Here is a 57,671-nt window from a genome sequence, read left to right on the forward strand (position 1 = left end):
ATGGTCGCAGCCTCCGTGCGGCTTCGCCCTTCCAATACAAGCGCCAGCGCAAGCATCCGTCGGGCGGCATCAGCGTCATGGCTTCGAGATGCCGCCTGACGAAGACCTGAAGCATCCAAATCCAGACGTGTGATCAAAATCGATGTCGACAAGCCTAAACCCTCCAGCCAAATCAATGACCATAGGAATCACAATCCGCGCCTAAAGGGAATCCCCAGCCAGAGTCACCGCCTATCGCCGTTGGTATAAGCAAGAAACCCCACCACCACCCTTCGGCCGCGGCTTCACTTCGTTTCGCCGGCCTCGGGCGGTCCCCCTCCCCAAATTTCTTCGAAATTCAGGAATGTATAAGTTTCTCTGTCAGACAATCACGCCTTATACACATCTTCATTGAAGTCGGGCGCTGGACGATCCACCTCGCGCGCGAGCAACGGCAGATCAATACTGTTATCCCCACTAAACAATTGCCGCGACACGGCCCAGAGATCAGAGCCTGCAATACTGCTCACGGCCGCTTGCAGAATGACCCGAATTTCTTCTTCCAGAGCATGACCGTGCATCTCCGCGCGCAGCCTGAGCCGCACTTCGAGTGAATCTTCGAGATCATGAATAATCAGGGTTGGCATTCCGTTCCGCTAAAGGACGTTTCGGCGATTATATCACGCCGCCAGCTTTGCCTGCAAGACGATCGCCCTTCAGCGGCTTCTATCGTCCCTCCGCCTCCAGCCCATCCAGCACCTTCTGCGCCATGACCTTGAAGCGCTGCGCCATGTCACCGTCGGGTTCCAGTGCCGTCAGCGGCCGTCCCTCATCACAGCCCAAGCGCAATGCTGGGTCCAGGGGCACCTCCCCCAGGAACGGCACCTTCGACGCATCGGCCAGGCCGCGCGCCCCGCCGCGGCCAAAGATCTCGATCTCCGACCCGTCCGGCCCCTTGAAGAAGGCCATGTTTTCGACCACGCCCAGCACCTTGACGCCCGTCTTGCCGAACAGGGTCACCGCCCGGCGCGCATCGCTTAGCGCCATTTCCTGAGGCGTCGAAACGATCACCGCGCCGTCGATCAGCGTCTTTTGCGTCAGGGTCAGTTGCACGTCACCCGTACCGGGCGGCAAATCGACCACCAGCACATCCAGCGGTTCGTCCTCCGTGCCCCAGCGCGTCTGGGTCAGCAGTTGCGTCAGGGCCTGGGACGCCATCGGCCCACGCCAGATCATCGCCTGGTCGGCATCAACCAGGAAGCCGACCGAATTGACCTTCAGCCCGAAGGCTTCCAGCGGCACCATCAGCTTGTCCGGCCCGAATTCCGGCGGCCGGCGCACACCCACCATGACGGGCGCCGATGGCCCATAGATGTCGGCATCGAGAAAACCGGTGCGCAGGCCCAGGGCATGAAGCCCCAAAGCCAGGCTCAGCGACACGGTCGACTTGCCGACTCCGCCCTTGCCCGAACCTACCACGACAACGTATTTCACGTGGTCGGGCCGGGCATGGGCAATGGGTGCCGCCTTTTTCACCTGGTCGATCGCCTGGGGCGACAGCTTGGCCTGAGCAGGTCTTGTAGGGGCGGACTCCGACTCGGCCGTCAATACCACCTGCGCCTTGGTCACGCCTTCGAGGCCGGCCAACAGCTTTTCCGCTGCCTCACGCACCGGGCCGTATTGCGTTACACGATCCTGCGGCACTTCCAGCATGAAACCGACACGGTCGGGCGACACGACCAGCGCCCGCACCATGCCGGCATCGCTCAGCCCCTGCCCGGTCATCGGGTCGGAGATGGCGTTAAGAGCTGTCAGCACCTGGTGACGGTCGAGCATGGACGGGCCTTTTATAAATCGCTAAGAGGGCGTTCACATAGGCGCTATGTCCGTCGCTTTAAAGCCCAAAATGTCCAAATCCTCCAAGCCGATCTTCCTTCTCGCCGGACCGACCGCGTCGGGCAAGTCGGCGCGCGCCCTGGACTGGGCCGAGCGCACAGGTGGGCTGATCCTCAACGCTGATTCGATGCAGCTCTATGCCGACGTGCCCCTGCTGACCGCTCGCCCCTCGGCCGCGGACGAAACCCGGGCTGATCACGTCCTCTACGGTCATTTGGCGCCCGACGTCCTGTGGTCGGCCGGCGACTGGCTGCGCGCAGCCCGCTCCTATCTCGATGCGGCGTTGAAAGGCGGCCGGCCGGTCTGCGTCGTCGGCGGCACGGGTCTCTATTTCAACAGCCTGGTCTATGGCCTGGCCGAGATCCCCGAGATCGGCGACATCGCCCGCCGCGACGCGCGTGAGGCCTATGAGACGCTCGGTGAACACGCCTTCCGCAACAAACTTGCGCTCCATGACCCGGAAGCCGCCCTACGGATTTCCCCGAACGATCGCCAGCGCCTGACGCGGGCCTATGAAGTCTTTCTCGAAACCGGTACGCCGCTCACCACCTGGCAAGGCCTTACAAAGCCAGCCCTTGTCGATAGTTCCTACGATCTGGAAATTTTGTATCCCGACCGCGCGGAGCTTTACGCCCGCTGCGATGCCCGCCTGCAGATCATGCTGGACATGGGCGCGCTCGACGAGGTGCGCGACCTGATCCAGCGCGGCCTAGAGGATGCCTGGCCGATCAACCGCGTCCTCGGCCTGCGCGAATTTGCCGCCCATTTGAGCGGTAAGATGACGCTCGAAGCGGCCCTGGCCCAGGCGCGCCAGATGACGCGCAACTATGCCAAACGCCAGATGACGTGGTTTCGAAACCAGTTTTCCGCGAACTGAACCGCTTTTCGCTGCAACAGGATTTGCCAATCTCGTTTCAAGAGATTAGCATCTTTGCCAGTGTTGCTTTTGGGGGTGGTCTCAATGATATCGAATTTCAGCCGTCGTATGTTTTTCGGCGTGTCCAGCGCAGCCTTGCTGTGCAATTTCGTCATGCCGCGGATAGCGCGCGCACAAGCCGGTGTAGCGACGACGCTCGTGCCCTCCGTCGAGTCATTCAGTCGGCCGGCAGCCATACAACACATTGCCCTGTCTCCCGACGGCAAGCGCGTCGCGTCCGTCATGCGTGACGGCAGTGTGGTTGACGACGGCGGCAAGAAGGTTCTGGTTATTTTCACGATTGGCCAGGAGGCACAGACCCGTGTTTCACTGGGTGCCGATAAAGTTCGCGACGTCTTCTGGGGCGACAATGACCACGTCATATTGGTCGATTCCTCGACCGAACACCTGGAAAGGTTCGCCTCGCAAAAGCAGGAATTGTACGCGGCGCAGAGCATCGACGCGACGACCGGGGACGTAAAAGTCTTTTTTACGAACCAACCGGATATCGCCGCCTCCACCGGATCGATGATCGGCCGGGCAACGACCAACGGTTTTTATCGTATCGTGTTCGGTCCGATCAAACGCATCAAGGTCGACGGCCAGTACCGCGTCACGGCGTCCAACTTCCACCTGTCAAACGACGCCGAGCTCTGCCTGTTCAACTTCAAGATGAATAGTACAATCGGCGAATTGATGACCAAGGGAAGCAACGACACCGAAGACTTTGTTGTAACGCCGGACGGTGGCGTTGTGGCCATGTCGGTGTTCGAAGAACTGACCAAGGAATGGAGTCTCGCTTTTAACAGCGCCCTGGCGCAGAAAAAGCAGAAGTTCAGCGTTGTCTACCGCACGAAAGGCGAGGTGCTCAATCGTCCCACGCTGATCGGTCTGGGCAGGGACGGCAATTCCGTCATTATTCACGTTAGACAGGGCGACAAGGACGACGGCACCTATCACGAAATTTCCGCCACGGGCGTTCTGAGCGAACCCCTAAATCCCAAGACCGCCGGCGTACATTTCCCGTTGTTCCATCCGACAACCTTCCGTCTGGCGGGTTTTGGGCGGGTTGATGACAAGCGTATCTTCGACTGGTTCGACCCCGGCATGAAAGCGATCGAAGACGCGCTGCCAAAGGTTCTCGGCGAAGACTACCGTATCAGCGTCGAAAGCTATGCTGAGGATCCGCGCAAGTTGATCGCCTATATCGAAGGCGCGGACGATGCCGGCAGCTATTATTTCATCGACCTAACCACCGGCGATGGTTCTATGTTGGGCGCCGACTATCCGGACATTCCGGTCGAATGGATTACCCAAAAACAGGCCATCAGCTATCCTGCCGCCGACGGTCTGACGATCCCCGGCTATCTGACCCTGCCACCGTTCAAGGCTGCGACGAACCTGCCTTTGATCGTCCTCCCGCACGGCGGGCCTGAAGCGCGCGACTTTGTCGATTTCGACTGGCAGACCCAGGTCCTGGCGTCACGCGGTTACGCCGTGCTTCAGCCCAATTTCCGTGGGTCGGATGGCTACGGCCAGGACTTTGTCGCCGCCGGCCACGGCCAGTGGGGACGCAAGATGCAGACCGACCTGTCTGACGGTGTGCGTTATCTGGTGTCCAAGGGCATGGTCGATCCCAAGCGCGTTGCTATCCTGGGCGCGTCCTACGGAGGTTATGCCGCCATGGCGGGCGCGACACTCGATCAGGGCGTCTATAACTGTTCGGTCGCCATCGCCGGTGTTTCCGATCTCGAAGATTTGGTGCAGTGGGAAGATAACAAAACCGGCAACGACAATGGGACGGGTGTTCAGTACTGGAAGCGATTCATGGGCGACAAGGCCGGTTGGGCCGATGTTTCACCGGCCCGTCAGGCCGGCAAGGCCTACTGCCCCTTGCTGCTGATCCACGGTACCGACGATACGGTCGTTCCCATATCGCAAAGCCAGAGGATGGAAAGCGCCATGAAATCCGCTGGAAAGTCGGTTGAACTGATCACTTACAAGGGTCAGGACCACTGGGAAACGGTGGGACCCGCGCGTGTGCAGATGATGAAGGATGCCCTGACCTTCCTCGCTAAGCATAATCCGGCATAATCGGCCAGGGAACGGACAGAAGGCGTTTAAGACGCCGGTTGACGGGGGAAAAGATGAAACTGAATCGACGCGCGCTCTTTCGCCTGGGTGGTGCCACCGCTGCTGTCAATCTGGCCGCGCTCAGCGCACGTGCCGACGACGCGACGCCCGCGACAGCGACAACGCCCATGCCACCGGTCGAAGTCTACGCGGCATCGCCGTTTGTCGATGAGATCGCGCTGTCGCCGGACGGTGAAAGATGTGCCTTGGTCACCCAGAAGGGCGACGAAAAGATTCTGGTGCGCTTCAAAACGGCCGATCCCGTGCTGACGGGCGGTTCGATCGGGCCAGCCAAGATTCGCGACCTGTTCTTCGCCGACAATATGAACGTCATTCTCGTCAATTCCGTGACCACGGCCCTGCGTGAATTCGCCGGCTACAAACACGAGTTTCGGGTCGCGCGACGGATCAACCTCGACACGCACGACATGAGAGTCCTGTTTGACCACGAAGACAACTTCTACGGCATGGTGGTTGGCAATCTGAAGCGCATAAAGGTCGACGGCGAATATCGCGTGACGGCGTCGAACTATCGCATGAGCGGCGATTACCCCTTGTGCCTGTACAGCTTCGGCATGACCTCAGCGCGCGGACATGCGATGGATGAAGTCAGCCAGAACGCCGAAGGCTGGGTGGTGGCGCCAGACGGCCGTATTCATGGCTATTCCGAATTCGACGACAAGACCAAGGAGTGGCGCCTGCGCTTCAACACGGCTCCCGCCGATAAACGTCCGCATTATGAGCTGATCTACAAGATCAAGGACGCACTGAATTCGCCCGACGTGGTTGGAATCGGCCGCGACGGCGCATCGCTGGTCTTGAAGCTCAATACCGGCGAGAACAGCGGCGAATATCACGAGATCAAGGCCGATGGCTCGATGGGCGGAGCCCTCGATCCCGGCGGTGACGATCGCCAGCGCTCGCCCCTGTTTCACCCCGTGACCGGCCGACTGGCGGGTTTCACGCACCACGATGACTGGTTTAGCTACGACTATTTCGACCCGTTGATGAAGAAGGTCACGGACGGCCTGAAAACCTATATGGGCGATGACTATCGCTACACCGTCACCGACTACGCCGAAGACGTCCGCAAGATGATCGTCTACGGGGAAAACGGCGAGGATGCCGGCACCTATTGGTTTGCCGATTTCGTAACCGGCGATGTCAAGGTCCTGGCCGAGAACTATCCCGACCTGCCACCGGAATGGATTACCCAGAAGACGGCCATCAAATATCCGGCGGCGGACGGACTGGAAATCCACGGCTATCTCACCCTGCCCCCCTTTAAGGCGGCGAAAAACCTGCCCCTGATCGTCCTGCCGCACGGCGGACCTCAGGCGCGCGACTATATTGACTTCGACTGGCAGGTTCAGGTGCTGGCATCGCGCGGCTATGCCGTCCTGCAACCGAATTTTCGTGGCTCAACCGGATATGGTCCGGTCTTTGTGTCCAGGGGCCACGGCGAATGGGGCCGCAAGATGCAGACCGACCTGTCGGACGGTGTCCGCTGGCTGGTCTCGCAGGGGACGGTCGATGCCAAACGCGTGGCGATACTTGGCGCATCCTACGGCGGCTACGCCGCCCTGGCGGGCGCCACGCTCGATGCCGGCGTTTATCGTTGCGCCGTCTCGATCGCCGGGGCATCCGACCTGGACGCCATGGTCAGTTTCGAGGCCAGCAATCACGACAGCAACAAATCGTCGACGGTCCTGTACCTGAAGCAGTTTCTGGGCGATCCCAAGACCTATGACGAAATATCACCGGCCAAACAGGCGGCCAGGGCCTATTGCCCAATCCTGCTGATCCACGGCAGCGACGATACCGTCGTACCGATCGACCAGAGCAAGCGCATGGAAAAAGCGCTGAAGGCGGCCGGCAAGCCGGTCGAATTCGTCACCTATAAGGGCCAGGACCATTGGGAAACCATCGGCTCCGCCCGTATCGAGATGATGAAACAGGCCCTGGCCTTTCTCGACAAACATAACCCGGCAGCCTGATTACAGGATGCGGACCTTGGCAGTATCGTCGCTCGCCTGGGCCAGGGTGTTGCGCAGGCCGAATTCGAAGGCGTCGGCGGTGATCTCGAACACGTCGCCATCCTGCGTCTTGACACCATCGGCAAACGACGCCGTGGCCGTGCCGAAACAGTGGACGTGGACGTCGCCCGGTGTGCGGAACAGCGCATATTTGAAGTGATGGTGTTCCAGATTGTCGAGCGAATGCGACATGTTGTCCTCGCCCGAGATAAACGGCTTTTCCCAGATCACATCATTGCCGCGCCAAATCCGCGACGTACCCTGGACGTGTTTCGGCAGATCGCCTGTCAGGATTTCAACGCCCAGGGACGCCGGCCTCAGTTTGGAATGGGCCAGCCAGAGATAGTTCTGTTTTTCGGTCACGTGGTCGGAAAACTCATTGGCCAGGGCGAAGCCGACACGATACGGCAGGCCGTCGTCGCCGATAACGTAGATGCCCGCCATTTCCGGCTCCTCGCCGCCATCCTCGGCAAAGCTGGGCGAGGTCAGGGCTGCATCCGGCCCGACCAGGGTATTGCCATTGCCCTTGTAGAACCATTCCGGCTGCGCGCCCACGGTGCCGGGTTCCGGCTTGCCGCCCGCAACACCCATCAGGAACATGCGCATGGAATCGGTCGGCGTGTCCGCGGCGGCGGCGGCCTTATGCATCTTGTCGCGGCCCTCGGCCGAACCCAGATGCGTCAACCCCGTCCCTGTCACGTGCAGATGCGACGGGTCGGGATGGTCGATCGGGCACAGCACCCTGCCCTCGACCAGCGCCATGCCGACATCGACCGTGTCGCCCAGGCCTTGCTTTGCAACCTGATCGGCCAGAGACATACCACCGGCAATCGCTGCCCGCGCCAGTTCATAGGTCGATGCCACCCCCAAGACGACAGAGGCTTCGCCGTCACCGGTCGCCGCCAGCACCTGGCGCTGACCTGAAGGTGTCGTGACCTGTATAAGACGCAAAGCATGTATAGGACGCAAAGACATGGGACTTTCTCTCCGAGGCATCTTGTATTTACTCAGACAATTGCAAGTTTAGGCCGCGCTAATAGCTTGTAAATTGGCTTTGTCAAACAGACAATTCAATGTCATGTGTTGCGCATGAGAAAACCTACAAAACCTGAGTCTGGGCCTGAGTCTGGGCTTGATGTAAAGACCATGTCACGGCGGCTGAAAATAAGCGGAGCACGTCCGCTGCGCGAAGGTGGCCAGAATCATTTCATGTATCAAGGCCGCCTGCACGGCGCCCTGGCACACCGGCTGGGTGTCGATATCCTGCGCGGTGTGTACAAGTCAGGCGAGATCCTGCCCAACGAAATCGAATCATCGAGCACCTTGGATATTTCGCGCTCGGCCTATCGCGAAGCCATCAGGATTCTGGCGGCAAAGGGCATGGTCGAGAGCCGGCCCAAGACCGGGACACGCGTTACCGAACGCGCACGGTGGAACCTGCTGGACCCCGAAGTGCTGGGCTGGATGTTCGAAACCGAACCCAGTCAGGATTTTATCAAGGCCCTGTTCGAGCTGCGCCTGATCACCGAACCGGCCGCGGCCGAGCTGGCCGCAACGCGCCGCACCGAAGAACAGGTCGAACTTATGCGTGTTGCGCTCGACGTCATGCGCCGCGAGACACTGCAGACCGAAGCCGGACGCCGCGCCGATCTCGACTTTCACCACACGCTGATCCAGGCGACCGACAATGAAGCCCTGGCCAGTCTCAGTTCGTCGATCGAGGCGGCCGTGTCATGGACGACGCGCTATAAGGCACGCCACAATGCCCTGACGCGCGACCCGGTGCCTGACCATGAACGCGTCTTTGAGGCCGTCGCGGCCAAGGACGGACGCGCCGCGCGGTGGTGCATGGAATCACTGATCCGCATGGCGCACGACGACACCTTGCGTACGTTTATCACCTGAGAAGAGCTGGTCTCACCTAAGAAGACCTGGCGACACTCGAAACTAATCGCGTTTTGCGTGCTTTCGAACGTGTCCTTGCAGCCTCAGCAGCGATTCACGGCGGTATGGGGTCCTCATGCGTGTCTTATTTTGTGTGATTTATAGATTAAGTATTGTCTGACTTTATACAGGCGGTTATGACGGGTTATGCATAGACGCACGCGCCAGGCGCACAGAAAGCCGGCGGTCACAGGAGAGATGACATGATGAGATTGACAAACAAGTGGGCGACAAAACGATGGGTGCTGGTTGCCGGCCTGGGTTTGGCCCTCGGCACGACACTGTCGATTACCGGCTGCGAAAAGCCGGCTGTACCGAAGGCCGATGCGGCCGTCGGCGTGACCGCGACGCGTTCCGACTGGGGTAGCTTGAGCGACGGCACCAAGATCGAAATGGTCGAGTTGAAGAACGGCAAGGGCGTGGTCGCCCGCTTCATCACCTACGGCGCCACCATGCAGAGCCTGCTGGTCCCTGACCGCAACGGAAAGGCCGAGGACATCGTGATCGGCTACGACTCGATCGAAGGCTTCGAAAAGACGCCGAACTATACCAATGTGACCGTCGGCCGGTACGCCAACCGTATCGCCAAGGGCCATTTCTCGCTGGACGGCAAACAATATACCCTGGCGATCAACAACACGCCGAACGCGCTGCATGGCGGCGTCAAGGGCTGGGACAAGCGCGTCTGGACCATTAAGGACGTCAAGACCGGCGGCAGCGACGCCTCGGTGACCTTTGCCTATACCTCGCCCGACGGTGAGGAAGGCTATCCCGGCACAGTCAATGCCGAAGTGACCTTCGACCTGAACGACAAAAACGACCTGACGATCAGCTACAAGGCGACGACCGACAAGCCGACGGTCATCAACATGACCAATCATGGCCTCTACAATCTGGGCGGCATTCCGGCCACCCGTTCGGCCCAGGACGCTTATCTTACGATCGAATCCGACGCCATTACGCCGGTCGACGCCACCCTGATCCCGACGGGTAAGGAACTGGCCGTCAAGGGCACGCCGTTCGACTTCACCACCCCGGCCCTGATCAGCGAACGCCTGACCTCCAAGGATCCGCAGATCGTCATCGGCAACCAGGGCATCGACCATAACTACGTCCTGCGTGGCGGCCTGACCGCAACGCCGAAGTTGGCCGTCACTCTGGAAGACAAGGTGTCGGGCCGCGCCATGACGATTGCGACCACCGAGCCCGGCGTGCAGGTATATACCGGCAACTTCCTCGACGGCACCATTGCCGGCAAGGGCGGCCAGAAGCTGGTCAAGTATCAGGCTGTGGCCTTCGAGACCCAGCACTATCCCGACAGCCCGAACCAGCCGCAATTCCCGACGACGCGCCTGGATCCGGGTCAAACCTACACCTCGACCACGGTCGAACACTTCTACACCGTACAATAAAGTTCAAAGAGCCTATGTCCTCTGATAAGCCTGCCTCCAAACTGCGTTCGCGCGCCTGGTTCGACAATCCGCATAATGCCGACATGACGGCGCTCTATCTGGAGCGTTACATGAACTTCGGCTTGTCGCTGGAGGAATTGCAATCCGGCAAGCCGATTATCGGCATTGCGCAAACGGGGTCGGACCTTTCGCCCTGCAACCGGCATCACCTGGTGCTGGCTGATCGCATCCGGGCAGGCATTATCGAGGCCGGGGGTATCCCTTTGGAGTTTCCGGTCCACCCGATCCAGGAAACCGGCAAGCGTCCGACGGCGGGTCTCGACCGCAACCTGGCCTATATAGGTCTGGTCGAGATCCTCTACGGCTATCCGCTCGATGGTGTGGTGCTGACCATCGGCTGCGACAAGACCACGCCGGCCTGTTTGATGGCGGCGGCGACGGTCAACATCCCCGCCATCGCCCTGTCGGTCGGCCCCATGCTGAACGGCTGGTACAAGGGCGAGCGCACGGGTTCGGGCACCATAGTCTGGAAGGCGCGCGAACTGCTGGCCGCAGGCGAGATCGATTACCAGGGCTTTATCAAGCTGGTGGCGTCGTCGGCGCCATCGACCGGCTATTGCAACACCATGGGCACGGCGACGACCATGAACTCGCTGGCCGAAGCTTTAGGCATGCAACTCCCCTATTCGGCCGCCATCCCAGCGCCGCATCGCGACCGCCAGGAATGCGCCTGGCGCACCGGCAAGCGGATCGTCGACATGGTCCATGAGGACCTGAAGCCGTCGGATATCCTGACCAAGGACGCTTTTATCAACGCCATCCGCGTCAATTCGGCGATCGGCGGATCGACCAATGCGCCGATCCATCTCAATGCCCTGGCGCGCCATATCGGCGTCGATCTTCAGGTCGAGGAGTGGCAGCAATACGGCGAAGAAGTGCCGCTGATCGTCAACCTGATGCCGGCCGGCGAATATCTCGGCGAAGACTATCACCATGCCGGCGGCGTCCCAGCCGTCGTGAAGCAATTGATGAATCACGGCCTTATCAATGAGAGCGCCCTGACATGCACCGGCAAGTCGATCGGCGACAATTGCCGCGATGCCGTGACCGAAGATGAACGCGTGATCCGGCCGTTCGACCAGCCTTTGAAGGAACGCGCCGGCTTCCGCGTCCTGTCGGGCAATCTGTTCGATTCCGCCGTCATGAAGGTCAGCGTCATCGCGCCGGAATTCCGCCAGCGCTATCTCAGCAATCCTGACGACCCGGAGGCCTTTGTCGGCCGCGCCGTCGTGTTTGACGGGCCGGAGGATTATCATAGCCGTATCGACGACGAAAGCCTGGGGATCGACGAGCACTGCATCCTGTTCATGCGCGGCGCCGGTCCGATTGGTTATCCGGGCGCGGCCGAAGTGGTCAATATGCGGGCGCCGACCTATCTGATCAAACGCGGCATTTCCAGCCTGGCCTGTATCGGCGATGGGCGGCAGTCGGGAACGTCGGGATCTCCGTCGATCCTCAACGCATCACCGGAAGCGGCGGCGGGTGGTAACCTGGCCCTGTTGAAAAGCGGTGACAAGGTGCGGGTCGACCTCAACAAGAATACGGTCAATGTGCTGATCTCGGATGAGGAACTGAGCGTCCGCCGTGTGGCCCTGGAAGCGACGGGCGGGTATCAGTATCCAAAGAGCCAAACGCCGTGGCAGGCGATGCAGCGTGCCTCGGTCGGCCAGATGGGCACGGGCGCCTGCCTGGAAGACGCCGTCCCGTTCCAGCGGATCGCCCAGACCATGGGCCTGCCGCGAGATAATCACTAACAAACGGGGTGTGGGGCCAAGGCCCCACGAGCCTTCCCTTCCGGCCAAGCGCCCCTTGGCGTGGGCGCATTAGCCGGAATTGCGGTTTGAGCGGCGGGTTACGCGTATTGGCCTCTATGGCGGCCTGCCAACAACATACAATTACCCTCTCACCGTAATCCGCCGCCCATTCGTGTCAGGGCCTGCGAAACTGGCGGAGCAGGAAGAAGGCCAGCGCGAAGCCGCCAAGTGTCACCAGGACAAAAGGCAGCATGAAGTTGATAAGGGCATAGGGAATATCGACGGCACCGGTGACAGGATCGTAGTACTCACCCTGGCTGTTTTCGCGGAAGCCAATGTAGAGGACCAAGGCGCCAGCCACGAAGCCCATCACCGCGCCACAGCCCAAAGCCATCAGGATGTTAGATGTTCCGGGAGGCCGTTTCAGCTGTTGCCCGGGTATCGGCGCGTCTTGCGCAGTCCGTCCCTGCCCGATAGCGACTTCTATCGCGTGGATATAATCGTTCAGCACCTTCAAGGTCTTCGGCTCGATATCGCCGTGTTGGCTGGCGCGGACGAACCACGGGTGAGCCTGCTCGAACGCTTTCAGTTTGAAAAAGCATTCGCCGATTGAAAAGTCAGTGAGCAGCGTGTGGCCATTGCAGGCAATGGAGTCTTCGAAACAACCGACAGCTGCCGCGAATTCGCCAAGGGACATGTAGCAGAAGGCCTCGTTGTCCTTGGCTTCGAAAAAGGATGGGAACAATTCGAACGCCTGATGATATTTTTCGATCCCTTCGCGGTAATTGTCATTTTTGCTCGTGAGATCGAGGCCTTCCAAATAAAGGCGGTTTGCCTCCGCGACAATTTGGTCGATATCCTGATCCGTCTCCTGCGCGTAACGGCTGAAATCCGTATGTTTCAGGTATTCCTGGAATCCGCGCAGGTCTTGGTCTGTCACAGGCCGTTTTGCAAAGGTGGTCCAATTGGTGAACGAGGACGCCATGACTGGCGCATGCAGAATTGTGGCCCGCAAGTCGTTGAGTGATTCCTGCGACGGCTTGCGCTCTGTCGCCGCAAACGAGGTGACATGCGCTGTATCCGTCTCCGGATCGAGGCGCAATATCCGGCAAACCTGATACGTATCGTCGCGATCCTTAAGGTAGATATAGTCTCCCGCTTCCATGCAGCCGCCCCCAAAAGACTCCGTTGAGAAGCGATATCGGAATGGGAGGCGACGTTCAAGCGCTGGCGGCAAGAAAGGCGAACGACTGCGCGACGCGCCTTAAGAGGTGCCTACCGGCGCAATACCTGCCGAAAGCGCAGCGACATTCATATGGATCTGCCTATGTGCTAAGTCGTTGTGGCCAGTGGCACGACCACGCTCGAGCCCATGGCCAGGCTATGGTCGTCCAGCAGCGGTATCCACAACATGAAATCATACGTCCAGGCGACGCGTTTGACCTGAACCTGGCCGGTGACGGTCTCGGTTGTCACCGTAACCGCCAGGTTTTCCACAGGCACGGTCGACAGCATGGTCAAGGCCTTGGTCTTCAATGTGGCTGCCGTGGCCGACGGATTGGCGATCAGCGTGCGCGACGATCGCTCCATGGCGTTGCGCACGGACCCGCCGCAATGGATGGCGTAACCTATGTTGAAGATACCGATCAGCGCAATGATCATGACCGGCGAAATCAGGGCGAATTCCAGCGCGTTTGCGCCTTTTTCATCCCGCCACAGCTTGAGGCAAAGCTTCTTCACCGAATCCGGACCTCCTGCTGAGCGGTCAGGGACGTGTCGACATACCAGCCATCGTAGGGCTGAGTGGCGACGATCGTGATATAGGCCTTGGGCAGGGTCTGGTCGGGGCACAGGGTCGTGCAATCGCCGACCACGGAATTGCAATAACACATCTTGGCGGTCGTGACGGTTGCGTTATTGGCGTGAGACGCCCAGGCGATAAGGCCGACCTGGCGTGCGGCGTCCAGACTGGTGCCGCCGCCCATGATATATTGGGCGGCACTGCTGACACCCGCACGCATGGCGCGTTCCTGCTGGATGACGGACGAGAAGTCCGCAACGCCGGCCACGACGCCCAACAAGATCGGTGTCAACAGGGCGAATTCGACAATGGCGGCGCCGCTCTGGTTTTTCCACGCTGTTCGCAAAGCCGACACGGGTGACAATCCCTTGATTCGCTTCATGATCTTTACTCCGCAAGCTTGACAACGCCACCGACGGGAAGAGGACTCATCCCGTAATTCGTACAATTCACGGCCAGGTTGGTATTTCCGCTCCAGTCGATGGTACGGGCAACAACCTGGGTGCAGCCGTTGGCGCCCTGGAAATTGCCCAGGTACGAGACGTTCTGTTTCGAAAAATAGATGGCGCCGGTCATGACCGAGCTCGCTGTCCCGTTCAGGGTAACGGCGGTCGAGGTCGAATTTTTGCGGCTGCCGAAGAACAACAAGCCTTTGTAGGTGCCTGTGGTCGGCGCCGACAGGTTCATGGTGGCATTGCCGTTCAGGCTGACCCCGGCATTGTTGGCCAGCACGATGGTTACGCCACTGCCGCTGACATTGGCATTGGCGTTCATCTTGAGCGTGCCGCCGTCGATGATGAAGACACCCGGCTTCAGATTGACGGAATTCTGCAGGGTCAGGCCGTTGCAATAACGGCCAGGCTGGAGATTGTTGCCGTTGCTGTTCTGGCAACTGCCGGTAACGATCGGTTCCGGTACCGTGCGGAACGGATCGGCGACAGGCGGTAATTGAGTCATGGCGGCAGCGCACGCCGTCTGGGTCACGGGCGCGTTCAATGACACGCCGCCGACCGTCATCAGGCAGGGCACCGAGACCTGGGTCGAGCCTTGGCTATAGATTGACGACGCAGATACCGAATTGGCCATCACATTGCAGCCGACAAAGCCGATATGAGAATTGCCGGAGAAATAGACGGCCTTGGTAGCCGAGGGGTCCAGCGCCAGGATGCAGGCATTGGCCGCCGTCGCGAAATTGGCCAGCGCCGCCGCCCGGATGGTGATGGTGCTGTCGTCGAAGACCTGGGAAAAGAAGCGCGGTTCGCGCCGGGTCAGGACGACCGAGGTCGCATTGGCGTTGGCGACGCCGTTGATGACGGCCGGCGACACCAGGGCCAGGGTGTCGGTCGTGCTGTCGTAGCCGTTGCTGATGGCCGCGGCCTGGGCAGCCGCTGACATGACCGAGGACGAGCTGCCCATCCGGTTTTCGAGGCCGGCGGCATAGGCCGCAGCATCGGCCGCCTGCTGCAGCTTGGACTGATCGAGATACCAGATACCGGTTTCCAGCCCGAACGCCGCCCCACCCGCCACGACCGGAAGACCGAAGGCAAACAGGATAGCGACGTTTCCGGAACAGTCCCGCAGGAAGCCGCGCTTGAGAGAAAAATGAGACCTTCTCGCCATATTGAACACCCGCCGTCATTGAAAGACTTGATAGTTCGGACGCAAGCCGGCAGGCGGCGGGGCAAGGCATGCCTCCGCCATATCGGATCGCGTTTCAGGGTGCAGGGGCGGATAAAGGAAGCCTGGCGCTGCGTGAAGACACGTCATCCGCCGGGCCTGGACAGCCGCGCGGTTGGCGGTTGTCGTTTGTAAATTGCCCCGGATGGCGAAAGGCTTCGCCGCAGAGCCGTCGACGCGGTTCCATGGCTGGAAGAGCGTCGCTGGCTTTCTTAATCTGTCCCTACCGTGTTAACGGTTACGCCTCGAAAATTTCACACGTCTTAACAAATACGGTTGATATCCGTTAAGAAACGTAAAAAATTCTCCAGACAGGAGAGCGGACTGAGTTGGGGCCTATCGTCCGGGTACGGCATAATCCGTGGACCGTCTTTGTAAAGCCAAGCAACAATATGCCACACTTACCTGGGCCGGCGGCAGTCGTAAGGTAGCCGCGCGCGCAGGCCGTAAGTCTGATCGACGGAAAGACTTCATATAACCTGCAGCGCCTTGAGCACGCCTATGCCTTCGCGCGCGAAATTTTGGGCGCGGGTACGCAAGGCCGCCTGGTCGGCTTCGGAACTGGGCGCCAGGGTTGCTACCACAGTTTCCACGGACTGGCCTGCCACGATCGCGGCAAGGAATGCCTGCTCGGCCGGCGGCACCAGTATGCCCGTGCCCGTCACCGGCGAGGCCAGCGCGGCGACAGCGCGACCGGCAGCCGCCGAACGCAGGGCCGCGGCATTGAAGCGGTCGGTCGATACCTTACGCAACGCATCGCCAGTCGCGGCCAGGGCGGGCTGGACATAGTCGAGCGCGCACAAGACACCCAAAGCCTGTTCGATATGGCGCGGTTCGAGCTTCGCCAAGGCGGGTCTGGCGGCCAATTCCGCCAGGGTCGCGGGACCTGAGACCAGGGCGTCGAGAACTCCGTTGAAGACGTGCGGCGTCAGGTCGAACTGGCCGCCCGGCCGCTTGATCTTAAGCGGACAGGCGCTGCGCAGGCGCGACAGGGCGAAGCGTCGCCCGCCCATCCACTGCGCACCCTCGGCTGGCGTCAGGTTGGGCGCACCGCGGCCGTAGAGGTCACGGCGGAAACGACGGTCGAGCAGGAAATCGCGCGCAAGCTCGCTTGCCGCAGGAACATCAGGGCCGGTCAGCATGGTGCGCTGTTTGGCTGTAAAGTTGAACTGATCGAAGCCATCAATGAGGCGGCCCTGGGCGATATAGCCGAGTTTGGCGGGCGCCAGGGCGTCGGCGACTTCGTCGTGATAAAACAGCGACCAGCTGTCGTTGAGATATTCGTGGGCGATATAGGCGCGGTTATCCTTGGCGATATGCTCGAGAATGGCGCCGACCGGTGTCGGGCCGGCAAAGAAAGCGGCGCCGGCGTCACGCATGGCGCGGGCATAGGCCACGGCCTGGTCGACGCGGGCATCGGCGGGCGCGGACGGATTGGTGATGCCCAACTTCATCAGGCGGCGCAGCGGAGCGGCGCGCGACCAGCCTGGCAGGCAGTTGTAGCTGACATAGACCAATCCGCCGGGCTTGAGGCGGCGGCGGATCAGGTCGACAATATAGTGCCGGTTCTCGGCGCTGACCCACGACCAGATGCCATGCATCGTAATAATGTCGAACTCAGGCAAGTCGGCCTGCGACAGGTCTTCGAAACTGGCTTCGAGGAAGTTGACATTGCCAAGCTGGGCGGCATCGGCGGTAGCGCGGGCGTTCAGGATATGGGTCGGGTTGAAGTCGTTGGCCCAGAACTGGCCATGGGGATGGGCGGCGGCCAGCAGCGCGGTCGAAAAGCCGTTGCCGCAACCCAGTTCGAGATAGGTGAAGTCGCCGTCGGGATCGATCCCGCGGCGCCCGGCCAGGGTCGCGGCCATAACCAGGTTAAGCGGCGACAGGTCGGGATAGAAGCCGTGCGTGTATTCGACGTCGACGATATATCCGCCGGTCCAGGTTTCTTCGGACAAAGTAGGCTCCCTTCGCGACGAATAAACGCCCCTGAATCAATACTCTACTGAAAGACCGTCATGCCCCCTCCCCGTAAACGGGGCTGACGAACTTGTCACGGCACGAATGTCTTTGCGCGTTGAATTCAGATTACGAGAAGATGTCGGGATGCGGTGGCGTCAGGGTCGCCGGCACTTCGTCGACATAGTCCCAGCCGTAGGTTTCGGCGTGAAATGCCTTCCCCTCGCCCAGATAGTGCGCCAACTGAATCTGTTCAAAGGTGAAGGCGAGCGCGCCGGTGACACTGGGTCCGGCCTCGTACTGGGAATTCAGGTGGACGCCGTCGAAGAGGTACTCGTCGATGATGCGCGGCCCGTTCGGGCTGTTGATATAGCCCTCGATCTCGATGCGGGCGAGCGGGTTTTGTTCCATCAAGGCTTCGAAGGCCGCCAGGAAGGCCTGATCCGAACCGAAGGAGATGGCAACGGACGGGTACGGGTCGTCAGTAGCGAGGTTAAACGAAAGAGCGGCAATCTGGTTGAAGCTCTGGTTGTTGTCAGTGGCAATGGTCTGGCCGTTTTCATCGACAAGGCGGACATAGTAGGTCGTGTTGTGAGCCGTCCCACCTGCGGTGACAGACGTATCGAAAGCGCCGGCACTGGTCAGGCTGGTGGCTGAGTTCGTGCCCAAATCCCAGCCGAAAGTTGAAACCCCTGCCTTGGTCTCGGTATCGTGCGATACCTGGAACCTGTCGTAGTTGAAGGTCGTGGTCGTCTGGTTGCTATCGACATTGAAACGGTCGACACTGACATGTTCGAACAGCATTTGATCGACGAGATGGGTCCCGTCGAAGCCGTCCACTTCGATTTTCAGCGTTGTATCGCCCGTCGTCACCGCCTGTAACAACGCCAGATTGGCCAGATCATCGCCGAACTTGATTCCGAACGAACCGTTGGGCGTGGCGGTGAAATGATCCTGGTCGTTATCAAAGGCGGACAGGGCTATCCAGCCGCTGGCGCCGTCGCTGCCGTACGGCGTGCCCTTCGCGTCGAGAATGCGGGCGTAATAGGTGAGCGCGACCGGGGCTTCGACGGCGACCGATGGCGTCCCGCCACTGGCGTAATCGCCGGCATCGCTCACCGACGCCTTGGAGTCGGTGTTGAAATTCCAGCCCGTACTGCCGGTGCCCGTAGCGTCGCCATTGGCATCGTACGTGGTATGTTCGTGGGTGTACTGGCCAATCCGTAGCTGGACTGCGGATGTACCGTCGCCAACATATTCAACCGATATCGGCGTCACGTTGGTGAACAGGTAGTCGTCGACGAGTTGAAGCCCCGACGACGTGGAGCGATAGGCCTCGATATCCATTCTCAGGTTGCCGCCTTGCATCATGCTCTGGCTGAGCCCCCCCAGCACGGCGTCGTCGGCCATGCGGACCATCATGGTCGCTGGTCCCGAGTTGCTGCTGAGCAAAAAGTCAGAACCGCCCGAGATCCAGCCGCTGCTGCCCGCGTCGCTGGCCAGAACCGTGGAACCCTTGCTGTCGAGGAAGCGCACGACATAGGTCAGGGTGTCGTCATGGCTAGGGGCTTCTTCGGTAAGCGGGTCGAAATCGGCCGGATCGGTCAGGATTACCGCTTCACGGGCATTCAGGTCCCACCCTGTCAAGTCGGTCGAGGTCACCGTTCCCTTGACGTCATAGGTGGTATGGGTATGGGTAAAGGCATTGGCCACTCCTGCGACGATGGTCGCGGAACTGAGGACGACCCGAGCGCTATCAAACAGGTATTCGTCGATCAACTGGTACTGCCCATTGACCAGCACGAGGGATTCGACCTGGAACGAGAGGCTGCTGTCGTTCACAAGCCGCGTTTCAAGCCCGAGCGACAGGGAATCCGACCCGGTCAGTTGCAGGCTGACGAGAAGCGGCGCGACTGTAAGTGGCGATTCGGGCGCAGGAAAATTGTCCGGATTGGCGCCGAGACTAAATTCTTCGAGCCTTATCCAGCCATCCGTGCCTTCGCTGTTGATGACATTGCCTGAGGTGTCGACGAAGCGCGCGACCAGCAGATGGTCGGCTGGTGCTACGACGGTCGTGTCGCTGTCAGTGAAGTCGCCAGGGTCGCTGAGCGTGGCTGTGGCCTTGGTTTCGAAGTTCCAGCCCGATTGGCCGGTCGCTACAACCTTGTTATCGCCGTCGAGCGTCGTGTGCGTTTCCTGAATTGTGCCGAAGCTCAGGGATGCGAACCCACCCTGCATCCCGCTGAAGGCGCGGTTTGCCACATGAACATGGTCGAACAGCAGGTCATCGACCGTCACAATGCCGTTCGCCGTGGTCTTGTAGGCCTCGACCTCGGCGCGCAGCCCCGCATCGGTTTCCAAAGCGGAGGTAAGAGCAACTGACAGCTTGCCGTCATTGAAACTAAAGCTGAAGGCGCGGTCATTGAGGACGTTCAGCCCAAAATTGTCAATGTGAGCCCAGCCGTTGCTGCCTTCGGTGGCGACCAGTTGGCCTTTCGAGTCGAAGAAGCGCACGACATAGCTGAGGGTGGCGGACTGGCCGCCGGCAACACTGCCGTCCGTCAGGAAACTGGCGTGGTCGGTCAGGTTGACCGGCGCGCTGGTGTCGAAGTTCCAGCCGAATTCGGTCGGGCCATTCAGGGCGCCCTTGCCGTCGCGTGCCCAATGGTCGTGCTCGAATTGACTGACGCTGAGATTGTAGCTGGATACGCTCGGATATGTGCTATCTGTGATAATTTCGCTACCGGTAAATAGATACTGATCGACCAGTTGCAGCACGCCGCCCAAGGTCTGATAGGCTTCCACTTCCAGATCGACCCGGGCTCCATGCGTCATGGCGTCGAACAGCGCCAGGCCGGCACGGTCTTCGCCGAAGGCCAGCGACACATAGCCATGGGATTCCACGCCAAACGTACTGAGTGACAACCAGCCATTGTGGCCTTCGCTCTGGATCACATTACCTTTGCTGTCGGTAAAGCGTGCGACATAGGTCAGCGTTTTGCCTGGCAACAGGCCGGTGCCCAATTCGGCCAGGCTGCCGACGGCGGCCTCAAGTTGCTGAAGCGCCGTGCCATTGCCGCTGACGTCGCTGATGTTGATGGTCTGCTGATGGCCATTGGCGCCCGTCAGGGTAAACTGCGCCGAGCCCGGCGTGCTGCCCTGCGTCACCGTAGCGCCGTCAAGGAACCTGGCCAACTGATTGTAGTTGGTGATGCCGGTATTCGTACCGTGAAAGCCGATGAGTCCCAAGGTGTCGCCCGACGTGAAATCGAGATCGACAATCCTATCGGTACCCGTTGCGGCATCGCTGTCGGACAGATTGACTATTAACTTGTCGGCGCCCGCACCGCCGGTCAGGGTGTCATTGCCGGCAAAGCCGCTCAGCGTATCGTTTCCGTCCATGCCGGACAGGCTGTTGCTGCCGGTGTTTCCGTAGAGGGTGTTGGCCTGGGCGTTTCCTGTACCATTGATCGCGGCGGAACCTGTCTGGACTAGCTTTTCAATATCGTCGCTGAGTGTATAGCTGACCGAGGCCTGGACCCGATCGCTGCCGCCGTCGTCGACACCGGTAACTGTGTGTTCCGACGCGACATCGCCGGTATTATCGACATAATAGGTGTCATCGCCCGCGCCACCATACATTGTATCCAGCCCGACGCCGCCCGAAAGGACATCACTACCGGCCATGCCATACAGATGGTTGGCGCCGGTATTGCCGTCGAGACGATTGTCCTGGGCACTACCTGTGCCGTTGAGATCGGCCGAGCCAGTGAGGATCAGGCGTTCGATATAGGCGCCCAGCGCGTAGCTGACCGTGGACTGAACACGATCGGCGCCGCCGTCATCCACGATTCCCACCGTCTGCTCAGAGGCGACATCGCTTGTGTTATCGACGTAGTAGGTGTCGTCGCCAGCGCCGCCGTACATCGTGTCAAGCCCGGCGCCGCCGCTCAGGACGTCGTCGCCGTCCTTGCCATACAGGTGGTTGGCGCCGGCATTACCGTCGATACGGTTGTCCTGCGCATTGCCGGTGCCACTAAGATCATCGCTACCAGTCAGGATCAGGCGTTCGATCCCTGCCCCGATAGTATAGCTGGCTGTGGAGCGGACGATATCGTTGCCGCCATCATCTGTGCCGGAGACTGTCTGTTCAGAGACGACATCGCCACTGTCGTCGACATAATAGATGTCGTTTCCGGTGCCGCCAAACATCGTGTCAGCCCCGGCGCCGCCGGTCAGTGTGTCGTTGCCGGCTAGGCCGTACAGGTGGTTGGCACCGGTATTACCGTCGAGACGATTGTCCTGGACATTACCGGTGCCGGAGAGATTGCCTACGCCCGCCAGCATCAGGCGTTCGATATCGCTGTCGAGCGTATAGCTGACGGTTGCGCGGACGATATCGCTGCCGCCATCATCTATGCCAGATACGGTATGTTCAGAGACCACGTCACCGGTATTGTCGACATAGTAGATGTCATCGCCGGCGCCACCGAACATCGTATCGGTCCCGGCGCCGCCGACCAGGGTGTCGTTGCCGCCCAGGCCGGAGAGCGTGTCGTTGGCCGAGCCGCTGGAAAGCCGGTTATTACCACCGTCGCCGACAACGGTTGCGGAATTGATGCCCGAGTTGAGCGCCTGAGTTTTTGCGACGGCGCTGAACCCAGACTTTGCGGGCGCGAGGGTTGCCACGATCTGCGGGGCACGCGGCGGCTCGCCCGCAATCGCAGTAGCGAGTCCGACCTGGCCGATGATATCTGTCCGTGCGTCCAGCGAAGCAATCGAAAGTTTGATGTCTTTGATCTTGTTCGCCATTGCAGCATTTCCCGGTATACAGACGCCGCTTTTTTGCGGCGTTAAGATTTCCTTTAGCATGGAAACAAGCCTGCGAAAGCGATAATATGGCCACTCGCCGACTGGTGGAGTTTTACCGTCACTCAGCGTGTGCCAACGCCTTTTGAGGACGTAGAGACTTCCGCAATGGCAGCGGCCGTGCGATGAAGCAGCGGCCGGTCGCAACATCGGCGATCCCCTTAAGAAGGAGCCCGGACATGCTGAAACGTATCTGTCTGCTTGCCAGTGTTAGCGCTACCTTGGTATTCATCACCCCGGCCCTTGCTTTTGATACCCATGACGGTGCCGGCGCCTACGCCACCCACCGCTATCATAATCTGTTCGTCGAACGGCTGGGACGCGATCCGGCGCAGACGCGGCAAAAGGTCGAGACGGCCTTTCAGCAGCTTTTCCACGGCGACGGTCAGGAGCAGCGGCTCTATTTCGAGACCGGCGCCAATGGCGACGGGCCGCTCGCCTATATCACCGACTGGGCCAATAACGATGTACGCAGCGAAGGCATGAGCTACGGCATGATGATCGCCGTCGAACTGGGCAAGAAGCGCGAGTTCGATGCGCTGTGGAACTGGTCGAAGACCTATATGCTGAACACCGATCCGGACAATCCGTCCCAGGGCTATTTCGCCTGGTCGATGAGCACCGACGGCACGCCACGTTCGGTCAGCGCCGCACCCGATGGTGAAGAATACTTCGTCATGGCGCTCTATTTCGCAGCCCGTCGCTGGGGCAATGGCGAAGGCATCTACAATTACCAGGCGCAGGCTGACAAGATCCTGAGTGGGATGCGCCATCACCCGACCACCACCGGCACGACGCCGTTTCGCGTTCATCCTGGCGACGCGCCGTTCGTCGAGCCCGACACGCCGTGGCCCAGCCCCAACAACCGCACGGCCCAGGCTCAGGCCCTGAAGGACGGCAAGCCGTGGCCGCCCTATCGCCCCAACCGGTCGCCACATCCTGTGACCGTCGGGCCGATGGTCGACGAAGCCCACGCCATGGTACGTTTCGTGCCTGAGACCAATCTGCCGGGTACCGACCCGTCCTATCACCTGCCCGCCTTTTACGAATTGTGGGCGCGCTGGGGACCGGTGGAGGAGCGTGCCTTCTGGGCCAGGGCGGCGGAGAATAGTCGCGACCTGTTCGTCAAGGCGAGCAACGAAAAGACCGGTTTGTCGCCCGACCGGACGGACTATGACGGTACGCCCTCGCCAGGTTGGGACGGCAAACCCAGCGCCTTCAGCTATGACAGCTGGCGGACGGTCAGCAATTGGTCGGTCGACTATAGCTGGTGGGCCAAGGATGGGCGGCAGCGGGCGCACAGCGATCGCGTGCAGGGATTTCTCAACAGCCAGGGGATTCATAGCTTTGCCGATCGCTACACGCTGGATGGACAACCCATGTCGAACCGGCACTCGGCCGGCATGGTCGCGGCGGCGGCCGTCGGCAGCCTGGCGGCGACGCCCGGTCCGGTCTCCGATGCCTTCCTGCAAGAGCTGTGGGACATGCCGGTTCCGTCCGGCGAGCAGCGCTATTTCGACGGCATGCTGTACCTGATGAGCCTGATGCATGTCAGCGGCGAGTTCCGCATTATCGAGGCGGATACGACCGCCGGCATGTAGAGCCGCAGGTCCGGCCCCGTCGCCGGACAAGGTCGCCTAATGATAGATACCGGCGGGGCGATAGGACTTTTTGATCCTCATGGGCGAGCTCCAGGTACGGCCGCCGTCGTGCGTGCGGAATTCATAGACGACATGCCGCGCCTTGCCGTTGACGTCGAGATCGCCCGAAGCGACCAGCACGCCGCGGCCGCGGGCGTCGATATTGACGTCGTCAAGGCTGAGATATTCCATCTGCCAGTCGGATTCGCCGGTAGCTTCGTGGCGGTTGGTGACCGAGGAGAAGTTGACCGTCGTGCAGATGGGTGCCGCGCCCGGCCGGTAGATAACGCCGTCGAAACTCTGGCCGGGACCTTCCGAGGTCAGCCAGCCCCAGACCATATGGCGGCCGTCGCGCGCTTTTTTGTCGGCGACGAGTTCACCGGTATATTGCAGGGCGTCGTAGGCCAGCCATCTTCCCTGTTCGCGGACGAACAGGCGCAGGCCCGGCGGTGCGTCCTCGGGCGCGACACGGGCGACAATAAAGCTGTCATTGGCCCTGGGCAGGCTTCCCGTGGCCGACGCAATCTCGGCCGGGCTGACCGGTTCAGGGGCATTGCACGGCGTGGCGGCCAGGGTGGAGGCCAGGGCAAACGCCAGTGCAAGGACCATGTGGCTCTCCTGTGAGACGGTTACAGGATACTGAGGCAGGATCGGGGCCGGGTCAAGCCGGCCCCTCCCCCTACCAAACTACCGCCTACCAGACCATATGGCTTTGAACATCGGCCTTCAGCGCGCCGATGACGGTGACGGTATTGCCGCCGCCCAGATCGATGACCGTATCGCCACCGACCTGGGTCAGGGTGATACCTGCGCCGCCGACCACGCCGTTGGACAGCAGATGGACATTGATCCGGTCGTTTTGCGCCTTGCTGAAGTCGCTGACGCTATCGACGCCCGAACCGACGCCGAAGACGAACTGATCCGCCCCCAGTCCGCCGAGGAGGGTGTCGTTACCCGCACCACCGGTCAGCAGGTTGTTGGCGCCATTACCGGTCAGGACATTGTTCAGCGCGTTGCCGACGCCGTTTATGGCGCCTGGTCCCGTAAGGGTCAGGTTTTCGATATAGTCCTTGATCGTATAGGAGACCGACGCGCGCACTTCGTCGATACCGCCGGCGTCGACCCCGCCCAGCAGTTCCGACACCGTCGTCCCGGCCGTGTCGATAACATAGGTGTCGTTGCCGCCGCGGCCATACAGCCGATCCGCGCCACCGCCCCCTGTCAGCAGGTTGTTGCCGGCATTGCCGACCAGGGTATTGACCAGGGCATTGCCGGTGGCGTTGATGTTGGTCGAACCCGACAGGGTCAGGTTCTCGAGATTGTCGCCAAGAACCCAGGTCAGGGATGACTGAACCGTATCCGTGCCTGCATTCAGCCCTTCGACGACCTGGTCGCCGGCGTTTTCGACGACATAGACGTCGTCGCCCGTGCCGCCGTCCAAAGTGTCGGCGCCCGATCCGCCGTTCAGCGTGTTGTTGCCGAAATTGCCGTTGAGCGCATTGGCGTAGCTGTTGCCGCCGGCATTGATATTATCGATCCCGGTCAGGGTCAGGGTCTCGATCGACGACGCATTGGCCAGGGTCCATGTCACGGCCGACAGTATCAGGTCCGTGCCCTGCCCCGTCACTTCGGTCACGACGTCACTGGCGCTGTCGACGACATAGGTGTCGTTGCCAAGGCCGCCGATCAGGCTATCGGCCCCCAACCCGCCGTCCAGCCAGTCATGGCCGGCCAGGCCGCTCAGGCGATTGGCGCCGCCATTGCCGCTCAACAGGTTATTGCCCGCATTGCCGGTACCATTGATGTCGGACGCGCCGCTTAAGCTCAGGTTTTCCAGATTGGCGCCCAGCGTCCAGGTAAGCGAGGCCAGGACGCTATCGGTCCCCTCGCCGGCGCTTTCGAAAATCGCGTCGCCGGTCACGTCGACCGAGTAGTTGTCGTCGCCGGCGCTGCCGTACAGGGTATCGTTGCCGGTGCCGCCGTCCAGCGTGTCGTCGCCGGTGCCGCCGTTCACGACATCGTCGCCGTCGCCGGCACTCACAGAGTCATTACCGCCCAGGCTTGAGATCATATCGCCATCGGACGTTCCCGCCAGCGTTTCGGCGCCATCAGTCCCCAGGGTGATGGTGCGATCGGAACTGGTCAGGGACCATGACAGGATATCGTGATTTTCCGTGGCGCTCGACGTGCCCGCCGTAAAGCCCAGGAAGGCCGTCGATGAGCCGATGACCGCGGCTAAATCCACCGTCCGGCTCAGTTGCGCGGCTTCCGGACGCACGCCGTTCGTGGCGTAGCGCAGGGTGAGCACGCCACCGGAATAGTCGACCCAGACGTCCCAGACGTCGCCGCCGTCAAAGGCCTGAGGCACGTCGACGGTCGCCGCCGAGGTCAGGTTGCCATTATAATCGATGCCGATATGGTTGCCGTCCGGATCGCCGGCCTCGGCATTTAACCAGGTGTCGAATTCGATCGCCAGGCTGTGGCTGAGCCCGCCATAACCCAGCCCGTCACCGGCCTGGCTGTTGTTTTCAGCGCTGATGACAAAGGTCAGTCCGTCCGCTCCGCCATTGACCGGATCGCTGATCTTGAATTGAAAATGGGTGCCGAAAGTGGTGACGTCATAGGCCTGCTTGGTGAAAAACGCCCCAGACGACGCCGTGTCACTGCCCGTCAGCCGGATGGCCGGATCTGCAAAAACGCGCGACGCCGCGCCGAAGAAGCCGAGACCAGCCGTATCATCGAACGAGGTGTGCTGAATTTCGGTGCGGGTAGCACCGCTATCATAGCCGTAGGACCAGCTCAGAATATTATGGGTTTCACGCGCGCCACCCGTGCTGCCGGTAAAGCCGGCATAGGCTGTCGGGCCGCCGATGATGTTTTCCAGATCAACCGTGGTTTCAAGTTGGGCGGTCTCAGGACGAATGCCGTCGTCCGCATAGCGCACCGTCAGGACGCCGTCGACATAGTCGATCCATGCGTCCCATACCTTGCCGTTATCGAGCGCGTCGACGGGCGTGCTGACGGCGACAGAATTCAGGCTGCCATTAAGGTCGATGGCGATATGGTTGTCGTTGGGGTCGGCGCCGCCATTGGGATAGGTGTCGAACTCGACCGCCAGGCTGTGATCCATACCGTCATAGCCAAGCCCGCCGCCCGTACCGCCCATGGCGCCGCTGACGGCGCTGAGCACAAAGGTAAAGCCATCAGCGCCGGAATCGGTGCCACTGTTCCCGACGGTGAACTGGAAATGCGTGCTGAAATTGGCCAGGTTGACGCTGTCCAGGGCGTAAAGCGCGCCGGTCTTGTAGAAATCGTCGGGATTTAGCTCGGCATAGGCCCCCTCAGGCGGCTTCGCGGCGCCGGCAAGGTCAAAATCCGAGACGTCCGAAAAATCTGAATATTCAAATGTCATACAACTTCCCCACACTGTTAAGATTTTTTCAATTGTTTATCTCGCCTGGTATCCCTTGACAAGTTGAAGAATCGGCAATTCACTTTTCTTGTTTTGTTGAATACTTTGACTGCCCAGCTGCGGCTGAGATTCCTGTCGCTGGACGATCATCACTTGACACCGGTGTCACCGTGAGGCCTATTCGGGCTGGACAATCGGGCCGAAAACAGGCCTGATAGCTATAATAAAAAGCACGGACAGGGTTTCAACATGCCGCAGGACCATGATCGCGACGCGATCACATCGGCCGCCGCGCAAAAAGCCGGGAATTACCGTTGGGTAATTTGCGGCCTGCTGCTGGCGGCCATCGCTATCAACTATGTTCACCGCCAGATCATCGGCGTGCTGAAGGATCCTCTGTCGGCCGAGTTCGGCTGGAACGAGGAAGGCTACGCCAATATCGTCTTCTGGTTCCAGGCCGCCTATGCCCTGGGCTATGTTGCCTGGGGCCGGATACTCGACCGTTTCGGAGCCCGGGTCGGCTACACGGTTGCCTTCGTGCTGTGGACGGTTGCCCATACCCTGACCGGCGCGGTGACCACGGGCCTTCAGTTCACCATGGCGCGGATCGCGCTGGGCCTTGGTGAATCCGGCAGCTTCCCGTCTTCGATCAAGGCTGTGACCGAATGGTTCCCGCAGAAGGAACGCGCCCTGGCGACCGGTATTTTCAATGCCGGCTCCAATATCGGCGCCATCATCGCACCCATCGTGGTACCGATGATCACGGTCGCCGCCGTTACGCTGAATTTCGGCAGCAACGGCATTACCCTGCCAGGCCTGGACCTTGGCTGGCGCGCCGCCTTTTACATTACCGGCGCCGTCAGCCTGTTATGGGCCGTGGTGTGGTGGATCGTCTATCGCCGCCCCGCGGAGCACGCTAAGGTCAAGGCCGCCGAACTGGCACTGATCCAGAGCGATCCGGCAGACCATGTCGCGAAAGTGCCGTGGATCAAGCTTCTGTTCGTCAAGGAAACCTGGGTGTTCGCCCTGGCCAAGTTCCTGATCGATCCGATCTGGTGGCTGTGGCTGTTCTGGCTGCCTGACGTGTTCAAAAAGAATTACGGCATGGATATCAAGACCTTCGGCCCGCCGATCGTCGCGGTGTATCTGTTGTCCGATGTCGGTTCCGTCGCCGGCGGCTGGCTGTCGTCCTTCCTGATCAAGCGCGGCGCCTCGGTCAATGTGGCCCGCAAGGTCACGCTGTTCGTCTTCGCCCTGCTGGCCCTGCCCGTCCTGCTGACGCCACAGATCCACGATCTGTGGACCGCCGTGCTGGTCATCGGTATCGCCACCGCCGCCCATCAGGCGTTTTCGGCCAATATCTACACCCTGCCGTCGGACCTGTTCCCGCGTTCAGCGGTCGGATCGGTCATCGGTATCGGCGGCATGTGTGGCGCCATCGGCGGCATGTTCATGTCGAAGTTCGTCGGCTTTATCCTGGATACGACCCATAGCTATACGATCATTTTCATGATTGCCGCCGGGGCTTACCTGACCGCCTTTGCCGTGGTTCACATCCTGAGCCCGAATCTTAAGCGCAATGAGACGATCGGCCTGACCTAGAGGGGCGCTAGTCTTTCAATGAATAGCCCGGAAGCCTAACGGTTTCCGGGCTATTTCATGTGCGGTTCCGGGTCGCGACGCTACACAAATTTAAGCAATTCCAGCCTAGACTTCCGGTCTCAGATAAAGTGCAGCGTACACATAACCGGGAGCTTGCCCATGTCGATCCGCACACGCATCCTGGCACTTGTCGGCAGTTTTGCCGTCATGGCCCTGATCGTGACCGCGTTGGGGTTGATGACCATCGGCGACTACAACGCGATGCTGGCGCGTTTCGACCACGCCTACCACAATGCATGGCGCGGCGAGCGTCTCAATCACCTGGTCAGCAATGTCGTCATGGAGTCGCGCGGTATCTATGGCGCGCACGACACCGGCGAGGCCCAGACCTTCGCCGCCAACCTGAACAGAAACCTTGACGACATGGAGCAGCTACTGACCGAGTGGCAGGGCGATGCCACGCCCGATGAGGCAGTGCGACTGAAGCCTCTGGTGTCCGATGCCTCGCAGTTCATAGCCCTGCGTCGCAAGGTGGCGCAGTTGGGGGCAGCCGGCGCATCGGAGCAGGCCGAGCAGCTCGGTTTGAGCAATCGCCAGACGCGCATCGCTTTCCAGGACAAGGTTGAAACCATGGTCACCACCACGCGGGCGCAACTGGCGACAGCCCGGACAGCGGTCGACGGCTATACCCGCCGCCGCGCCGCCAGCTTTTTCGTCACCGCCCTGATCGGGATCGGCGTCATGCTGGCCCTCGCCTTGTGGATCATTTCACAAACCATCACACGGCCCCTTCGCGAGCTGGCCATGGCCATCGTCAAGACCTCGAAGGGGGAGCACGACATTCCCCTGCCCCAGCCCCGCGGCACAGACGAGATATCGGAGGTGTGGCGCGCCGTGGCCGTGCTACGCGACCGGGGGATCGAACATGAGCTGCTGGCCACGGCGCAACGCGAGGCAGAGCGCCAGGCGGAAATGAAGCTGCGCGAGATTCTGCTGGATTGAGACGGGGGCGTTCCGCTCCGAACGGCCGAATGAACTATCGTTCCTCCGTGTCGACAGAGGCCCTATTCGCCAACTTCGTCGTCGATATCGGCAATGCCGTCGCAATGTCCATCCGGCCCTTCGGCCGCCGGCAGGTCTTCGACAAGGCCGCCCAAATAACCACTCTGCCGAAAGGGGCATGTCTTGGGCTGCGGTCGAGCCGGGCACGTCGAACGCACCACCACACCCTCCGTCTCGAAACGCAATACGGCTGGCGCCAGGGTCGCGACATCGCCGCGCAGGAAGGCGTTGGCGCCGAAGACGTGATTGCCGCGCAGAGCCACCGAACCGAAGCCCGTCGCCGAGACTCCGCCCCCAGGCCCGGCATCCAGTGTGTTGCCGATGACCGATACGGACACAAACTTTGTATAGGGATCGCGCTGCACGTCGCGTTCCGGAAAGCCCGGCACGGCGCGCGGATCGCCGACATAGATGTTGATGGCAGGATTGTCCAAGGTCTTGAGCGTGTTGCGGAAGACGCCGACATCGGTGCTGTTGCGTACCGTAACGCCGGTGCCGGCATTGCCGAAGCTGGTATTGGCGGCCAGGATATTGCAGGCGCTTTCATACACCGCCATCCCGTCATGGCCGTTGCTCCATACGCGATTGGCATAAACGACATTGCCGGTGGATGCGCGGTCCAGCATGATGCCGGTACCGTGGTTTTCAAAGACGATATTGCCGACAATCCACGAATTGTCGACCTCACGCGAACCAATGATACCGTGCTTCTTGATGGCGCCGTAACTGGTGTTGTAGGCAATGATCAGAGCGTTCGAGTAATCGTGCGGATCGATGCCATAGACGACATTGTTCTTGTATTCGTTGCCGACCAGGGCGACGCCGTCGGCCCCATTGGTGAAAAAGCCGAAATAGAGATCTTCGAAGCTGTTTTCCACCACAGTGCCAGTCGGATGCGGCAGGGCGCCCGGACGCGCCTCCTCTATCTCCACCGGCCCCTGAGAATACGAGAAGCCGTAACCCTTGTCGCCGCCGAAGCCGAGATGATGGAAATGCGAGCCATCGGCGTTCATCTCCGAACCGCCCCAGGCGATGATGAAGGGGCGGAACTGGCGCTTGGAGTCGAAGTCGAGGGTCGCATAGCCATTGGCTTTCGGGTCCCAACCGGCGACGGTGATGTCGTGGAACCACAGATGTCCGGCATTGACGATAAAGACACCGGTCGTGACGTTCATCCGTAGTTCGCGGGCATCGGTGCCCGACAGGATCAGCGTGGCTTCGGGGCCGATCAGCAGCGGAATGTTCAATTGATAACGCGAGCCCTGGTTGACCAGCAGGTCGCCATGGCCTGTTTCCGCCAACTGGCGCGACAGGCTTTCCAGGGTGAAGACGCCGGAATCGACATTGATATAGCGCGGATAACGCGTGCCCTGGGCCTGAACCGGAAAGGCACGTTCGCCTATGTCGCGAAAGACGTTGTTGACCTGGGAGATGAACTTCGAATTGTAATCGTCATATTGCATCGGAATGACATAGGCGCGTCCGGGACCAGCGACAGGAATGGCGGCACCGGCCCGGCGCCGGTCATAACGGTCAAGCCGCGGCGGGGACGGCAGTGCTTCGCCCGCCGTCCTGTTGGCAATGCCGTAGAAGACAAAGCTTGTCGACTGCATGATGACTTCGGGCTCGCCGTTCCACAGCCCCGGCCTGAGACGTTCGCCATCCAGGACCTGATATGAGTCGAGCGCCTTCGCGCTGGCCATGGCCAGGCTATGCATGGCCGCCACCCGCGCCTTGTACGACGGTATCTGCTTGGCATAGGCAGCCGCCAGTTCGAAATTCCCCCCTTCGGTAAGGATATCGACAACGCGCGGCAGGACCTGCGAGCGCTGCTTGTCGTCGCGCGCCAGGCGCAACAATTCGTCGACCTGATCGAGGCGCCCGCTGGACACATAGCCGACGGCCAATTGCTTGACAGCCTGGCGGCAGCGCTCGTCGTCCTGCAGCGCCGCCATCGGAAAATCGCGCCTGGCCTTGTCCAGTTGGCCGGTCGAGGCGTAGGCAAAGACCAGGGCGCACGCCGATTGCTGCCGGTCAGCCGGTGTCTGGGCCCGAAGGCGCAGGCTTTCCATCGCCGCCACCTTGCCAGCCGCCGTTGTCGCATTCCCCTGACCTGCGAAGGCGTCTGCTGCATAGGCCAATACCCAGACGCGCGTTGCCACCGACATTTGCGGTCCGACCAGGCCCTCAATCACAACAGGCCGACGTCGTGCCGCCAGAAGCTCGGCCTTGAGTATGACGGCGTCTTCCAGACGGCCGTATTTGCGGATCTCGCGAATGGCATTTTCGGCGACATTCCAGTTCGAGGTCTTGAGGCCTTCGGCAGCAATGCGCTGCAAGACCACGATACGGGATGCGTTCTCGCTCACCTTGCGGGCATTACCCAGGGCGGCAGGGTAATCGTCGAGCTCGATATCGGCCATGGCCAGGTTGAAGTGAGTCCGCGACTTCGCCGCAGGCGTTATGGCGCGCGACATGAAGGACCTGGCCTTCTGCATGTTCGCACGGGCGGGCTGCGTCATATCCGATTGCGCATAGCCCAGGGCTATTCTCGACCAGACCTCGGCCAACTCGCCGGAATTAGCCGAACTGCGGCCATCGCTGTCCGCCTTACCGTCCCCGGCAAGGTTGTCGGCCAGCCTTTCGGCAATGGTGAGGCGTCCTGCGGCGGCGTTGCGAAGAGCCAGGACATATAGCGCCCGGATCTGCAGATCATGCCTCGCGATACCGAAGGCGGCCAGTTCGGCGTCGTCGCGCTGTTCATGGGTTGCCGCCCGGTCGGTCAGGGCCAACAGGAAGGTGTCGCGTCCTGGAACCGCCGGGTCCGCCGCCAGCGCCGCCGTGACGGCGCCCCTCCAGTCACCCTTACCGAACAATTGCCCGGCAGCGGTCATAAGCTGGGCGCCATGGGCGCGCAGTCCGGCCAAGTCCATGCCGGCAAACGGGATCAGTTCAGGCGCCGTCAGGTCGCCCGCGCGCAATTGCCGGCCGGCGATCGCGGACGTCGTCACCGCGCGCAGACGCGGATTGTGAATGCCCGCCGCCCACAACATGGCCATGGTTCGTCTGCCCCGGTCGAGCGCCAACAACTCCGCCATGTCGGCAACCCGCCAGTCGCGCTGCTCCGGGGCCAAGGTTTCAAGGGGTTGATAGGCGGAGGTGAGGGTTTCCGTGGCGTCGTCATGGGCGCCGATACCCATCTGGTTTTGAGCGACGAGGGTCAGGCCGTCGGCCGCCAGGCCGACGTCGGGTTGGCGCTGCATGACGAAGCGCGCCAGAGTCAGGCGTCGCTGCCGCTCCGCCTGCGGCATGGCCTCATCCTCGGCCGAGGTCCGCAGCAGGCCGGAATAGTCGTCAAGAAGCCGGGCGAAGGCCGGTTGGCGAGCGATATCGGGATGGGCCAGGATCAACTGGTCGTAAAGTGCCAAGGCACCGGCCATACCGCCAAGCCGTTCCGTCATGCTGCCGGATTTCAGCGCCTCCGCGTAAAGCTGGCCAGCCTTTGCCAAAGCTTGCTTTTCCAGGTTCTGCAATGCAGCGTCGGCCTGCATGGCCTGGGAGGGGCGAACGCCCGGGCCGCAGGCCGACCCGCTGACCAGGAAGAGGCTGAAGAGGCAGATTGGGGCGAAGACTGCCAACAGCCGATGGAAGGCACTCCGACACGGTTTCCTGGCGGGCACATCCCGCCGAATATCCTTGGCCCGCCTGTCCACCACCCTGCCCCTTATCTGCCGGTATCCCTGCAGCCGCTATCCAAAGCCGCTCTTTACGCACTACGCCCGATGTTCATCATGCGATGCACAATCGTCGCATAGTTTTCCGTCCATAACGACACCTTTCGCCTGCCCCTTGCATAGCTACAGGTTGGCGATGCACCTCGCTCTGCGTGCGACACGCACGAGGCGAATTCGCACGCGGCGTCGACCGACATAGCCAGTGAAACCCCTTCAGGGCAAAGGGTGGAATCATCTCGCTATCGCGGTCTCAAATTCAAAATCCGTCATTTTTTTGCTTTTTTTGCGACCCGGAAGCAAATTGCCATTTGTTAACGCCGCGTTAAGAATGTACCGTGTGCATCGCAACATAACCGATGCACAGGTTATTCACAGGTTCAGCCGCTTGAAAAGGATTTTGTTGGACATGATTCCTTACAGCTTGAAGCATTTCGGTGCGGATGTTACCGCGGGGACACGCTTGGACGGTCTGTCGCCTGGCCATACGGGCGAATTGAGTCACATCGCGCCCGACGGCCTCTTTCAAGGCGGGGCGCTGTCCGGGCTGGCGACGGCCGCAAGCGCCGGATGGAACCATGGCGACAGCCTGCTGACCGCTGCCACCGCCCCCCTGGCAACCAGCGCCGTCACCACGCCTGCAGTCGCCAAGGCCAGCGCGCCGACTGTGAACTCAGCCGCGATATCAGCCGCTGGACTGACCTACAATGTGGTCGATTTCGGCGCACGGGGTAACGGTACGACGAATGACACCAAGGCGATCCAGGCCGCCATCAATGCCGCCCACGCGGCCGGCGGCGGCACCGTTTATATTCCCGAAGGCCTGTATATCCTGACCGGCAATAACCTGATGAATTCGACCGGCGCGCTGCGTCTGCTCGACAATGTCACCATCTATGGCGATGGCATGGGCAAGACGGTGCTGAAGGTGGCCGACGGATGGAGCGGCACCATGACCGGTATCATCCGCACCCCCTTCGCGGTCCAGACCCACGATGTCGGCATTCACGACCTGACCCTGGACGGCAACCGCGACCACACCAGCGGAAAGGTCGACGGTTTTTTCTGCGGTGTCGCGCCAGGTAATCCGGGGCAGGCCATTAATATCACCCTCGATCGCGTCGAAATCATGAACTGCGAAGGCTACGGTTTCGATCCGCACGAACAGACCGTCAATCTGACGGTCAGCAACTCGACCTCGCATGGCAACGGCCTGGACGGCTTCACGGCCGACTACCTGATCAACAGCACCTTCGTGAACTGCGTCGCCTATGACAATGACCGCCACGGCTTCAATGTCGTGACCAGTACGCGTGACTTCACCATCGTCAACAGCACATCCTACGACAATGGCGGCGCCGGCGTTACCATCCAGCGCGGCAGCGAAAACATCGCCTGGCCGACGCGTATCACAGTTTCGGGCGGCGAGTTTCGTGATAACGCCAAGGGCGGAATTCTGATCCAGATGGCGGACCACGTGACTGTCCGCAACGCGCTGATCCACGACAATGACACCTATGGAATCCGCGTCTATGGCGCGACCAACACGGTGATCGAAGACAATTCCATTTTCAACGATTCCGATGCCGGTGACGCCAAGTACAGCGAGATCAATATCCAGGCCTATGACGATACCGGTGGGACATCGGGAAAATACTATGCGGCACAGCAGACGATCGTCCGCAACAATACCATCTACGAGAACCAGACGGTAGGCGCGAAGAGCGCCGTCAACGAAGCGGCGGACGGATCGGACTATACGTCCGTGTTCGGCAATTCGATCCAGAACATGCACGGTACCGCCATCGTGCTGAAGGGCAGCCATTCGACCAGCACGTCGACACCGCCGCCTGGCAATGTCTACCAGGGAACCGACGGGGCCGACACCATTACCGGCACGGCGGCGGACGAGACCTTTTACGGCGTCAAGGGTAATGATCGCCTGGACGGCGGCGGCGGCAATGACACGATCGACGGTGGTTCGGGGGACGACGCCCTGATCGGACGCGACGGCGGCGACCTGTTGCTGGGCAATTCCGGCAATGACAGCCTGGATGGCGGCAACGGCCTCAACTATCTCGATGGCAGTTCCGGCAACGACACCCTGCTCAGCGGGACCAGCGACGATATTCTGCACGGTGGCACCGGCCTGGACGTGCTGACGGCGGGCAGCGGCAATGACGTGCTGTTCGGCGAGGACGAGGCCGACAGGCTTGATGGGGGGGACGGTATCGACACCCTGTCAGGCGGCAAAGGCGACGACACCCTTTTGGGCGGCGCCGGCAATGACGCCCTGAAAGGCGATTCCGGCTACGACAAGCTGACCGGCGGCACGGGCAACGACACCCTGAGCGGCAATAGCGAGGCCGACACCTTCTATTTCGACGTCGGCTCGGGCCAGGATGTGATCACCGACTTCACCCACGCCGTCGATCGCATCAGCGTCAGCTCGGCCATGGTCGGGGGATCGATGTCGCAACTGCTGGCCGATATTACCTATGCCAACGGCAATGCGATTATCGATTTCCACGATGGCGGTGACGTCATAACGCTCCAGGGCATAGCCGCCAACAGCCTGACCTCGGGCGATTTCCTGATTACCTGATTATTCCAAGCTGCGATGACGTTGACTTATCGCAGCTTGGCAAGGGCGCCAGAAAACGCCCCTTGGCCGCCGCGCACGCTTGCGCGAGCCACGCGGCGTTTGAGCTGAAAAAATACGAATACCAACCAGCACCTTGCCTGTCAGTATCTCTGCAGGTTGGTATTACGTCTGGCCCATACGGCGGTAGATGGTGCTGCGATGGATGCCCAATTGGCGCGCGGCGGCACTGACACTGCCGTTGTGCACGGCCAGGGCCTGGCGGATGGTGGTCAGTTCGATGTCTTCGAGACGGGCCACAGGCGCCGCCGACAAGGGCTCTCCTGCGCCCTCCCCGTCGATCTGGAGGTGGAATTCGCGACCGTCGCGACCGGTCACCGCACCGCTGCGCAGGCGTTCGGCCGCCGTATCGAACACCTCCTCGATATGCAGATGGTCGAGCCCGTCCCAGGTCCGGTTGATCAGCGACAGGCCACGGCGGTTCGCCGCCACGACCAGGTCGTCCTTGACAACCAGGATGCCTTCGCGGGCCACGCCCAGCAGGTTGGGATCGGTCTGGAAACGCAGGGTGCGGCAGCCTTCGAAGCCGCCGCGAAACAGGCGATGCTCGATCTGTTCGACCGCCATGCGGACCAGGCCCAGCATGTGACCGGCCTGGGCGGAGGCCGGGGTGGAGATATCCAACACGCCTAAGGTGGCGCCACGCGGGTCGATGATCGGTGTGGCCGCGCAGCTTAGGCCCTGATGGCCGCGGAAATAGTGCTCGGCGCCATTGACCGCGACGGCGCGGCGTTCGGCTATGGCTGTGCCGATGGCATTTGTGCCGGTACCCGCTTCGCTCCACACCGCGCCTGGTCGGAGCGCGACCTGGGCGGCCTTGTCGGCAAAGCTGGCATCTCCCACGGCATCGAGGATTTCACCCATGGAATTGGTCAGGATGACAATGCCGCTAACTTCGCGCGCCTCGGAATACAGGGCATCCAGCTCCGGGCGGCAGATCCGGCGCAGAGCTTCGTGGCGTTCCTGAAGCGATTTGAGCTCGGAATGGGTCGGGGCTTCGATATGCGGCGTGGTGCGTTCGTCCAGCCCCATATCCGCGCAGCGTATCCAGGAACGCAGAATGGCGTGGCCGATCTCTTCAACCGGCAGCCCCTTATGCGAAAAGAACACATCACGCGCCTTTTCTATGTGCGACGGGTGGTTGGTCGTCACAGTCGTCTCCCTTGCCTTCTCTCTTGGCCGCTCCCTTGTTTGACGGCAGTGAAGGCCTTTTGATCGCCACGCGCAAGCGCAATCGTTTGCCTTCACATAAGGATTGATGGCGCCCCCGCTAAACTGTCGCAGAATGCGACACGGCGACACCATGTGTAGCCGGACGCGACAAACACCTCACCAAGAGACGAATTTCGTGCCGAAACAGGCGCGACGGCCCCTCCGGACGCTTGTGGCGCGGACAAGGTGGGCGCAGCCTTCACCCAAGGGCTGAGCGAAGTGCCCAATCACAGGAGGACATCATGACCAAGTTTGAACGCGATCTTACCGCGGCGACACCCTTCAAGACGCGCTATGGCAATTTCATCGGCGGCGAATGGATAGAGCCCGTGAAGGGGCGCTATCTGGACAATAGCTCACCGGTCAATGGCCGGAAGTTATGCGAAGTGCCGCGTTCGACGGCCGAGGATGTCGAACTGGCGCTGGATGCGGCGCATAGGGCTAAAGATGCCTGGGGCCGGACATCCGTCACCGAAAGGTCGAACATCCTGCTGCGCATCGCCCAGCGGATCGAAGACAACCTGGCGATCATCGCCGAGGCCGAGACATGGGACAATGGCAAGCCGTTGCGTGAAACCCTGGCCGCCGACCTGCCGCTGACCATTGACCATTTCCGTTATTTCGCCGGCTGTATTCGCGCCCAGGAAGGCAGTATCGGTGAACTCGACAACGACACGGTCGCCTACCATTTCCACGAACCCCTGGGCGTGGTCGGCCAGATTATCCCGTGGAACTTCCCCATCCTCATGGCGGCGTGGAAGCTGGCGCCGGCGTTGGCGGCCGGCAATTGCGTCGTGCTGAAACCGGCCGAACAAACGCCCGCGTCCATTCTGCTGGTTGCCGAGCTGATTTCGGACCTGCTGCCGCCGGGTGTGCTTAACATTGTCAGCGGGACGGGGCTGGAAGCCGGCAAGCCGCTGGCGCAGAGCCCACGCATCGCCAAGATCGCCTTTACCGGCTCGACCGCCGTCGGCAAGGAGATCATGCGCTATGCCGCCGACAACGTCACCAATATCACCCTGGAACTGGGCGGCAAGTCGCCCAATGTCTTCTTCGCCGACGTCATGAACGAAGACGATGGCTTCCTTGACAAGGCCCTGGAAGGATTTGCCTTTTTCGCCCTGAATCAGGGAGAGGTCTGCACCTGCCCGTCGCGCGCCCTGGTCCAGGAGTCGATCTATGACCGCTTCATGGAAAAGGCGATCAAGCGCGTCGAGGCCATCGCGCTGGGCGATCCGCTGAACCCGGCCACCATGGTCGGTGCCCAGGCATCGCAGCAACAGATGGAAAAGATTCTGAGCTATTTCGAGATCGGCCGCGCCGAGGGGGCCAGGGTCCTGACGGGTGGCGAGCGCAACTTCCTCGGTGGCGAACTCGATGACGGCTTTTACATCAAGCCGACCATCTTTGAAGGCCACAACAAGATGCGCGTCTTCCAGGAAGAGATCTTTGGGCCGGTTGTGTCGGTAACGACCTTCAAGACGGTCGACGAAGCGATCGAGATCGCCAACGATACGCTTTACGGTCTGGGCGCCGGCGTCTGGACGCGCGACATGAACATGGCCTATCGCGCCGGTCGGGGCATCCAGGCTGGACGCGTGTGGACCAACTGCTACCATGCCTATCCGGCGCACGCGGCGTTTGGCGGCTACAAGCAGTCCGGTATCGGTCGTGAAACCCATAAGATGATGCTGGACCATTACCAGCAGACCAAGAACCTTTTGGTCTCCTACGCGCCACAAAAGCTGGGCTTTTTCTAAAATAGCGGCAAGTACGAAAGTTTGCCGGCCGCGATCACTGTCGTCGCGGCCGGCAAGTTTACTACGGCTTCAGATTCTTGACCTTGTCCTGATGCAGTTTCAGGGTCGGCAGGGTCTCGCTGGCGAAGGTCTGCAAGGCCGGGTCCTTGCCGTTCTTGGCGTAGTCGTCAAACAGGTCGACGGCCGCATCATGGGCGTCCTTTTGGGCGTCGATATAGGCGTCGTCGAAATCCTTGCCCGTCTTGGCCTTCAGGTCATCGATCTTTTTCTGATGGTCCTCGTCCAGGACACTGGGGGCTGACGGAGCGCCGGTCTTGGCCAGGACGGCGTCGAGGCTCGCTGCAGCCTTGCCGTGATCGGTGATCATCATATCGGCGAATGCCAGGACGGCCTTGCTCTTCGATTTTTCCTGCGCCAACTGGCTGGTCTGGACTTCAAACGCATTGCCGACACCGGCCTTGGTGACAAAGTCTTGCGTCTTTTGCGCATCCAAATCGGCGGCGATACTGCTGACGCCGGCACTGACATCGGCCGCAGCACTTTCAACCGCATCGCCTGCTTTTTCAGTTTGTGTCTTGCTGCAGGCGGACAGCCCGCCGGCCAGGGCGAAGGCGGCCAAGGTGGTGACGGCAGCGGCGGTACGCCATGTGACGGCGTGAGGAATATAGGATCGGGGCATGGGAACTTCCTGCTCTATGGATGTGCATTGAGGCTAGCAGGGGCCGTATAAGTTCGCCCGTTGGGCTCACATTATTCGTGACAAAGAGTTGATAAGTCCGTGCATCCCATGTTTTTGATTGGCCCCATCTTCCCATGACCTCCCGCAGCGCCTATATTGAGAGTGTTCGGGCAACCGGACTATGGGGATAAACGCCCACGTAATAAGCGAACTGGACCCGGGTGCGATTCCCGGCGGCTCCACCATCTCTTCCCGTCCGCGGGATCTATGGGGCCGATCAGCATCGACAGGCGTGTAAAGGTGAAGCCTTCCCTCGGTATGAGCCTCCGCGATCGGCTCATTTTTTAACTGCGAACGATAACTTCGCTCCGGAAATGGCTCTTGCTGCTTAATGCAGCGGAGTGAATTCCAAGCCTACAACTCCTAGGGAATAAGCCCCTTAGGCGGGGCCCGCCGGGCGCCTTGCAACAGAAGCCCGGCACTTTTTCCTAAAATACGAGGCGCCTTGCAACAGAAGCCTCCCCACTCGCCGTAAAGGCGCCTCCCCATCTTGGTGGAGAATTTCGGGCGCCTTGCAACAGAAGCCCGGCTGATTACCGGCAATTCAGAGCGCGCGCCAGCCGATATCGCGGCGGTAGAAGCCGCCCGGCCAGTCGATGGCGGTAATGGCCTCATAGGCCTTGTCGCGGGCCTCCTGAAGCGTTGCGCCGCGGGCGCAGATGTTCAGCACTCGGCCGCCTGCCGCACGCAAAACGCCCTTGTCGTCACGCGACGTGCCGGCGTGGAACAGGATGACGTCGCGGCCGAAATCCTGGTCGGCCCCACGGATGGTCGAACCGCCGATCGGGCTGTCAGGATAGCCGCGCGCCGCGTAGACGACGCAGACGGCGGCATCCGCGTGCCATTCCGGCGCCGGCAGGTTCTTCAGGCCGCCTTTCGCCGCCGCCAACAGATAGGGCACCAGATCACTCTTCAGGCGCAGCATCAACACCTGGCATTCCGGGTCGCCGAAGCGGGCATTATATTCAACCAGGCGCGGCTGGCCGTCCTTGACCATCAGCCCGGCATAGAGCACGCCCTTATAAGGATTGCCCTCGGCCTTCATGGCCGCCATGGTCGGATCGAGGATGTCGCGCTGGGTGATGTCGAGCAGTTGTTTCGTAACGATCGGCGCCGGGCTGTAGGTGCCCATGCCGCCGGTATTGGGACCTGTGTCGCCATCGAAGGCGCGCTTGTGATCCTGCGCCCAGCCGAAGATCATGGCGGTTTCGCCGTCGCACAGGGCGAAGATCGAGGCCTCTTCGCCAGTCATGAACTCTTCGATGACGATATGCGAGGAAGCGGCGCCGTAACGGCCGCCCAGCATGGCCTCGACCTCGGCGACTGCGTCCTGAAAATCCGGCGAGATGGCTACGCCCTTGCCGGCAGCCAGGCCGTCGGCCTTGATGACATAGGGCGGGCCGTAGGTCTTGAGGAAGGCGCGGGCTTCAGCGACATTGTCGAAGGTTTCCGATTGGGCCGTCGGGATGCCATGGCGGGCGCACAGGTCCTTGGTGAAGGCCTTGGAGGTCTCAAGGCGGGCGGCTTTGCGCATTGGGCCGAAACAGGCAATGCCCGCAGCGGCACAGGCGTCGGATATACCCTCTGCCAGGGCGCTTTCGGGGCCGACCACGACCAAGTCGGCGGCAATTTCACGCGCCAGACCGATGAGGCCCATGACGTCGGTCGCCTTGATGTCGCGGCATTCGCCCAGTTCGGTCATGCCGGGATTGGCCGGTGTAATCACCAGCCGCTCACACAGCGGCGATTGCCGGATTTTCCACGCCAGGGCATGTTCACGGCCGCCCGAACCGATCAGCAGAATGTTCATGCTTTTCGCTTCCCTTAAGCCGCTCGCAAGGTCAAGGGCCTTTTCGCGCAAATGGTGATTTTAACACGCCAGGACGATGGGCGTGCCCGTGGTGTCGCCCAGACAACGGTGCAGGGTAGCGTAGAACTGCGGCAGGTCGATGGGCTTGCACAGGACATGGCTGAAGCCCTGGCCGCGCGTATCCTCGAACAGCTTGCTCTGGTTGGCCGCCGACAGGGCGACAATGGCCGCCGGCTGGGTCGGCCCGCCGCGTTCGCACAACATCCGCGTCGCCGTGATGCCGTCCAGAACAGGCATCTGAATATCCATGAAAACCAGGTCGAAGGCGATTTTCCCGCACAATTCAACGGCTTCGGCGCCATCGCAGGCTTCGAAAATCTCGAGGCCATAATCCATCAGCAGCAGCCGGATCAGTTCACGATTGACCGGGTGATCGTCGACGATCAACACCTTGCGGTCTTCGAGAAAAAGCGGCCGCAGGTCCTGCGGGGCGACGACGGGCGCCGGTTCGGCGGCGATGGTCACCGGAATATCGAACCAGAAACAACTGCCGGCGCCGGCCGCGGAGTCGACGCCGATATCGCCCTTCATCAGCTTTACCAGTTCGTAACAGATCGACAGGCCCAGGCCCGAGCCGCCGTATTTGCGATTGATGCTGTTATCGACCTGATTGAAACGGGTGAACAGCCGCGTCTGTTGATCGGGTGTCAGACCGGGACCGGAATCGCGTACCTCGACCCGAAGGCGGTCGTTGGTGACCGCCACCTTGAGCGCGATGTAGCCATCATGGGTGAATTTGCAGGCATTGCCGACGAGGTTGTACAGGACCTGGCGTATCCGGATGTCATCCAGCATCAGCCAGGATGGCGAGTCCGCGGCATAGTCAAAACTGATGGTAATGTTGCGAGTCTCGGTCAGGGCCATAAACTGGTCAACCACGTCACCTGCCAGGGTGCGCAGGTCGGCGGGCCGCGGGTCCAGAGTCACCTGGCCGGCTTCGAGCTTGGAAAAGTCGAGCACGTCGGTGATGAGGCTGAGCAAGGCCTCGCCGGCCTTATTGATGCGGCCAACATAGTGGCGGGCATCCTTGGGCATGTCCGCGACGCCCTTGAGCAGGTTGGCGTAGCCCAGGATGGTGGTAAGCGGTGTACGGATTTCATGGCTCATATTGGACAGGAAATCCGACTTGGCCTGACGGTGGGCGTCCGCCGTTTCCTTGGCGGCGCGCAGCGTATCGGCGAGGCGGCTCTGTTCCGTTACATCGACCAGGATACCGAACAGGAATTCGGGTCGGCCCGATGCGTCGAATTCGGCGCCGCCCTTGGAATAGACAATGCGCTCCTCGCCGTCGGCTCGCATCAGGCGCAGCTTGAAGGTAAAATCTTCACCCGTTTCCATCGAAGCCAGGATACAGGCGCGCAACGGCTCGCGGTCGTCAGGGTGAAACAGATCAATCGCCGTATCCATTTCCGGCTGGTAGCTGTCGCGGTTCAGGCCATGTATGGCGTAGACACCGCGCGACCAGAAACACTCCGCCTCGTCGATCTTGACGTGCCAGTAGCCAACGCCGGCCACCTCCTCCATCAGTTCCAGCTTGCGTTGGGTTTCCTGCAGCTTCTTGACGGCCGCCTTGCTGACGTGGCCTTCCTTGCGCAGATTAAGGACAGCCGACACAGCCTCGGCCAGCTTGACCAGGCGACGTTGCTCACCAGCGTCAAAGTCGCGTCGTGGATGGAGGCCGAGAATGCAGAGCGTTCCGACCGCGACACCCTCATAATAGATGGGCGCCCCGGCATAGAAACGGACATAAGGCTCGTCGATGACGAACGGATTGTCGAGAAAGCGTGGGTCGTCGAATGTATCGGGCACCACCAGGACTTCGTCGCCGCGCAGGGTGTGGTCGCAGAACGATACATCGCGCGAAATCGAGTGAAGCGGGATGCCGACCCGGGATTTAAAACAATGCCGCTCACCGTCAACCAGAGAAATCAGCGCCATAGGGGCGTCGAATATATCGGCAGCCAGGGCCGTCAAGTGGTCGAAGCTTGCGTCCGTGTCCGTACCGACGGCGTCGGGAGCCGACGGCATTATCGGGTAAGACGGGTTGAGCGAAAGCGGCATAAAGGCAACTTCATCATGACGCGGGGTGCGATCTATTGAAACTACCTCGCGCCTGCTGAATAAAACTTAAACGATAGCCTATAAATTTCATAACTTCGTTCGCAAGAAAGGCTGGTATTTCTCGCGCTGCTACGCAATAGTCGGACAAATAACAAAGACGGAAACGCAACATGACCACTCGTCGCCGCCTATTGGCCGCAGCCCCAGCCCTTGCCCTGCCCCTGATCGGCGGGAGCGCAGCCGGTGCAAAGGCAACTACGCCCGTCCTGGCTTCAAGACCACCGATGGGTTGGAATTCGTGGAACAGCTTCGCGACCACCCTCACCGAAGAGCAGGCGTTGGAAACGGCGCGGATCATGGCGAACAAGCTGCTGCCGCACGGCTACAGCGTTTTCACGGTCGATATCCAGTGGTATGAACCCGGCGCCACCGGATACGATTATCACGATCAGGCAGCGCTGGTCATGGACGACCACGGCCGCCTGCTGCCGGCGCCCAATCGTTTTCCGTCGAGCGTCGATGGCAAGGGCTTCAAGCCTCTGGCCGACCAGATCCACGCCATGGGACTGAAGTTCGGCGTCCACCTGATGCGCGGCATTCCGCGCCTGGCGGTCGAGCGCAAGCTTCCGGTTTTCGGAACAAATTATACCGCCGCCGACATTGCCGACGTCAACAGCACCTGCGCCTGGAACAAGGACATGTACGGTGTCGACATGACCAAGCCGGGCGCCCAGGCCTATTACAATTCGGTCTTCGCCCGGTTTGCGCAATGGGGCGTCGATTTCGTCAAGATGGACGATATGAGCCGCGTCTATGGCGAGCACTATCGCGAAATCGAGGCCGCCCATAAGGCGATACTGACGTCGAAAAGGCCGATGGTTCTCAGTCTCTCCCCCGGAGAGACCGACCTGAAATGGGCCAAACATGTCCAGACCTACGCCAATATGTGGCGCATTTCCGACGATTTCTGGGATGAGTGGCGTCTGTTGAAGGACCAGTTCAAGCGTCTGGAAAACTGGAATCCCTACCGCATGCCCGGCCATTGGCCCGATGCCGATATGCTGCCCCTGGGCGTTCTGGCGCTCGGCAACCGAAAGACCAAGTTCACACCCGACGAACAGCAAACCCTGATGACGCTGTGGTCGATCGCCCGTTCTCCGCTGATCATGGGCGGCGATCTGCGCGCCTTGGATAGCGAAACCCTGGCCTTGCTGACCAATGACGAGGTGCTGGCCGTCAACCAGACCAGTTCGCACAATCATCCGCTGGCCTATAAAAATGACGGCGACGATTTCACCCTGTGGGCAGCCCGCAGCGCCACGCCTGGCCGTTATTATCTGGCCCTGTTCAATGTCGAAGACACGGCGAAACAGCGCTACGCCCTGTTTCATACCCTGGGTCTGAAAGGCAAATGGAAGGTGCGCGATCTGTGGACGCACCAGGACCTGGGCGCATTTACCGACAGGTTCGAAGTCGATCTGCCGCCGCATGGATCGGGGCTTTACGCACTGTCGCGGGCCTAGGAAGCCGCGCGCAATTGGCCTAAGATCATGGCATGACCGACGATCTGCTCTCGCCTACCGATTCGCCTGTAAATGGGTCGCCTGCCCCGGGTTCCAATGCCGCTGCCTATTCCGTTTCGGAACTGGCCGGCGCGCTGAAACGGACGCTGGAGACGACCTACGACCATGTACGTCTGCGCGGCGAAATCTCCAAGGTGACGCGCCATTCGTCGGGTCACGTCTATCTGACCCTGAAGGACGACAAGGCAGCGATCGACGGCGTTATCTGGAAGGGTCAGGTCAGCCGCCTGCAAACCCAGCCGGACTACGGCCTGGAAGTCATTGTCAACGGCCGGATCACGACGTTTCCTGCTTCATCGAAATATCAGATCGTTATCGAACAGATGGAAGTGGCGGGCGTCGGCGCGCTGCTGGCCCAGTTGGAGCGGCTGAAGCAGAAACTGCACGGCGAAGGCCTGTTCGCTCCTGATCGCAAGCGCGCCCTGCCCTTCGCGCCACGCACCGTCGGCGTGATCACCTCGCCGACCGGGGCGGTGATCCGCGACATCCTGCATCGTATTCGTGACCGCTGGCCGTGCCGCGTCATCGTCTGGCCTGTCGTCGTCCAGGGGGATGCCGCAGCACCCCAGGTTATAGCCGCTCTGCGCGGATTTGAATCCGGCGCGGTCCCCCAGCCCGACGTGATTATCGTGGCGCGCGGCGGTGGCTCGGTCGAGGACCTGTGGCCGTTCAACGACGAAAACCTGGCGCGCGCTGTTTCGGCCTGCCGGATTCCAATCATTTCGGCGGTCGGCCATGAAACCGATACGACCCTGATCGACTACGTCTCGGATCGCCGGGCGCCGACACCTACGGGCGCAGCTGAAATGGCGACGCCGGTGATCGGCGAACTGCGAGCACTTGCCGCCGACCTGGAACGACGACGCCAGGCCTGCATGTCGCGCGGCCTCGATGCGCGGCGTGAGAAGCTGGCCATGCTGGCGCGCGCCCTGCCACGGCCGATGGACCTGATCGATGCGGCACAGCAGCGGCTGGACTTCGTCGCACAGCGGCTGGGCGGCGCGCTGAGTAAGAACCTCAACCTGCACCAGACGCAATTTACCCACGCCTCCGCACGCCTGTCGCCGTCCCTGCTGGCGCGCATGGCCGATCAGTCGCGCCAGCGTCTCGACCACACCGGTTTGCGGCTGGGCGGCGCGCTGAAAGTCCATGTCGAGCGCCATCAGGCACGTTTCGCGCCGTTGGGCGGGCGGCTGGATGCCGCGCTCGAACGACGTGTCAAGCTGGCCGGGCAACAGGCGCGGCTGCCAGATATGATGGTGCGGATGGATGCCGCCATGACACGAACAATTGCGCTGCGGTCCGAGCGCCTGGCGCGTCTGGAGCAATTGCGACTGAGCCTGAACCCCGACCGTCCGCTCGATCTCGGATTTGCGCGCGTCAACCGGGCAGATGGCCATGTGGTGACCTCGCCCCTCGGCGTGACAACGGGCGAAGCCCTTGTCCTGACCTTCAAGGGCGACGCGAAACTCGATGTGATCGTGGGCGATTGTGGCACGCTGCCGCCCAAGCCGCAGCCGCAGGCTCAACCCAAAAAAACGCTGCCGCCTCAGGCGCAGCAGGGCAGCTTGTTCTGATCGATCGTACCTCCAAGATGGTTTGATTGTATCGAATAAAAAGCAAATTCGTCGATTTCCCCCCTCTACCCGCCTGAGGGGAGAGGCGGGGCGCCCCGTGGCGTGGCGCGAAGCGCCGGGTGAGGGGTCAATTCCACGTCAGAGCAGCTTCTTGGTTAGAAGAACCCCTCATCCGGGCCTTTGGCCCACCTTCTCCCCTCAGGTGGAGAGAAGGGAATAGTCCGCAATTTCAGTGCTTTTCAAGTTGAGGAAGCCCACGGTCGGTGGAAACTCAACGTGTTAACTCGGCTTGGGAGTTACAATCGATCAGCGCAAAGGTATATTTAACCGCGCCTTATCCGCGGTCTAAATCCTTCGAATCCGGCCGGCGCAGGCTGGTGAAAAAGGCGTCGATCGCCGCGTCATCGTCCAATGTAATAAAATCGCCCGATTCGATCTGAGCTTCACCTTTCGCGATGATGGCTCGCAATCGCTCAAGCTCGGCCAAGTCCTTGTCGACTGCGCACTTTTTGCATAATCAAACTCCGTCCTACGTGCTACATCTGTCGCACTCATAAACTACGGACGAAACCGATGACCACCACAACTGTCAGATCAAGAGGACGAATTACCATACCAGCGGCAGTTCGCAGCGCCCTCAGCCTGTCGCAAGGAGACAAGGTGCACTTTGTTCAAGTCGCAGACAAGCGCGTAGAGATATTCCCGGTCAATTGCTCGGTACAAGCTCTCAAAGGTCTGTTTCGCTCCCGTCGCAAGAGTGTTTCAATCGAGGACATGAATGTCGTATCGAGCAAGGCAAGGCCGCTTGATTAGCGGCGGCAATCGTCCTAACTTATTAGCATGAACATGCACGCCCCTCCGCCCCTGCCCGATCAAGCCGTCCTGCATTACGGAGACGGCGAATACACCATCATGCGTCCGGGCAAGTTCGTGTTGTGCGCGGTCACCGGAAAGCGGATTCCGCTCGATGCCCTGCGCTATTGGAACCCTCGCACCCAGGAAGCCTATGCCGGCCCCGAGGAGGCTCTGCAACGTTGGAAAAGCCTGAATCCGTAACGCGTCGCTTTGTATTGGGCGGCGGCCTGGCCGCAACCGGCGCAGCCCTACCTGCCTTGAGCCAGCCTGTGCCGTTCAATCTCAAGGGCCGTTTCGTACAAAGCGGCTATGCCATGGGCCAGGCCGCGCCCAAAGCGCAGTTCTGGGTCGATGGTACGCCGCGCGGCTATACGTCGGACAATGGTTATTTCTATGTCGGCCTTGACCGCGACGCGCCGGCGTCCTGCCTGATCGAGGTCGACAACGGCAAAGGCCGCGACAGCGCACAGATCACCGTCAAGCCGGGCACCTACGACGTTCAGCGTGTCGACGGCCTGCCGCAGCAGACGGTCACGCCCACCGATCCGGACGTCCTGGCGCGGATCAAGCGCGATTCGGACGTCAAGAACCTCGCCTTCGCCAGCCACGATCCCGGCGACGGCTTCAAGACCGGCTTTATCTATCCGTTGAAAAAATTCAACGTGTCGGGCCACTTCGGCAATCAGCGCATCCTCAACGGCGTACCGAAGAGCCCGCACTACGGCTTCGATATGGCGGCCCCCACCGGCACCCAGATCCATGCCCCGGCCCAGGGACTGGTCGTCCTGGCCGAGCCCGACCTGTTTTACGAAGGCGGCCTGATTCTGATCGACCACGGCCAGGGCATGATTTCCATGTACCTGCACCAGTCGAGGCTGCTGGTGAAAAAGGGCGATCGCGTCACTCAGGCCCAGCCGATCGGCGAGGTCGGCGCAAAAGGCCGTGCGACAGGTCCCCATCTGTGCTGGCGCCTGAAATGGGGTGAACGTCATATGGACCCCAGCCTGATGGTCGGCTGACGGGTGCTTGCCGCCGTCGGATGAATAATTCGCTTGAATTGGTTGCAAGATTAATCATAACACAAAATCAGCGCGGCCCCGGTGGGAGACTGCGGCGTGTGAGTTCGCTTCAACAGCAAGATTCCATTCCGACATGGCCGACTACAGCAGCCTGAAAATCCTTCTCATCGAAGACAATCAGCATATGCGATCGATTGTCAGCGCGATCCTGAAGGGCTCGGGCATGCGCAATATTCGCGAGGCACGCGACGGCGCCGAGGGGCTCGACATGCTGCGCCAGTACCCTGCCGACATTGCGCTCGTCGACTTCAACATGAATCCGATCGACGGCGTCGAATTCACCAAGCTGCTGCGCAATTCGTCAGACAGTGCCAACCCCTATCTGCCCATCGTCATGATCACCGGCCATTCAGAGCGGTCCCGCGTCATCCAGGCGCGCGATTCCGGCGTTAATGAATTCGTCGTCAAGCCCCTGACCGCGCGTGCCCTGCTCAGCCGGATTGATTCGGTCATCATGCGGCCGCGCCCGTTTATACGCTGCAAGACCTATTTCGGGCCTGACCGGCGGCGGATCGACGACAAGGCCTATCCAGGCCCCTTCCGCCGCAATACCGACGGCATGTTTTAGTGATACTCCAAGCGCGACTCTTCGCACTTGGCAAGGGCGACCGCCCGCCCGAGCTTATGCGAGGAGCCATGCGGCGCTTGAGCTGAAACAAAGCATTATACTTCTGTTAGTAAATGTTAACGACCTCTAGGCGACACGCTCAAATCACGCGATAGTCGGGCAGTGATTCTCTGCGCGGACGCGTGGGCTGGTTTTGGAAAAAGACTCCATGGGCAAGATTGTTACGCCACTCCTGATGCTGACCTACGCCATTTTGGGCGCGACGGTGGCGGTCATGATCTTCCGTGGCGGATCGGACAGCGGCACAGCCATTGCCGCCTTTATCGGCGTCCTGGCTGTCTGCGTCGCTTTTCACGCCTACGCTACCCAAAGATTGTCGGAAATCCGCATCGTCAAGGACATCGACATGGTGCGAGACGCCCACCGCCTGATGGTCGACGCGATCGATTCCACGCAAAAGGATATGATTGAACTGGCCGACCGGGTGCAGAACCAACGCACGTCGCGTTCCGAGGAACTGACGTCGGAGGTGCGCATGCTGGAAGACCTGGTCAAGAAGCTGGGTGAAAGCATCGAAGACCGGCTGAACGAATGGCAGTCCGCCCCGGCCGTTGTAGTGCCGCTGCGCGGTTCGCCGTCGATGAATGCCAAGGAAGCCCAGGCTGTGGCGCTGATCGAAACGATCCGCGAAGCCCTGACGCAAAACCGCGTCGATCTGTACCTGCAGCCGGTGGTTTCCCTGCCCCAGCGCAAGACCATCTTCTACGAAAGCTTTTCGCGTCTGCGCGACGTTACGGGCCGCGTGTTGATGCCTGCGGAATATCTCAATGTCGCCGATGCCGAGGGCCTGGTGCCGTCGATCGACAACCTGCTGCTGTTCCGCTGCGTGCAGATCGTGCGCCGCCTGGCCAAGCAGGATCGCCGCATCGGCATCTTCTGCAACATCTCCCTGACCTCGCTGCGCGACGAAATCTTCTTCCCGCAGTTCCTCGAATTCCTCAGCGAGAACAAGGACCTGGCTGGTGCGTTGATCTTTGAACTGGGCCAGGACGCGTTCGCGACGCGCGGCTCGATCGAAGCGCGCAACATGGCCAAGCTGGCCGATCTCGGTTTCCGATTCTCGATCGACAAGGTGATGACGATCGATTTTGACCTGCAGGATCTGCATCGTTCGGACGTGCGTTATGTCAAGATCGGCGCCGGGCTGTTGCTCGAACAACTGCTTGAGGTCGAGGGCAAGCCGGCGCTGAAGTTCCTCAAGGACATCCATGCCGGCGACTATGCCGGTCTGCTGGCGCGCTACGGCATCGAGGTCATTGCCGAAAAGGTCGAGAGCGAAAAGCAGGTGGTCGATATTCTCGATATCGAGATCGGCTATGCCCAGGGCCATCTGTTCGGCGAACCGCGCGCCATCAAGGAACAGGTCCTGGCCGAGACCGACCCGCCGGCGGGCTTTATCAAGTCCACCCTGCCGCAACTGCGCCGCCGGGCTTAAGATTTTTTGCCGCGAAAAACGCTAAAAGCGCGAAAAAAGCAATAAGACATTACGAGCCCGCAGGGTGTCACGCCCGCGGCCAAGTCGAAGACGTTTCGCGCGTTGCGTTTAACCTGTAAAACCCCTTTTTCGCGCTTTTAGCGTTTTTCGCGGCAAAAATGCTTTCCAGCCAACGCTCACAAACTCAAACGGCTTGTAGCCTAGGCGCTTACAAAGGGCGCTCCGCGCCTTATCCGCGGTTTCATCTCTTTCTTCCTTTTCATACAAGGCCCAAGCCGCTAAACAGCGCCGGTATAGTATCCTGGGGCCCCAATGACTCATCCTGTCTTGCTGAACGGTCTGGCCGACGTGGCCAGCGATTACGACGCCATTTTCTGCGATATCTGGGGCGTCATCCATAACGGCCGCCAGCATTTCCCAACCGCCTACGAAGCCCTACGCCGCTACAAGGCCGATTATGGCCCCGTCATCCTGATCTCGAACTCGCCACGGCCCCAGGGTGACCTGGTGACGCAACTGGCCTCACTCGGCATCATGGACGACGGCTATTCGGCAATTATCTCGTCGGGCGACGCGACACGCGAATATCTGCGCCGCTTCGCCCCCCAGGGGCCGGCCTGGCGGATCGGCGATCCGCGCGAACAGAACCTCTATGCCGGGATCGATATCGATCTTAGCGGCACGCCGCAAAATGCCGCCTTCATCTCGTGTTCCAGCCCGTTCGACGACGAGAACGACACGCTGGACCAGTACCAGCACGCCTTCACCATCGCCGCCGAGCGCAAGCTGGTCATGATCTGCGCCAATCCCGACAAGATCGTCCAGCGCGGCGACAAGATCATCATGTGCGCCGGATCGCTGGCCGACTACTATGCGACATTGGGGGGCGAGGTCATCATGGCCGGCAAGCCCTACGCGCCGATCTACGACCTTTGTTACGTCGCAACAGAGAAACTGACTGGCAAGCCTATCGATAAAAGCCGCATCCTGGCCATCGGCGACGGCCTGCCGACGGATATATTGGGCGCCAACGGCCAGGGGCTCGATGTGGTGTTTATCGCTGCCGGAATCCATGCCGTCGAAGCGACCAACGATCAGGGCACGCTCGATCCGCTGTTGCTCAAGGCGTTGCTGGAGGTCGAATCGGCCCAGGCAAAATACGTCGCCGAAGCCCTGCGCTGGCAATAACCTTACCTCCCAAACGGCAAAGGAGCGCGGCTGCCGCCCCCGGCTACCGCGCTCCTCGCACCATCGCAATATTATCATCGTCGGCTCTGACCAGGCCGGTTCGACGTCTTTGCTTGTTATTATCTCGTATTAGTCGAACAGGGCGTCGATATCGTCCTGAGACGCAGCCTTGTTCAGGTCTTCCGGCGACATGTCGAACAGCGCGTCGATATCGTCCTGATTGTTGCTGACCGCCTCCGGTGCAGGCTCAGGTGCCTTGGGCGCCGCGACTGGCGCTGCTGCCGCAGGTTTGGCGGGAGCCGGAGCTGGTGCGGGCGTATCGAACAGAGCGTCGATGTCGTCCTGGCGGGTACTGACCGGTTCCGTAGGCTTAGGCGCGGGCGCCGGAGCGGCCGGCTTGGGCGCCGCGGCGGCGGGTCTGGGCTCGCTCGGGACATAGGCCGGTACCGGCGGGTCGTCGAACATGGCGTCGATGGCGTCTTGCTGGGTTTCCGGTCCGCCGATGGCGGGACCGTTGAGCAGCAGGTCGTGCCGGCGCTTTTCTTCCGGCGTCATTTCCGCCGGCTTGTCGTCCACGCCCAGGGTATTGGCCAGCTTGCCGACCCGTTCCTCGATCTGCTTCAGGACATTGACGACCTTCGACACGCGCTGGCCGGTGATGTCCTGGAAGGAACAGGCCTCGAAGATCTTCATGACCTCATCGTCGACCTTCGCCTTGTAGTTGGCGTCCGAGCTGTCCATGCTCATGATGGCTTCCGCCGAGTTCATGATCGTATGGGTGGCGTTTTCGGTGTCGCGAGTGATGGCTTCCAGTTCGGCGCCGGCGGTCGGGATCCGTTCGTGCGAAATGTCGTGGGGACGCATTTCGCGAATTTCTTCCTTCGCCTTGGCAATGTAGCCAGCGATGATCTTGAATTCGTCAGAGCGCTTCTTGTCGAGTTGCTGGAAGAACCCGCGCATCAGGGCGACCAGAGCCTCGGACTGCTGCATCAGGTTTATGAGCTTGGGTTCGAGTTCGCCGACCATGGCGGGATCAAATCCCTCCAGGTCTACAACTCCGTCCCTCTTGGATGCAGGCTGAACCATGGTATTTCCAACAAAAATAAAGACTTAGAATTCGCCGAGAACGGCGGTGATCTTCTGCTTAAGAGTCGCGGCGTTGAAAGGTTTAACAATGTAATTGTTAACACCGGCTTTCTTGGCAGCAATCACGTTTTCGGTCTTGCTTTCTGCGGTTACCATGATGAACGGCGTGCGCTTCAGCCCGTCGTCGGCACGGACCTTGAGCAACAGCTCATAGCCCGTCATCGGCTCCATGTTCCAGTCGGAGATGACCAGACCGTAGTTGCTCTTCTTCATCTTGTCGAGTGCTTCGGTGCCGTCCGAAGCTTCTTCAACATTTTCAAAGCCCAATTGCTTGAGCAGGTTGGAAATGATCCGCAGCATGGTCTTATAGTCGTCGACTACCAAGACCGGCATGGACATATCGATGGCCATGTGTAAACGCCCCACTTTTTCTAAGGTTGGGCTCTGCAGGACGCAGGCCCTTCGTTTTGAAGACAGTGCCCATATTGCGCGAAATCCGATAAAATCAGGTTAAGAGCGTTTCGTTTTATTATTTATATAAATCAACGATATAGCCTATATTAACCACGAAATATAGTGAAAGTTCTGTACGATTTTGCAGAAAAAGCGTCTCAACCCGGCACAAATTTCATCGACGAACCCGCAGCAGCCCTTGGCACTGCGCGATGGTTCACCTAAAGCAGGTTTCATGAGCAACGCCTTTTATCTTGACGAACTAAGCCTCGAACAGACCGCCTCGCGCATCTTCACGGTCGATGACGCCGCGATCCGCGCCTTTGCCGATGTCTCGACCGATCACAATCCGGTCCATGTCGACGAGGACTTTGCCGCAGCCTCGCCGTTCAAGGGCCGCATCGCCCACGGCATGCTGATGGGGGCCTATATATCGGCCACCCTGGCGTCCGACCTGCCCGGCCGCGGCGCTATCTATGTGTCGCAAAGCCTCAACTTCAAGCGCGCGGTCCGTCCGGGCGACGAGGTCAGCGTCATCGTGACCATTATCGCCATCGACCTGAAAAGCGGCCATGTCACGCTCAGCACCGTCGTCAAGGTCCGCAACAAGACCTTTGTCGACGGTACGGCCGTGGTCATCGCGCCGAAAAGGCCGGCGGCATGAAGCCCTATATACTCGACAACCAGCGCTATCACTGGACCATGTTGACACCCGGCAATATGGAGATCGTCGAGTTGTGGATCGACGACACCGGCGAGGTGTCGATGCTTGGAGAAATCCCGCCCGGCAGCTTCGCCTCGATCGGCAGTTTCGACGGCGTCCATATCGGCCACCTCCAGGTCATGGACCAGGCCCTGAACCGGACGGTCGTCGGGCCGCATACGGTCATCTTCTTCGATCCCCATCCGCACAGCTTCTTCCAGCCCGACAGTGAGCCCTTCCGTCTCAGCCGCATCCAGCAACAGACGCGCATGTTCGATCGCCTGGAGATGGATTACGCGGTCATCATCCGTTTCGATGACAACCTGGCGCGGATGAGCGCCGAGGACTTTGCCAAAAAGGTCCTGAAGGATGCCCTGAAGGTCGCCTTTGTCGGCGCCGGTTTCGACTTCAACTTCGGCGCCCGGGGCGCCGGCAAGGCGAAGGATCTCATCGCCTATGGCGAAAAATACGGCTTCGAGGTGGCGATCCTCGATTGCCGGACCGACGCGGTCGGCAACAAGCTGTCGTCGACGGCGGTGCGCGAGGCGCTCAAGGTCGCCGACCTGAAGACGGTCGAGACGATCCTGGGCAGGCCGCAGGGCTTTCTGGGCGAGGTCGCCTTGGGTGCACAAAAGGGTCGGACGATCGGTTTTCCGACCTTGAACATGGATCTGGGCCCCTATCAGCGGCCGAAATACGGCGTCTACGTTACCGAAACGCGTTTTGAGGACGGGCGTTGGTTCGGCGGCGTCAGCAATATCGGCAACCGCCCGACGGTCGATGGCTTGACCGAAGTGTTCGAGACGCACCTGTTCGACTTCGACGAGGATGCCTACGGCCAATTTGTCGAGGTCTTCCTGATCGAATATATCCGGCCGGAAATGAAATTCGAATCGTTCCCCGAACTGCGGGCGCAGATCGAAAAAGACGCAGCCTATGCCCGCGAGGTGTGCAGTCGGTCGGAAACCCTGAACGGCGGCGATTGATTATCGATAGCGCACTGCACTCCGGTAAAGCTACAAATTGAATCTACGGTAATTTTCAACGCGGAAAGCGCCGAAAAGTCGGACAGACGCAGAAATTCAGGGTGTTGTTGCTATCGCGCGACCTGTTCCCCGAAGCTTTGGCGAAGGGGAAAGCGCCTTCTTGTATGCGTTGCAGCCTGCGAAGAATGAAAGCCCTTCGGACGAAACCTTTTCCGGATCTTCCTTTTCCGCGTCTGTCCGACTTTTCGGCGCTTTCCGCGTTGAAAATTGCTGTAACCTCAAAATTTCGCAGTGTCGCCGTAGCCGAACTCGTCACCTGCCTCAATACCGGCCGCTTTATCCAGCCAGCCCGCCTATTCGCTGATGCAGGCATTGGCCTGATCGACCAGATCGTCAAGCGTCCTATCCTTGCCCGCGGCCAGTTCTTCCGAGGTCGGCATGTCGTTTACGTCGAAATATATTGCGACCAGTCCGCCGCTAAGCGTGTCGAGCGTATCGACCGTCTTGGCAAGGTCGTCATAATCGGCCTGATCGGCAGCCGATGGATTGTCACCCAAGGCAATCTTGTATTGCTTCAAGGCTTCCTGCATGGCGGCGACCTTGTCACCCAACAACAGGCCCGTGACAGCGCATTCCTTTGGACTGGGCTTGGCCTGGGCGACGGTAGCGAGGCCAGTTGCGAGGACCAGGCTTAGGGAACCAGCACAGGCGATTGTACGGCAGAGCGAGACGAGCGACATGATGGACTCCGTGAGGTTTAGGCACGGATGAACTGAATATGGCTGCACGTCGAGCCGTATTTGGAACCTGTCAGCATTTGTAACCCTTGCCCTACAAGGGATTCAGGAACGCCCTGAACAAGCCACCAATGCCAATCTGTGGGAAATCGCTTCCCTAAATCCGCTCTACGGGCTGGCGCAGCAGGGTTTTCAGTTTTGCCGGCTCAACCTTGCGCGGGTCGCTGAGATAGATCTCGTGATGATGCCCCGTCTCTTTCAATCCATTGGCCGGCAGCCATTCCTTATGCAGCCGCGCCAGGGTCGGCGCTTCATCGGCATAGGATCCAACATGCAGGATCTGGGCGCACAGGCCCTCATTCAGGACTTCCAGGCGTACATCTTCGACGCCCGGCAGGCCCTTTTTCATCAGCACTTCCGACTTGGCGGCGGCGAGATGCGCCGGCTCGATCCATTCCGGCTGCAGGATCATCATGGTCCAGGACCAGTCGTCCTTCCTGCCCGATGTAAAGGCCGTCATGTCCTTTGCCCACCACAGACCCTCCAGCGGCCCCACGACATAGTCACGGTCGAAGGCGCGTTTGCTCATGAACTTCAAGGTATAGGACAGGGAATAGAGCGCTTCGACCGCCTGCTGGTAGACGGGCGCCGTGTTCGGATTGCCGTGACCGTCGAACATCAGATAGGGTAACGGCGGCACCTCGATCAGCGCAAATTCCTTCTGCGGCGCGCTGTACAGGCTCTTATATTCGGTCTTGAAATCGATCTTTGACATAATGTGGCACTCCTGTTTTGACCTACAGATAGGCCCCCTTCCTGCCAAAACCTGCCAGCAGGTTTATTGCCGTCCTGAACACCATATTTTGCCTAGCCAGCCGTAACACGCTCTGTTAAAGCCAAGCCATGTCGAAGTTGCGGGCCACTATACGAATTTAAGGCCCGGTGCGCCCTGAACGTTTCGGGCCGCGCCGGGAGTTTTGCCCTGCCCTATTGCCGACACACTCATACCCGACCTGAATGAACATGCTCGAAAACGAATCCCCATCTGCCGCCCGCGATTATCGCGACACCGTCTTCCTGCCGCAAACCGATTTTCCCATGCGCGCCGGCCTGCCCAAGGCCGAGCCCGAAATGCTGAAAAAATGGGAAGAGGCCGATCTGTATCATGCTGTAC

General features: G+C 60.5%; 43 protein-coding genes, 1 other RNA gene and 1 pseudogene (1 of these 45 running past the window's edge). 23 read left to right on the forward strand and 22 right to left on the reverse strand.

Going from position 1 to position 57,671, the window contains the following annotated elements; translation table 11 throughout:
* From AC1DXO_RS08180 to AC1DXO_RS08190, 3 genes and pseudogenes are all read right to left on the reverse strand, one after another.
* Positions 1–152: pseudogene (locus tag AC1DXO_RS08180) on the reverse strand (IS630-like element ISAli3 family transposase); the annotation flags it as partial.
* A gap of 216 nt (positions 153–368) precedes the next feature.
* A complete protein-coding gene (locus AC1DXO_RS08185) occupies positions 369–626 on the reverse strand; it encodes a FitA-like ribbon-helix-helix domain-containing protein (protein ID WP_476977634.1) in 258 nt (85 codons plus the stop codon).
* Positions 627–705: 79 nt separating this feature from the next.
* A complete protein-coding gene (locus AC1DXO_RS08190; protein ID WP_476977635.1) occupies positions 706–1,815 on the reverse strand; it encodes an Mrp/NBP35 family ATP-binding protein in 1,110 nt (369 codons plus the stop codon).
* Between the two features lie 70 nt (positions 1,816–1,885).
* Here AC1DXO_RS08190 and miaA point away from each other — a divergent pair, with 70 nt between their 5' ends.
* From miaA to AC1DXO_RS08205, 3 genes are all read left to right on the forward strand, one after another.
* Entirely contained in the window at positions 1,886–2,752 is an 867-nt protein-coding gene (gene miaA / locus AC1DXO_RS08195; protein WP_476977636.1) for a tRNA (adenosine(37)-N6)-dimethylallyltransferase MiaA, read from the forward strand.
* A gap of 84 nt (positions 2,753–2,836) precedes the next feature.
* A complete protein-coding gene (locus AC1DXO_RS08200; RefSeq protein ID WP_476977637.1) occupies positions 2,837–4,885 on the forward strand; it encodes an alpha/beta hydrolase family protein in 2,049 nt (682 codons plus the stop codon).
* A 53-nt stretch (positions 4,886–4,938) separates the two neighbouring features.
* Positions 4,939–6,921, forward strand: coding sequence for an alpha/beta hydrolase family protein (locus tag AC1DXO_RS08205; protein WP_476977638.1), 1,983 nt, complete (start codon positions 4,939–4,941; stop codon positions 6,919–6,921).
* Here the strand turns inward: AC1DXO_RS08205 and araD1 are convergent, their stop codons facing one another.
* Positions 6,922–7,935: an AraD1 family protein gene (gene araD1, locus AC1DXO_RS08210; RefSeq protein ID WP_476977639.1), complete on the reverse strand. Its 1,014-nt coding sequence runs from the start codon at positions 7,933–7,935 to the stop codon at positions 6,922–6,924. It lies immediately after the preceding gene.
* 234 nt (positions 7,936–8,169) lie between these two features.
* On the opposite strand from araD1, the gene AC1DXO_RS08215 reads away from it, so the two are divergent.
* The 3 genes from AC1DXO_RS08215 (at position 8,170) to AC1DXO_RS08225 (ending at position 12,130) form a co-directional block, all read left to right on the forward strand.
* Entirely contained in the window at positions 8,170–8,865 is a 696-nt protein-coding gene (locus AC1DXO_RS08215) for a FadR/GntR family transcriptional regulator (protein ID WP_476977640.1), read from the forward strand.
* A 242-nt stretch (positions 8,866–9,107) separates the two neighbouring features.
* A complete protein-coding gene (locus tag AC1DXO_RS08220; RefSeq protein ID WP_476977641.1) occupies positions 9,108–10,316 on the forward strand; it encodes an aldose epimerase family protein in 1,209 nt (402 codons plus the stop codon).
* Positions 10,317–10,330: 14 nt separating this feature from the next.
* Positions 10,331–12,130, forward strand: coding sequence for an IlvD/Edd family dehydratase (locus tag AC1DXO_RS08225; RefSeq protein ID WP_476977642.1), 1,800 nt, complete (start codon positions 10,331–10,333; stop codon positions 12,128–12,130).
* 175 nt (positions 12,131–12,305) lie between these two features.
* Here the strand turns inward: AC1DXO_RS08225 and AC1DXO_RS08230 are convergent, their stop codons facing one another.
* The 6 genes from AC1DXO_RS08230 to AC1DXO_RS08255 form a co-directional block, all read right to left on the reverse strand.
* Positions 12,306–13,295, reverse strand: coding sequence for a tetratricopeptide repeat protein (locus AC1DXO_RS08230; RefSeq protein WP_476977643.1), 990 nt, complete (start codon positions 13,293–13,295; stop codon positions 12,306–12,308).
* Between the two features lie 167 nt (positions 13,296–13,462).
* Positions 13,463–13,870: a TadE/TadG family type IV pilus assembly protein gene (locus AC1DXO_RS08235; RefSeq protein ID WP_476977644.1), complete on the reverse strand. Its 408-nt coding sequence runs from the start codon at positions 13,868–13,870 to the stop codon at positions 13,463–13,465.
* Positions 13,867–14,313: a TadE/TadG family type IV pilus assembly protein gene (locus AC1DXO_RS08240; protein ID WP_476977645.1), complete on the reverse strand. Its 447-nt coding sequence runs from the start codon at positions 14,311–14,313 to the stop codon at positions 13,867–13,869. The genes AC1DXO_RS08235 and AC1DXO_RS08240 overlap by 4 nt, the downstream gene beginning before the upstream one ends.
* Before the next feature lie 5 nt (positions 14,314–14,318).
* A complete protein-coding gene (locus tag AC1DXO_RS08245) occupies positions 14,319–15,551 on the reverse strand; it encodes a TadE/TadG family type IV pilus assembly protein (protein ID WP_476977646.1) in 1,233 nt (410 codons plus the stop codon).
* A 527-nt stretch (positions 15,552–16,078) separates the two neighbouring features.
* Positions 16,079–17,566, reverse strand: a complete 1,488-nt coding sequence (locus tag AC1DXO_RS08250) for a class I SAM-dependent methyltransferase (protein WP_476977647.1) — start codon at positions 17,564–17,566, stop codon at positions 16,079–16,081.
* 130 nt (positions 17,567–17,696) lie between these two features.
* Positions 17,697–22,379 (reverse strand): hypothetical protein, encoded by a 4,683-nt coding sequence (locus AC1DXO_RS08255; RefSeq protein ID WP_476977648.1) that lies wholly within the window; start codon positions 22,377–22,379, stop codon positions 17,697–17,699.
* Positions 22,380–22,615: 236 nt separating this feature from the next.
* On the opposite strand from AC1DXO_RS08255, the gene AC1DXO_RS08260 reads away from it, so the two are divergent.
* On the forward strand, positions 22,616–24,037 hold the full coding sequence (locus AC1DXO_RS08260) for a family 8 glycosyl hydrolase (protein WP_476977649.1): 1,422 nt from the start codon (positions 22,616–22,618) through the stop codon (positions 24,035–24,037).
* A 36-nt stretch (positions 24,038–24,073) separates the two neighbouring features.
* On the opposite strand, the gene AC1DXO_RS08265 is transcribed toward AC1DXO_RS08260, so the two are convergent.
* Both AC1DXO_RS08265 and AC1DXO_RS08270 read right to left on the reverse strand, forming a co-directional pair.
* Positions 24,074–24,685: a hypothetical protein gene (locus tag AC1DXO_RS08265; RefSeq protein ID WP_476977650.1), complete on the reverse strand. Its 612-nt coding sequence runs from the start codon at positions 24,683–24,685 to the stop codon at positions 24,074–24,076.
* 85 nt (positions 24,686–24,770) lie between these two features.
* Complete coding sequence (locus tag AC1DXO_RS08270) at positions 24,771–27,488, reverse strand: hypothetical protein (RefSeq protein ID WP_476977651.1); 2,718 nt, start codon at positions 27,486–27,488, stop codon at positions 24,771–24,773.
* A 249-nt stretch (positions 27,489–27,737) separates the two neighbouring features.
* Here AC1DXO_RS08270 and AC1DXO_RS08275 point away from each other — a divergent pair, with 249 nt between their 5' ends.
* Positions 27,738–29,090, forward strand: a complete 1,353-nt coding sequence (locus AC1DXO_RS08275; protein WP_476977652.1) for an MFS transporter — start codon at positions 27,738–27,740, stop codon at positions 29,088–29,090.
* Between the two features lie 159 nt (positions 29,091–29,249).
* A complete protein-coding gene (locus AC1DXO_RS08280) occupies positions 29,250–30,092 on the forward strand; it encodes a HAMP domain-containing protein (protein ID WP_476977653.1) in 843 nt (280 codons plus the stop codon).
* A 62-nt stretch (positions 30,093–30,154) separates the two neighbouring features.
* On the opposite strand, the gene AC1DXO_RS08285 is transcribed toward AC1DXO_RS08280, so the two are convergent.
* Entirely contained in the window at positions 30,155–33,790 is a 3,636-nt protein-coding gene (locus AC1DXO_RS08285) for a NosD domain-containing protein (protein ID WP_476977654.1), read from the reverse strand.
* A 556-nt stretch (positions 33,791–34,346) separates the two neighbouring features.
* On the opposite strand from AC1DXO_RS08285, the gene AC1DXO_RS08290 reads away from it, so the two are divergent.
* A complete protein-coding gene (locus AC1DXO_RS08290) occupies positions 34,347–36,488 on the forward strand; it encodes a right-handed parallel beta-helix repeat-containing protein (RefSeq protein ID WP_476977655.1) in 2,142 nt (713 codons plus the stop codon).
* A 162-nt stretch (positions 36,489–36,650) separates the two neighbouring features.
* Here the strand turns inward: AC1DXO_RS08290 and AC1DXO_RS08295 are convergent, their stop codons facing one another.
* On the reverse strand, positions 36,651–37,697 hold the full coding sequence (locus AC1DXO_RS08295; RefSeq protein ID WP_476977656.1) for a sigma-54-dependent Fis family transcriptional regulator: 1,047 nt from the start codon (positions 37,695–37,697) through the stop codon (positions 36,651–36,653).
* 302 nt (positions 37,698–37,999) lie between these two features.
* Between AC1DXO_RS08295 and exaC the strand changes: the two genes are divergently transcribed.
* On the forward strand, positions 38,000–39,517 hold the full coding sequence (exaC, locus tag AC1DXO_RS08300; protein ID WP_476977657.1) for an acetaldehyde dehydrogenase ExaC: 1,518 nt from the start codon (positions 38,000–38,002) through the stop codon (positions 39,515–39,517).
* Between the two features lie 61 nt (positions 39,518–39,578).
* On the opposite strand, the gene AC1DXO_RS08305 is transcribed toward exaC, so the two are convergent.
* Positions 39,579–40,196 (reverse strand): DUF4142 domain-containing protein, encoded by a 618-nt coding sequence (locus AC1DXO_RS08305; protein WP_476977658.1) that lies wholly within the window; start codon positions 40,194–40,196, stop codon positions 39,579–39,581.
* A 125-nt stretch (positions 40,197–40,321) separates the two neighbouring features.
* Between AC1DXO_RS08305 and ssrA the strand changes: the two genes are divergently transcribed.
* Positions 40,322–40,679: a transfer-messenger RNA gene (gene ssrA, locus AC1DXO_RS08310) on the forward strand.
* A 121-nt stretch (positions 40,680–40,800) separates the two neighbouring features.
* Here the strand turns inward: ssrA and purD are convergent.
* Together purD and AC1DXO_RS08320 are read right to left on the reverse strand one after the other, a co-directional pair.
* Positions 40,801–42,066, reverse strand: a complete 1,266-nt coding sequence (gene purD / locus AC1DXO_RS08315) for a phosphoribosylamine--glycine ligase (protein WP_476977659.1) — start codon at positions 42,064–42,066, stop codon at positions 40,801–40,803.
* Positions 42,067–42,126: 60 nt separating this feature from the next.
* Positions 42,127–44,187 (reverse strand): GAF domain-containing hybrid sensor histidine kinase/response regulator, encoded by a 2,061-nt coding sequence (locus tag AC1DXO_RS08320; RefSeq protein WP_476977660.1) that lies wholly within the window; start codon positions 44,185–44,187, stop codon positions 42,127–42,129.
* Between the two features lie 170 nt (positions 44,188–44,357).
* On the opposite strand from AC1DXO_RS08320, the gene AC1DXO_RS08325 reads away from it, so the two are divergent.
* Complete coding sequence (locus tag AC1DXO_RS08325) at positions 44,358–45,710, forward strand: glycoside hydrolase family 27 protein (protein ID WP_476977661.1); 1,353 nt, start codon at positions 44,358–44,360, stop codon at positions 45,708–45,710.
* A gap of 32 nt (positions 45,711–45,742) precedes the next feature.
* Positions 45,743–47,347, forward strand: a complete 1,605-nt coding sequence (gene xseA, locus AC1DXO_RS08330) for an exodeoxyribonuclease VII large subunit (RefSeq protein WP_476977662.1) — start codon at positions 45,743–45,745, stop codon at positions 47,345–47,347.
* 334 nt (positions 47,348–47,681) lie between these two features.
* On the opposite strand, the gene AC1DXO_RS08335 is transcribed toward xseA, so the two are convergent.
* Positions 47,682–47,834, reverse strand: a complete 153-nt coding sequence (locus AC1DXO_RS08335) for a hypothetical protein (RefSeq protein ID WP_476977663.1) — start codon at positions 47,832–47,834, stop codon at positions 47,682–47,684.
* 86 nt (positions 47,835–47,920) lie between these two features.
* Here AC1DXO_RS08335 and AC1DXO_RS08340 point away from each other — a divergent pair, with 86 nt between their 5' ends.
* From AC1DXO_RS08340 to AC1DXO_RS08365, 6 genes are all read left to right on the forward strand, one after another.
* The gene (locus tag AC1DXO_RS08340; RefSeq protein WP_476977664.1) at positions 47,921–48,160 is read left to right on the forward strand and encodes an AbrB/MazE/SpoVT family DNA-binding domain-containing protein; all 240 of its coding nucleotides are present in this window, start codon (positions 47,921–47,923) and stop codon (positions 48,158–48,160) included.
* Between the two features lie 27 nt (positions 48,161–48,187).
* Entirely contained in the window at positions 48,188–48,403 is a 216-nt protein-coding gene (locus AC1DXO_RS08345) for a DUF2093 domain-containing protein (protein ID WP_476977665.1), read from the forward strand.
* Positions 48,382–49,221 (forward strand): M23 family metallopeptidase, encoded by an 840-nt coding sequence (locus AC1DXO_RS08350; RefSeq protein ID WP_476977666.1) that lies wholly within the window; start codon positions 48,382–48,384, stop codon positions 49,219–49,221. Before AC1DXO_RS08345 ends, AC1DXO_RS08350 begins: the two co-directional genes overlap by 22 nt.
* A 133-nt stretch (positions 49,222–49,354) precedes the next feature.
* On the forward strand, positions 49,355–49,849 hold the full coding sequence (locus AC1DXO_RS08355) for a response regulator (RefSeq protein WP_476977667.1): 495 nt from the start codon (positions 49,355–49,357) through the stop codon (positions 49,847–49,849).
* Between the two features lie 208 nt (positions 49,850–50,057).
* Positions 50,058–51,344, forward strand: coding sequence for a flagella assembly cyclic-di-GMP phosphodiesterase TipF (gene tipF / locus AC1DXO_RS08360; RefSeq protein ID WP_476977668.1), 1,287 nt, complete (start codon positions 50,058–50,060; stop codon positions 51,342–51,344).
* A 312-nt stretch (positions 51,345–51,656) separates the two neighbouring features.
* Complete coding sequence (locus tag AC1DXO_RS08365) at positions 51,657–52,532, forward strand: TIGR01459 family HAD-type hydrolase (RefSeq protein WP_476977669.1); 876 nt, start codon at positions 51,657–51,659, stop codon at positions 52,530–52,532.
* A gap of 129 nt (positions 52,533–52,661) precedes the next feature.
* Here the strand turns inward: AC1DXO_RS08365 and AC1DXO_RS08370 are convergent, their stop codons facing one another.
* Positions 52,662–53,618, reverse strand: coding sequence for a protein phosphatase CheZ (locus AC1DXO_RS08370; RefSeq protein WP_476977670.1), 957 nt, complete (start codon positions 53,616–53,618; stop codon positions 52,662–52,664).
* A gap of 24 nt (positions 53,619–53,642) precedes the next feature.
* Positions 53,643–54,029, reverse strand: coding sequence for a response regulator (locus AC1DXO_RS08375; RefSeq protein WP_023455036.1), 387 nt, complete (start codon positions 54,027–54,029; stop codon positions 53,643–53,645).
* A 277-nt stretch (positions 54,030–54,306) separates the two neighbouring features.
* On the opposite strand from AC1DXO_RS08375, the gene AC1DXO_RS08380 reads away from it, so the two are divergent.
* Together AC1DXO_RS08380 and ribF are read left to right on the forward strand one after the other, a co-directional pair.
* Positions 54,307–54,735 carry a MaoC family dehydratase gene (locus tag AC1DXO_RS08380; RefSeq protein WP_476977671.1) on the forward strand — a complete coding sequence of 143 codons (429 nt, stop codon included), beginning with the start codon at positions 54,307–54,309 and terminating at the stop codon, positions 54,733–54,735.
* Positions 54,732–55,760, forward strand: a complete 1,029-nt coding sequence (gene ribF / locus AC1DXO_RS08385; protein ID WP_476977672.1) for a riboflavin biosynthesis protein RibF — start codon at positions 54,732–54,734, stop codon at positions 55,758–55,760. The genes AC1DXO_RS08380 and ribF overlap by 4 nt, the downstream gene beginning before the upstream one ends.
* Positions 55,761–56,113: 353 nt before the next feature.
* Here ribF and AC1DXO_RS08390 read toward each other — a convergent pair whose 3' ends face one another.
* Together AC1DXO_RS08390 and AC1DXO_RS08395 are read right to left on the reverse strand one after the other, a co-directional pair.
* Entirely contained in the window at positions 56,114–56,500 is a 387-nt protein-coding gene (locus AC1DXO_RS08390; RefSeq protein ID WP_476977673.1) for a hypothetical protein, read from the reverse strand.
* A 154-nt stretch (positions 56,501–56,654) separates the two neighbouring features.
* Positions 56,655–57,272, reverse strand: coding sequence for a GyrI-like domain-containing protein (locus AC1DXO_RS08395; RefSeq protein WP_476977674.1), 618 nt, complete (start codon positions 57,270–57,272; stop codon positions 56,655–56,657).
* 248 nt (positions 57,273–57,520) lie between these two features.
* Between AC1DXO_RS08395 and ileS the strand changes: the two genes are divergently transcribed.
* Positions 57,521–57,671 carry the 5' end (the start) of an isoleucine--tRNA ligase gene (gene ileS / locus AC1DXO_RS08400; protein ID WP_476977675.1) on the forward strand. The gene runs 2,828 nt beyond the window's last position, so the window shows 151 of its 2,979 coding nt (coding positions 1–151); it begins with the start codon at positions 57,521–57,523; its stop codon lies off the right edge, out of view.

The sequence above is a fragment of the Asticcacaulis sp. P2_C5 genome (assembly GCF_056404555.1).

Bases quoted from the DNA above. Each gene is read 5' to 3' on its own strand.
- AC1DXO_RS08345 (WP_476977665.1), top strand. From the start codon at position 48,188: ATGAACATGCACGCCCCTCCGCCCCTGCCCGATCAAGCCGTCCTGCAT.
- AC1DXO_RS08200 (WP_476977637.1), top strand. From the start codon at position 2,837: ATGATATCGAATTTCAGCCGTCGTATGTTTTTCGGCGTGTCCAGCGCA.
- AC1DXO_RS08375 (WP_023455036.1), bottom strand. From the start codon at position 54,029: ATGGCCATCGATATGTCCATGCCGGTCTTGGTAGTCGACGACTATAAG.
- exaC (WP_476977657.1), top strand. From the start codon at position 38,000: ATGACCAAGTTTGAACGCGATCTTACCGCGGCGACACCCTTCAAGACG.
- AC1DXO_RS08190 (WP_476977635.1), bottom strand. From the start codon at position 1,815: ATGCTCGACCGTCACCAGGTGCTGACAGCTCTTAACGCCATCTCCGAC.
- tipF (WP_476977668.1), top strand. From the start codon at position 50,058: ATGGGCAAGATTGTTACGCCACTCCTGATGCTGACCTACGCCATTTTG.
- AC1DXO_RS08370 (WP_476977670.1), bottom strand. From the start codon at position 53,618: ATGGTTCAGCCTGCATCCAAGAGGGACGGAGTTGTAGACCTGGAGGGA.
- AC1DXO_RS08280 (WP_476977653.1), top strand. From the start codon at position 29,250: ATGTCGATCCGCACACGCATCCTGGCACTTGTCGGCAGTTTTGCCGTC.
- AC1DXO_RS08260 (WP_476977649.1), top strand. From the start codon at position 22,616: ATGCTGAAACGTATCTGTCTGCTTGCCAGTGTTAGCGCTACCTTGGTA.
- AC1DXO_RS08225 (WP_476977642.1), top strand. From the start codon at position 10,331: ATGTCCTCTGATAAGCCTGCCTCCAAACTGCGTTCGCGCGCCTGGTTC.
- ribF (WP_476977672.1), top strand. From the start codon at position 54,732: ATGAAGCCCTATATACTCGACAACCAGCGCTATCACTGGACCATGTTG.
- AC1DXO_RS08365 (WP_476977669.1), top strand. From the start codon at position 51,657: ATGACTCATCCTGTCTTGCTGAACGGTCTGGCCGACGTGGCCAGCGAT.
- AC1DXO_RS08265 (WP_476977650.1), bottom strand. From the start codon at position 24,685: ATGGTCCTTGCACTGGCGTTTGCCCTGGCCTCCACCCTGGCCGCCACG.
- miaA (WP_476977636.1), top strand. From the start codon at position 1,886: ATGTCCAAATCCTCCAAGCCGATCTTCCTTCTCGCCGGACCGACCGCG.
- AC1DXO_RS08320 (WP_476977660.1), bottom strand. From the start codon at position 44,187: ATGCCGCTTTCGCTCAACCCGTCTTACCCGATAATGCCGTCGGCTCCC.
- AC1DXO_RS08185 (WP_476977634.1), bottom strand. From the start codon at position 626: ATGCCAACCCTGATTATTCATGATCTCGAAGATTCACTCGAAGTGCGG.
- AC1DXO_RS08245 (WP_476977646.1), bottom strand. From the start codon at position 15,551: ATGGCGAGAAGGTCTCATTTTTCTCTCAAGCGCGGCTTCCTGCGGGAC.
- AC1DXO_RS08380 (WP_476977671.1), top strand. From the start codon at position 54,307: ATGAGCAACGCCTTTTATCTTGACGAACTAAGCCTCGAACAGACCGCC.
- AC1DXO_RS08275 (WP_476977652.1), top strand. From the start codon at position 27,738: ATGCCGCAGGACCATGATCGCGACGCGATCACATCGGCCGCCGCGCAA.
- AC1DXO_RS08325 (WP_476977661.1), top strand. From the start codon at position 44,358: ATGACCACTCGTCGCCGCCTATTGGCCGCAGCCCCAGCCCTTGCCCTG.
- AC1DXO_RS08230 (WP_476977643.1), bottom strand. From the start codon at position 13,295: ATGGAAGCGGGAGACTATATCTACCTTAAGGATCGCGACGATACGTAT.
- AC1DXO_RS08390 (WP_476977673.1), bottom strand. From the start codon at position 56,500: ATGTCGCTCGTCTCGCTCTGCCGTACAATCGCCTGTGCTGGTTCCCTA.
- AC1DXO_RS08355 (WP_476977667.1), top strand. From the start codon at position 49,355: ATGGCCGACTACAGCAGCCTGAAAATCCTTCTCATCGAAGACAATCAG.
- AC1DXO_RS08305 (WP_476977658.1), bottom strand. From the start codon at position 40,196: ATGCCCCGATCCTATATTCCTCACGCCGTCACATGGCGTACCGCCGCT.
- purD (WP_476977659.1), bottom strand. From the start codon at position 42,066: ATGAACATTCTGCTGATCGGTTCGGGCGGCCGTGAACATGCCCTGGCG.
- AC1DXO_RS08340 (WP_476977664.1), top strand. From the start codon at position 47,921: ATGACCACCACAACTGTCAGATCAAGAGGACGAATTACCATACCAGCG.
- AC1DXO_RS08220 (WP_476977641.1), top strand. From the start codon at position 9,108: ATGATGAGATTGACAAACAAGTGGGCGACAAAACGATGGGTGCTGGTT.
- AC1DXO_RS08215 (WP_476977640.1), top strand. From the start codon at position 8,170: ATGTATCAAGGCCGCCTGCACGGCGCCCTGGCACACCGGCTGGGTGTC.
- araD1 (WP_476977639.1), bottom strand. From the start codon at position 7,935: ATGTCTTTGCGTCCTATACATGCTTTGCGTCTTATACAGGTCACGACA.
- AC1DXO_RS08395 (WP_476977674.1), bottom strand. From the start codon at position 57,272: ATGTCAAAGATCGATTTCAAGACCGAATATAAGAGCCTGTACAGCGCG.
- AC1DXO_RS08270 (WP_476977651.1), bottom strand. From the start codon at position 27,488: ATGACATTTGAATATTCAGATTTTTCGGACGTCTCGGATTTTGACCTT.
- xseA (WP_476977662.1), top strand. From the start codon at position 45,743: ATGACCGACGATCTGCTCTCGCCTACCGATTCGCCTGTAAATGGGTCG.
- AC1DXO_RS08205 (WP_476977638.1), top strand. From the start codon at position 4,939: ATGAAACTGAATCGACGCGCGCTCTTTCGCCTGGGTGGTGCCACCGCT.
- AC1DXO_RS08240 (WP_476977645.1), bottom strand. From the start codon at position 14,313: ATGAAGCGAATCAAGGGATTGTCACCCGTGTCGGCTTTGCGAACAGCG.
- AC1DXO_RS08255 (WP_476977648.1), bottom strand. From the start codon at position 22,379: ATGGCGAACAAGATCAAAGACATCAAACTTTCGATTGCTTCGCTGGAC.